The organism is Gemmiger sp. An50, from assembly GCF_002161595.1.
GTDB lineage: Bacteria > Bacillota > Clostridia > Oscillospirales > Ruminococcaceae > Allofournierella.
Map to the genome: position 1 here is coordinate 57,672 of NZ_NFID01000009.1, position 55,873 is coordinate 113,544.

Consider the following 55,873-nt stretch of genomic DNA (forward strand, 5'->3'; position numbering starts at 1 on the left):
GGTGCTGCGGGCCCTGGAGCTGTTCCAGGTGACCGGCGTTACCATGACTCGGCAGCGTGCGGAATCGAAACCGGCCCAGCCCCCTTACGACAGTCTGCTGTTCTGCATCGGGTTTGAAGACCGGAGCGCTCTGTACCAGCGAATTGACCGCCGGGTGGATCTGATGCTGGAGCAGGGAATCCTGCAGGAGGCGCAGCTGGTCTACGACCACCGGGATACCTACCGCACCGCCGCGCAGGCGATTGGATACAAGGAATTCTTCCCGTATCTTTGCGGCGAAAGCCCGCTGGAGCCTTGCGTCGAAAAGCTCAAGCAGGCGTCCCGCAACTACGCCAAGCGGCAGCTCACTTGGTTCCGGCGAATGCCTCAGACCATCTGGCTGGATGGCATGCGGGGTAATCTGGAAGAGCAGGCCTGGGCCTGTATTCAGCAGCTCTGGCCGCAGACGGATTCCGGCCGGTGAATTTGGGAACCGGCATTAAACCACAACGGAAAATACAGGGCCGTCCGCTGTGCGGCTGCGGCTCAAATTCATTGCAAATAGGAGGAGCGAAGCATGCGAAGCTCCAAACAAAAAATCATCACAGCGGTGGTGCTGGCGGTACTCGTGTTGCCTGCCGTGTATCTGGGGGTTCAGCTGTTTGCCATCCTGAACCGGCCTTACCGCACCGAAACGGCGGTGGAGTACACCATGTCCGACAGCGTTTTTGCCGACGGCTATGTGGTGTTCGATCAAACCCCGGTGGAGGGCAGCGGCGATCTGGGCTATCTGGTGGAGAACGGCGAGCGTGTGGCGAACGGGACGGCGGTGGCGGAGGTTTATGCCAGTGCCGAGCAGGCCCAGAGCCGCCGCCAGCTGGAGGAGCTTGAGACTCAGCTCAGTTTGCTGGAAAAATCCGAAAACACCAGCGGCACCGATGTGGATATGCTCTATAAGCAGCAGCAGAACGCTTTGTACGATCTGCTGGACTGCATCGACATGCAAGCCTACGATCAGGTGAAAGAGGCAGGCAACCAGTATCTTCTGGCGGCAAACAAGATCCAGATCATGACCGGTGCGGTGAGCAACTTCGATCAGGCAAAGCAGGAACTGCAAGCCCAGAAGGAGCAGGTGGAGGCTCAGTTGGGGGAACCGGCGACCATTTCCGCACCGGTGGGCGGCTATTTCGTGGCCGCCGACTCGGCAGATCTCCTCTCGCTGATCCGGGAACAGCTGGATGAAATGGACGCGGCGGCGTTGGCGCAGTCCATCGAAAGCGGCGAAGGCGTGCAGCCTCTGGAGGGCGCGGGCAAAATCGTGACCAGCTACACTTGGTATTTCTATGGCACCTGCAGCCTGGAAGAGGGCAAAAAGTTCCAGAACGTGTCCAGTGTGCAGATCAGCTTCCCGGGCGCGGCAGAAAAAACGCTTCCGGCCACGGTGGAATCTGTTGAGCTGAACGAGGAGCAGGGCCTGGCCAAATTCGTGCTGCACTGCGAATACATCGGCGCTGATGTGTTGGGGCTCTCGCTGGAAGAGGCAAAGATCGACTTCGAGTCTTACGAGGGCCTTCGTGTGGATGCCGATGCGCTGCATATTGTGGACGGCGAAAAAGGCGTTTATGTGAAATATGGCAATCTGGCCCGCTGGCGTAAGATCCAGATCGTTTATCAGAACGAGGAATATATGCTGGTGGCAGAGGACGGAAAGGTCGGCACCGACAACGAGCTGCGCATGTTCGACGAAGTGATCGTGGAAGGAACGGACCTGCGGGATGGAAAAATCCTGAGTTGATTATGGCCATGTGAAAATTTATGGAAGCAGCCAAAAAAATGATTTTGTTTGTTGACAGGTTGCTGAAAAACGGCGATAATATATACTAACTGATTTTATATTTTTCTTGCATGAAAAAGGGCAATCTTATCAATGCACATTGGAAGGAGCAATGAAAGATGTTTGATAAAGTGAAAAGCATGCTGGGCGTGGGTGACGAAGCCGAAGACGACTACTACGATACCGACGATATGTTCATCAATCCCTCCCGCGGCGGTGCTGCCCCGGAAGAGGATTATCCGCCGGAAAATACCGGCAAGCGCAATAAGGTGGTAAACATCAATGCCACCACTCAGCTGCAGGTGGTTCTGGTCAAGCCCGAGCGCTTTGACGACGCCAGCACTGTGGCGGATCACCTGAACGCCAAGCGCACGGTTGTGCTGAATCTGGAATCCACGAACAAAGAGGTTTCCCGCCGTCTGGTGGACTTTTTGTCCGGCGTGGCCTATGCCAACAACGGCCAGATGAAGCGCGTGGCCAACAGCACCTTCATCATCACCCCCTATAACGTGGATATTATGGGCGATCTGCTGGACGAGTTGGAGAGCAATGGCGTATTCTTCTGATCCGGCTGCCCAGCGGGGCTTTGTTCCGCCGCAGAACGATCAGGAACGGTTGGTGATGCGCCGGGTCCAGGATCTGTGCGGAATCGCTATGCGCAAGGGAATTGCACGCTACAGCTCCTTTCTGAGCGACCGGGAACAGACGCTGGCGCAGGCTGCGCTGAACCGGGAGAGCTGTGAAGAGTATTCCTTCGATGGCGGCTATCCCTTTGCGGAAAGGAAGATTCTGTGCATCGAACCGGTGGGGTCTTGCGGGACCCCGCCCATTGCCTGTGTCCAGGTGGAGTGCTTTCACGCGCAGGATGTGCCTGCTCACAAGGATTATCTGGGTGCGGTTCTGGGCCTTGGGCTGGACCGGTCCAGCATCGGCGATATCGTGCCGGACCCGCAGGCGCCCGGTACGGCTTATGTATTTGCGCTGGAACCGGCGGCGGAGCTGCTCTGCAATGAGCTTGCCAGTGTGGGCCGGTATTCCGTTCATACCCAGCGCTTTTACGGAGAAATCCCCGTACAGGAACCGGAGCGGACCAGGCAGAGCGCCACAGTTTCGTCTCTTCGGGCGGACGCAGTCCTGGCGGCGATGCTTCGATGCAGCCGCGGTCAGGCCGCTGATCTTGTACGCGGCGGCCGGTTGGAGATCAATCATGTGGCTGTGAGCAACCCGCATGCGCCGGTGTACCAGGGCGACCTGTTCACGGTGCGGGGAAACGGCCGTTTTCGCCTTGAGGAAATCGGCGGAAAAAGCAAAAAAGATCGCCAATTTATTACATTTTTTCAATACTGATACCAGAAATACTGGAGGAATTAAATTATGATCTCACCGCAGGAAATCCGCAGCGTCACGTTCGACAAGGTCATGCGTGGATATCGGCCGGAGGACGTGGACGCCTTTTTGCAGCAGGTGGCTCAGGATATGGAGCAGCTGGCCGCGGACAACGCCGACAAGGAAAAGAAACTGTACATCCTTGCGGAGAAGATCGAAGAGTACCGCCGGGACGAAGACAACCTGAAGACTGCGCTGCTGAATGCACAGCGGATGGGTGAAAGCGTGATCCGTGAAGCCAAGCAGAAGGCGGAGTCTCTGCTGCGCGAGGCGGGCATCCGGGCCGATACCCTCACCCGTGTGGCTCAGGAGCAGAGCGAGGAGCAGCAGCAGGAGCTGGAGCGGGTCAAGGCAGAAGTGGCTCATTTTAAGAATACCCTGCTGGCCATGTACAAGCAGCACATCGAGCTGATCAGCGGTCTGCCCGGCGACGAAGAGATCGAGGAAGCCGAGCCCGTGGTGGAAGCTGTGGAACCGGTGCGTGAGGAAGAACCCCAGCCTCAGCCGGCAGAAGAAATGCAGCCTGAGCAGGCTCCCGTCATGGAGGAGCCGAAGGCGGAGACCATGCAGTTCCCCGATCTGGCCGAGCTTTACGGGGAGCAGTCCAGCGAGCCGGCCGGTAACATGCTGGATACCGTGGAAGAGTTCTTTGAGGAGGATTTCTCTGCGCAGACGTTCAGCCAGGAGCCCGTGGAAGAACCCAAGCAGGCGGAGCAGCCAGAGCAGGCCCCGGCGTTCCAGGGATTCAAGGGAATCCAGTTCACCGATTGATCGGAATAAAACACCAGGGAAGGCGGCGTTTTGAAAAAGGCGCCGCCTTTGCTGCGAAACGGAAGATTAAAGGAGAACATTTGTTTTGGCAACTGTATTGATTACCGCCGCCGTGGTGGCGCTGCTTGTGATTTTGGACCAGGTTATTAAGCTGTGGGCAACAGCTGTGCTTGCGCCTGTGGGGGCGATGCCGCTTATCCCCGGCGTGGTGGAGCTTCGCTATTATCTGAATGACGGTGCGGCCTTCAGCAGTTTCAGCGGTCAGCAGTTTTTTCTGATTGCGTTCACAAGCGTAGCAATGGTAGCCATTGCGGCCTATCTGTTGATCAAGCGCCCGGCCCGCAAGCTGGAATATTGGGCCTGGGTGCTGGTTCTGGCGGGCGGGATCGGCAACTGGATCGACCGGGTGTTCAATCATCAGGTTGTGGATTACATCAACTTCCTGTTTATCCGCTTTGCGATCTTTAACCTGGCGGACGTGCTGGTCTGCACGGGAATCGGCCTGCTGATTCTGAATCTGATTCTGGAGGAGCTGGCTGCCAAAAAGAAGGCTTCTGGAGAAAAAACGGATGGAACGATTTGAATTTGTGGTGCAGCCGGAGCAGGCGGGCGAACGGCTTGACCGGTTCCTGGCTGCCCAGACCGGCCTTTCCCGCAGCGCGCTGCAGCAGCTGATGGAGCAGGGAGGCGTGCTTTACGCCGGAAAACCTGCGGCGAAAAATCAGAAGATCCAGCCGGGAATTTCCATCTGCGTGGAGGTCCCGGAGGCTCAGCCGCTGGACGCGGTGCCCCAGGATATTCCGGTGGATATTGTCTATGAGGACGAGCACCTTCTAGTGGTGAACAAGCCCAAGGGAATGGTGGTGCATCCTGCACCCGGCAACCCGGACGGTACGCTGGTAAACGCGCTGCTGTATCATTGTGCGGGGCGGCTGTCCAGCATCGGGGGCGTGGTGCGCCCGGGTATTGTGCACCGCATCGATAAAGATACCAGCGGTCTGCTGGTGGTGGCGAAGGATGACGCGACCCATACCGGGCTGTCGGAGCAGATGGCAGTCCACAGCATCAACCGAGTGTATCAGACCGTGGTGTATGGCGGTTTTGCAAACGATGAGGGCTTTGTGGAAGCACCCATCGGCCGCCATAAAACCGACCGAAAAAAGATGGCGGTCACCGAGCAGAACTCCAAATATGCCTATACCGCTTACCATGTACTGGGGCGCTATCAGGGATTCAGCCATCTGGAATGCAGGTTGAAGACCGGCCGGACCCATCAGATTCGGGTACATATGGCGAGCATCGGCCATCCGGTGGCTGGTGACCCGGTCTACGGGCCGAAAAATGTGATCAAGAGCTTGCAGGGGCAATGCCTGCACGCAAAAACGCTGGGATTTGTGCATCCGATCACCGGCGAATATCTGGAATTCGACAGCGAGCTGCCGGAGTATTTCACCCGCTTTTTGCGCTCGCTGGGAAAGGAGCAGGAGGAATGGAGCAGCTGAAAAATTACCTTGTGGTCTGCGATATGGATAACACCCTGCTCACGGCCAAGGAGGGCATCCCCGCCTGTAACCTGGCGGCCATCCGGCTGTTTATGGCCATGGGCGGCCGCTTTACCGTGGCGACCGGCCGTCCGCCGGAATCAATCCGGGCGGCACTGCAAGGGCTGGAGCTTTCCTGCCCAGCCATTGCGTGCGGTGGTTCGGTGCTGTATGACCTGCATGCGAACGAAGCCGTCGATCAGCATTTTCTGAACCAGGAATCCGCTGTGCAGGCCATCGAAGAAGCAATGGCAGCGTTCCCGGATCTGGGTGTGGAGATCATGGTGGAGGAGGGCCGCCCCTATGTGGTGCGGGCCAATCAGTACACCACTGCCCACATGAAGGACGAAAAGATGGGCTGTGTGCTCTGCCCGCTGGAGCAGGTACCGGCGAACTGGGCCAAGGTGGTTTTCGCAGCGCATCCTGCAGCCTTGTTCAAGGTGCAGCAGTATTTTGCGGACAAAAGCTATCCCGGGCTGCAGTTTGTGTCCACCAATTTCATCTATTTCGAGATCATGCCGGAGCAGGTCTCAAAAGCGTCCGCACTGAAAGAGCTTTGCCGCAGGGAACTCATTCCCATGGAACATACCATCGTGATTGGCGATTACTTCAATGATCTGGAACTGATGACCGCCGCCGGCTATTCGGTGGCTGTGGGCAACGCGCCGCCGGAGGTGCAGAACGCCGCCGACCAGGTGGTTGCCCGCTGCACAGACGGAGGCGTGGGTGAGTACCTGTATGCATTGGTTAAAAAACAAGAGGGAAAATAACGGGAGGAACAGCATGGACAAACAAACGATGAACCACCTGAAGCGTATGGCGAATCAGGTGCGGCAGGACGTTCTGAGCGAGGTGTACAGCGCCGCTTCCGGCCATCCGGGCGGATCTCTGTCGGTGACTGACACTCTGACCTATCTCTACGAGGTACAGATGCGGGTGGACCCCCAGAATCCTTCCTGGGAGGGACGTGACCGTCTGGTGCTCTCCAAGGGTCATACCTGCCCCGCACTTTACGCGGTTCTGGCGCAGAAGGGTTTCTTTGACCGGGAGGAACTGAAGAAGTTCCGTCACCTGGGCGCTATGCTGCAGGGCCATCCGGACATGAAGGGTACCCCCGGTGTGGATATGAGCACCGGCAGCCTGGGTCAGGGCATCTCTGCCGCTGTGGGTATGGCGCTGGCCGCCAAGACTCAGGGCGCTTCCTGGCGCGTATTCGCAGTTTTGGGTGACGGCGAGCTGCAGGAGGGTCAGGTTTGGGAGGCTGCCATGTTCGCAGCGCACCATAAGCTGGACAATCTGATCGCTGTGGTGGATAACAACGGCCTGCAGATCGACGGCAATGTGAGCGACGTTTGCTCGGTGTATCCCATCGACGAGAAGTTCCGCGCCTTCGGTTGGGAAGTGTTCACTGCGGACGGCCACGATTTCGAGAGCCTGGATGCTGCGTTCAGCGCGGCGCGTCAGGTCGTGGGTAAGCCCTGCGTGATCGCGCAGAAGTCGGTAAAGGGCAAGGGCGTGTCCTTTATGGAGAACCAGGCTGGCTGGCACGGCAAGGCCCCCAATCAGCAGCAGTATGAACAGGCTATGGAAGAGCTGCGCGCCGCGGCGGCCGAACTGGAGGTATAAGAACGATGATGCAGACAAAACCGATCGCTACCCGTGAGAGCTATGGCCGTACCCTGGCGCAGCTGGGCGCGGAAAACAACAAGGTCGTTGTCCTGGATGCGGACCTGGCAGAGTCCACCAAAACCTGCATGTTCCAGGAGAAATTCCCTGAGCGCCATTTTGACTGCGGCATCGCGGAGGCCAACATGGTTTCCATCGCGGCTGGTCTGGCTGCCGCCGGGATGATTCCCTTTGTTTCCAGCTTTGCTATGTTCGCCACCGGGCGTGCATACGAGCAGATCCGCAACTCGGTGGGCTATCCTCATCTGAATGTGAAGATCTGCGCCAGCCATGCGGGCATCTCTGTGGGTGAAGACGGTGCGACCCACCAGTGCATGGAGGATATCGCCCTGATGCGCGGCATCCCCGGCATGGTCGTGGTGAACCCCGCTGACGATACCGAGGCCAGCCAGGCAGTCCGTGCGCTGGCCGATTACAAGGGCCCCGCTTACCTGCGCCTGGGCCGTCTGGCAGTGCCTGTGATCAACGATCCGGAAAGCTACCACTTCGAGCTGGGCCGTGCAGTTACCCTGCGCGAGGGCAAGGATGCGACCATCATTGCCACTGGTCTGATGGTCGCCCGCGCTCTGGAAGCGGCAGAGCAGCTGGCACAGGAAGGCGTTCAGGTGCGTGTGGTGAACATGCACACCATCAAGCCTCTGGATGTGGAGGCTGTGGTAAGCGCTGCGAAGGAGACCGGCTGCATTGTGACCGCTGAAGAGCACAGCGTGATCGGCGGCCTGTACAGCGCGGTTTGCGAGGCCATGGTGGGTGCGGGCGTTTCCTGCCCGGTTTCTCCCGTTGCGGTTATGGACGTGTTCGGCCAGTCCGGTCCTGCCAACGATCTGCTGGAGCACTACGGCCTCACCGCTGAGGCCATTGCCCAGAAGGTGCGCGAGCGTCTGGCTCACTAATCTCTATTTGCGATTTGTCATCTCCCGTTCCGATGGAATATCGGAGCGGGAGATTTTTGTATATCTTTACAAACAACGGCAGGGATTTGTGATATAATAGAAAAAAGACCGTGTTCGGCAAAAAACGATCGGGAACGCGGCCAAACAAAGAGGGTGCGGAGCGGAATGATAGGGGATCGGGCCACAAAAAAGGTGCTGCTGTGCTGCACGGCGGCGTTTGCGCTTTTGTTGGCAGGAGCGGCCTGGTTCAGCGTACCATTCTGGCAGCCTGGCTACCGGGCCGTAGCCTCCGAGGAATTTGATGTGCGGCGAATGATGCTGGTTGATTTGAATTCCGCCGGGCTGGAAGAGCTGTGTTCGCTCCCCGGCGTCGGTGAGAAAAAGGCACAAGCAATCCTGGAATATCGGCAGGAGCACGGCCCCTTTTCCAGCGTAGACGAACTGGAAAAGGTTGACGGTATATCCGCCAAAAGCATCGAGGCTTGGCGTTCAAAGCTTTACATCGAAGCGGATGAGATGCAAAAAGAGGAGAGATAGATCGTGATGACAGAGAACAACATCTATATCAACCGCGAGCTCAGCTGGCTCGACTTCAACAAGCGCGTGCTGGCTTTGAGTAAGGACAAAACGGTTCCGCTGGCGGAGCAGATGAAATTTGCGGCAATTTACGGCAGCAATCTGGATGAATTCTTTATGGTTCGTGTTGGTTCGCTGTATGACCGGACCCTGCTGAAAAACGAGATCACCGAAAACAAGACCAACATGACGGCTGCTCAGCAGCTGGCGGCCATTATGCCCAAGACCGCTCTGTTGCAGGATCAGTGCGATAAGTATGTGACCAAGCTGCGGGATAATCTGGCGCAGATCGGCTACCGGAAAATAGATTTTGAGAATCTGGAAAAGGAAGACGAAAAGTTCTGGAAGAAATATTTCCAGAGCGAGCTGTTCCCAGTATTGTCTCCTCAGATCATCGACCACCGCCACCCGTTCCCGTTCCTGCGCAATCAGGAGATCTACCTGTGCGCTACATTGAAGGCAAAGGGCGATGCCAACCTGTCCTTCGGCTTGATTCCCATCGGAAACCAGTTCGAGCGGGTTCTGTACCTGAAAAAAGACGATGCGGTGTATTACGGCCTGGTGGAAGAGCTGATTTATCACTATGCCGAGCTGGTTTTTCCCATCTTACAGAAAAAGTGCCTGTTCCGGGTAACCCGCAACGCAGACATCGACGTGAAGGAAGGCATGTTCGATCAGGACATCGACTACCGTCAGGTTATGAGCGAGCTGCTGAAAAAGCGTCGTAAGCTGGCGGCGGTGCGCATCCAGTTCTGGAACCAGCCCCCGCAGGAGGTAAAAAACTATCTGTGCGAAAAGTTGGTGCTGCCCGCACAGCAGTGCTTTAACCAGAGCAGCCCGCTGGATCTTTCCTATTGCTTCAAGCTCACGGCCCGGCTGCAGAACGAGGGGCACAGCGAGCTGTTCTATGCACCGGCCAAGCCGATGCAGGCGCCGCATGGCTATAAACTGAGCCAGGCGGTGCAGAAAAATGATGTGCTGATCGCATACCCTTACCAGAGCATGCGCCCCTTCATCAAGATGCTGATGGCGGCAGCGTTTGATCCGGAAGTCATCTCCATCAAGATGACCCTGTACCGGATGGCACGGGATTCCCAGATTGTGCAGGCGCTGATTGCCGCGGCGGAAAACGGCAAGGAAGTGGTAGCAGTCGTGGAGCTGCGCGCCCGCTTCGATGAGCAGAATAACATCGACTGGTCCAAACAGCTGGAGGAAGCTGGCTGCACGGTGTTGTATGGTTTGGATGACTATAAGGTTCACTCCAAGCTGACCCTGATCACCCGCCGCACTAAGGACGGTTATCGCTACACCACGCAGATCGGCACCGGCAACTACAACGAAAAGACCAGTGAGCAGTATACCGACCTTTCCTACGTGACCACCCGTACCGAGATCGGTGAGGAGGCCTCGGCGGTGTTCAACAATCTGGCGGTGGAACGGCTGACCAGCAACACCAAGTATCTGCTGGTGGCCCCGCTGTGCTTTAAGAGCGTCCTGCTGGAAGAGATGGACCGGGAGATTCAGAAGGCCAAGGAAGGCAAGCCCGCCCGCATCATTCTGAAAAACAACTCGGTCAGCGATAAAAACGTGATCGAAAAGTTGTCAGAAGCCTCCTGTGCGGGCGTTTCGGTGGACATGATCGTGCGCGGTATCTGCTGCGTGACTGCCGGGGTGCCCGGCCGCACGGATAACCTGCGGATTCGGAGCATCGTAGGGCGGTATCTGGAGCATTCCCGTATCTACTGCTTCGGTGACGGCGATGACATGCGGGTTTACATCGCCTCCGGCGACTTCCTCACCCGCAACACCGAACGCCGGGTGGAGGTTGGTCTCAAAGTACCGGACCGTGCTTTGGCCAACAAGCTGCGCCAGATTCTGGAGCTTCAGCTGAGTGACAATGTGAACGCCCGGGAGATGAAGCCGGACGGCAGCTATTCCAAGGTGAAGGCGGAACCGGGTGCCCCCCGTGTGGACAGCCAGATGGCGCTGTACGATGCCTTCCGGAACGGCTTTTCGCTGCCGGAACCCCCGGCAGCTCCGGCGCCCGCATCGAAGCCCAGCCTGCTGCAAAAAATCACCGGCCTGCTTCGCGTCAAGAAAAAGTAAAGAGCAACCATGGTTCCCCTGCCTGGCAGATCACGCCCGGGCAGGGGATTTTTGCGGAAAAGGGCTATTTGAGCGGCGAATGGAATAGAAATGCAGTAGCGCTTTTGCGAGCAGCCGCAAAAAGGAGGAATGCCCATGTGGAATGTGGAAACCAACGAGACAATAACGGCCCCTGTGTTTGCCAGCCGTCAGGAGGTGGAACAGCTGCTGCGCCCGCCGCCGGTGCGCCAGCAGAATCCGGAACAGAAAAACCCGGTGCTTTCCCTTCAGATTTTGATCTGCGGCTTGATCCTGCTCTGCGTTGTGTGCGTTCGTTCGGTTTCGCCGCAGCTTTATGAAGCTTTTCAGAACGGTTACCGTCAGCTGCGGTGCCAGGGAATCGCTTTGTCTGGCGAGGAAGAACTGGTGAAGTTTGCCAGCGCGGCTACTCGTGATCTAAGCGTGCAGGCCATAGAAACACTGCAGCAGCTTTCGGAGGAAAATACATTGTCTCTGGGGTATGGAGCGGGTGGATGGAGCCGCCGGGCGGCGCCGGCAGGGAGTTCGTTGGAAGCCCTGGAGCCGGAAAACGCGCTCTCACTGCCCATCCGGGGTTATGCAGTCACCTCCGGCTATGGATGGCGCAGCGATCCCTTCACCGGGAAATCGGATTTTCATACCGGTATTGATCTGGCAGTAGCAGAGGGAACGGCTATCCATCCGGCATGGAATGGCATCGTGCAGAAAAGCGCGTGGAATTCGTCCTATGGGAACTATGTGCAGATTCTTCACGAAAATGGTCTGGTCACGCGCTATTGCCATATGCAGTATGTTTTTGTACGGCAGGGCCAGAGGGTCAGCCTGGATGATGTGCTGGGGACAGTGGGCCAGACGGGAGCTGCCACCGGCCCGCACCTGCATTTTGAGCTCTTTTGCAACGATATACGTTACGATCCCACAAAGGCGCTGGAGGCGGGTACTTGATTCGATTGCGGCAGCCGGAGCTGCTTTTGCTTGGATTGTGGTTTGGACTGACCCACGATCATTTGGGCATCCTGAGAATCAGCCTTTTATGTTCACTGCTTCACGAGAGCGGCCATATTGCAGCATGGATTGGTTTTACCGGAATGCTGCCGGTGTTGGAGCTTTCGCCCGGCGGAATCGGGCTGTGTCTTGGAAGCGCTCAGCTTTCGCCCCGTCAGGAGGGAGTGCTGGCTGCTGCGGGCCCGGCGGTCAATCTGATCGTGGCCGGAGCGGCGTATCTGTGGATGCAGCGAAGTGCCAGTTACTGGGGCTGGTTCTTCCTGGGGACCAATCTTTTGGTAGGTGGATTCAACCTGCTGCCGGTGGGGCCTCTGGACGGTAAACGCATCTGGAACAATTTCTTTGGCGGATAAATTGCATTTCCGGCGCAAATCGGTTAAAATGAACTGTAACATTCAAATTGCAAAGGAATGAAGCAAGTGTTTGATCCGAAATTAAAGGAGGCCCTGGCCCGGGTGCAGAAGCCCGGCCGCTATACCGGCGGCGAGCCCGGGTGCATTATAAAAAACAAAGAGGATGTGGACCTTCGGTTTGCATTCTGCTTCCCGGACACCTACGAGGTGGGCATGTCCTTTTTAGGCATGAAGATTCTGTATGAGCTGCTGAACGAGCGCCCCAACTGGTGGTGTGAGCGTGCCTTCATGCCCTGGCTGGACATGAAGCAGGAAATGGAGCGGCTGCACATCCCCACCTACGCGCTGGAGAGCAAGGACCCCCTGACAGTGTTCGACATTGTGGGCTTTACCCTGCAGTACGAGCTGTCCTACACCAATATTCTGGCTATGCTGGATTTGGCGGGTATCCCGCTGTACAGCAAGGACCGGGATGAAAGCTGGCCCCTGATAGTGGCCGGTGGTCCCTGCGTGTGCAACGCGGAGCCCATTGCCGACTTCATCGATATGATGATGCTGGGCGAGGGTGAGCTGCAGCTGCCCGAGGTGTGCGCCACTGTGGAGCAGGCCAAGAAGGAAGGCATCAGCAAAAAGGAGCTGCTGCGCCGTCTGGCCAAGATTGGAGGTTGCTATGTACCGTCCTTCTACGATGTGACCTACAAAGAAGATGGCCGCATTCAGGCCATCACCCCCAATGAGGAGTGCGCCCCGGCGGTGATCCACAAGGCGATCATCAAGGACATGAACACCCAGAAGCTGCCCACCAACTTTGTGGTGCCCATGGTGGGTGCGGTGCATGACCGCGCCCAGATTGAGGTGCTGCGTGGCTGCGTGCGCGGCTGCCGTTTCTGTCAGGCGGGCTTTATCTACCGGCCCATGCGCCAGCGGGACGCAGAGCTGCTCAATCGGGCTGCCCAGGACCTGTGTGCAAACACCGGTTACGAGGAAATCAGTCTGACCAGTCTGTCCACCTCGGACCACAGCCAGCTGGAGACCCTGCTGGACGATATGGCGCCCTGGACCGAAAAGGAACACGTGAGCATTTCGCTGCCCTCGCTGCGCATCGACAACTTCACCGAGAGTTTGATCGAGAAAACCACCAAGGTGCGCAAGAGCGGCCTGACCTTCGCGCCGGAGGCGGGTACCCAGCGTCTGCGTGATGTAATCAATAAGAACATCACCTGGGAAGAGATCGAGAAAACCTGCACCCTGGCTTTCAACGCGGGCTACACCTCGGTGAAGCTGTACTTCATGATGGGTCTGCCCACCGAAACGCTGGAGGACATCGAGGGCATTGCCAAAACCGCCCAGCAGATTGTGGAGCTGTACTACGCCAATCCCAACAAGCCCAAGGGCCGCGGCGTGCAGGTGACCATCAGCTGCGCCTGCTTCGTGCCCAAGCCGCACACTCCCTTCCAGTTCGTTCCCCAGGATACCGAGCAGATGCTGCGGGAAAAGCAGCAGCACCTGCTGCACAGCGTTCACAGCAAGAAGATTCATGTGAACTACCACGACAGCAAAACCAGCTTCCTGGAAGCGGTGTTTGCCAAGGGCGACCGCCGGCTGGCTCCGGTGATCGAGGCTGCTTACCGCAAGGGCTGTTTCTTCGATGGTTGGGACGAGTGCTTCCAGTACGACACCTGGCTGGAGACCTTCCGGGAATTCAATATGGATACGGCTTTCTATGCCAATCGGTTTATCGAGCTGGACGAGCTGACCCCCTGGAGCCATCTGGATTACGGCGTGAGCCACGAGTTCCTGGTGCGGGAATACAAAAAAGCCACTATGGCGCAGACCACGCAGCCCTGCAACCGAGTGTGCAGTGCCTGCGGAGCAAATAAACTGTTGGGAGGTGCCTGCTTTGACTACAGTAAGGATCTGGTTCACTAAAACAGGGGAGGCCTCCTACATTTCGCTGCTGGATCTGCAGCGAGTGATGCAGCGCTCCATCAAGCGCAGCGGCATTCCGGTGTGGTACACCATGGGTTTCAATCCCCACATTTATATGACCTTTGCCAACCCGCTGCCCCTGGGCCAGGAGAGTCTGGTGGAAAGCGTGGATGTGAAAACCGAGCTGGAGAAGGTTCCCCTGGAGGACTGGCGGCAGGCTCTGGACCAGGTGATGCCTCTGGGCATCAAGGTGACTCGGGTCACACTGCCCCAGTACAAGGCGGAAAAGATCAGCTTTGCACGCTATCAGCTGCGCATGCCGCTGAGCGCCCAAACCAGTGTGGATGCCTACAATCAGCTGGAAACGGCGGTGATCCTGAAAAAGACCAAGCGCGGTCATAAGGAAATTGACCTGAAGCAGGCGCTGCCCCGCATCGAGACCGAGCAGAAGGAGAATGAGCTGCAGGCAGAGCTGCTGCTGACGGCAGGCGAGGGGAACAACCTGAACCCCTCGCTCTGGCTGAACTTCATGCAGGAGCATTGCGGGCTCAATGCCACTGATGTTTCGGTGCTGCGCACCGCACTTTTGCTGGAAGATCAGACGGATTTTCGATAAAAAAGCCTTGCAAAACCCCAAAGGCTGTGATATAATATTTAGGCGTTAGTGTTCGCTGGCTCCAACCAGCGGGGTTAATGTATATCATTAAAACAGGCGGTCCTCTGCTGTGCGGCCATTGCACGGGTACGAACGTCGATAAAAATGGAGGATTTTACAATGGACGCAATGAAGATTATCACCGAGGGCATGATCAAAGAGAACCAGCCCAAGTTCGAAGTCGGCGACACCGTTCGCGTGTCCGTTCGCATCAAGGAAGGCGAGCGTGAGCGTATCCAGGCCTTCGAGGGCACTGTGATCGCCAAGAAGCATGGCGGCGTGGCTGAGACCTTTACCGTTCGCCGTTCTTCCTACGGCGTTGGCGTGGAGCGTGTGTTCCCCGTGAACTCCCCCTTCGTTGAGAAGGTTGAGGTTGTTCGCTGCGGTAAGGTTCGCCGTGCGAAGCTGTTCTACCTGCGTAGCCGCACTGGTAAGGCTGCCAAGGTTAAAGAGCAGATCTGATAATCAACAAAAAAGGGGCAATTTATATTGCCCCTTTTTTCGTTATATGGTAAAATGTGAAATACGTTCTGTAAATCCCTGGAAAGAGGATGTACCCAATGGAAGAAAAACGTTTCCGCAAAAATGTGGACCTGCTGGACTGGTACGATGCACTGGTATTTGCGTTGGCCGCCCTGGTTCTGATCTTTGCGTTCTGCGCCCGAGTGGTGGTGGTGGACGGCCATTCCATGGAGCCTACCCTGCATGAGCAGGACCGCTTGCTGGTGCAGAGTACCTTTTATAAACCCCAGCGGGGGGATGTGGTCGTAGTGGATGGCTATATCAATTATGGAAAACCGCTGGTCAAGCGTGTGATCGCAGTGGGTGGCGATACGGTGGATATCGACGCGGAAAAGGGCATCGTTTATGTGAATGGTGAAGCTTTGGACGAGCCCTATACCGCCGAGCCCACCTATACCGAAGGCAACATCGGTTTCCCGCTGACGGTACCGGAAGGCCAGCTGTTTTTGATGGGCGACAACCGTCAGCATTCCACCGACAGCCGCTTTGTAAGTGTGGGCCTGATCGACGAACGGGATATCCTGGGCAAGGTGCTGTGGCGCATCTTCCCGCTGAACGCATTTGGGAGGATCAAATGAGCAACGATATGATCAACCGCCGCAACATCCAGTGGTTCCCCGGTCACATGATGAAGACCCTGCGGCTGATGGAAGCAAATATTAAAAACGTGGATGCGGTCCTGCAGCTGCTGGATGCCCGCATTCCCATGAGCAGCCTGAACCCGGAGATTCAGCGGATCACCGAGCAGAAGCCCCGCCTGTATGTAATGAACAAGGCGGACCTGGCGGACCCGGCTTTGACGAATGCCTGGGTCAAGTATTTCCGGGAATCCGGCGCGGGCTGTGTGGCCATCAGCGCCAAGCAGAAGGGCAGCGCCGCCCAGGTGCGCACTGCCATTGAAAAGGAGCTGGAGGACCTGATTGCCCGCCGGGCGATCAAGGGCATGGGCGGCGCCCGCATCCGAGTCATGGTGGTAGGTATCCCCAACGTGGGCAAGTCTACCTTTATCAATAACTTCGCAGGTCAGGTGCGCGCCAAGGCGGCGGACCGCCCGGGCGTGACCCGCGGCAAGCAGTGGGTCACTGTGGGCAACTACGACCTGCTGGACATGCCCGGCGTACTGTGGAAGAAGTTCGACAGCCTGGAGACTGCCACCAACCTGGCGTTCATCGGCTCCATTAAGGACGATATTCTGGATATTGAAGAGCTGGCCATGGGCCTGCTCAGCCAGATGCAGAAGATCTACCCGGAAAAGCTGGCAGAGCGTTACAAGCTCAGTGAGGAGCAGCTGCAGCTGGGCCCCTGGGAGCTGCTGGAGGCCATCGGCCGTAAGCGCGGCATGCTGATCAGTGGCGGAGAGGTGAATACCGAGCGGGCGGCCATTATGCTGGTGGACGAGTTTCGCGCCAGCAAATGGGGCCGCATCACCCTGGAAAAGCCCTATCAGATGGAACAGGCTCAGGAGCAAGAGGTACAGGAATGAACGCGTTGTATGAATTTGACGAGCAGCTCCGCCGGGAAAAGGGCGTTTTCTGCGGCGTAGACGAAGCAGGACGCGGCCCGCTGTGCGGTCCGGTCTGCTGTGCAGCTGTCATTCTAGACCCGGCCAATCCCATTGAAGGAATCAATGACTCCAAAAAGCTCAGTGAAAAGAAGCGCGAGCAGCTGTTTGATGTGATCCGGGAAAAGGCGCTGGCTTACAGCATCGTGATGGTGGAACCGGCGGTGATCGATGAGAAAAACATCCTGTGGGCTACCATGGATGGTATGCGCCAGGCCGTGGAGCAGCTTTCCATTCGTCCGGATTATGTTTTGGTGGATGGCAACCGGGTGCCGCCGGAGCTTTCGATTCCGGCAGGGGCTCAGGTAAAGGGCGATGCCACCAGCGCCAGCATCGGCGCGGCGTCCATCCTGGCGAAGGTCAGCCGGGACCGGTTCATGCTGGAGCTGGACCGGCAGTATCCCCAGTATCAGTTGGCAAAACACAAGGGATACCCCACCAAGCTGCATTATGAATTGATTCAGCAGTACGGCATCCAGCCTTTCTACCGCCGGTCTTTCCTGAAGAAGCTGGGGTACTGAGGGTGAATGCTCAGGAAACGGGCCGGCGCGGAGAAGCCGCGGCTGCCCGTTATTACATGAATCGCGGCTACAAACTGCTGGACCACAACTACAAAACCCGCCAGGGCGAATTGGATCTGGTGCTGCAAAAGGGCGAACTTGTGGTCATTGCAGAGGTCAAGACCCGCGCGGAAAACGCCTGGTACCGGCCGAAAGAGGCGGTGACCTGGGCAAAGCAGCGGCGAATTTTGCTGGCTGCACAATCTTACCTGCAAACCAACGGATTATTGGAAAAAACGATCCGGTTCGATGTGGTGGAGGCACTGACTCTGCCCCAGGGTGGTTTTGCGATACACTGCATTCAGGACGCTTTTCAGGCGTAAGGCTGCAGATCCACAGAAAAGAAAGGGGACAACTACCATGCAATTTTTCAGTACGCGGAACGCGGGCAGCCGGGTGTCGGCAGCTCAGGCCATCGTTCAGGGGCTCTCTTCCGAGGGCGGCCTCTTTGTGCCGGAATCCTTCCCTCAGGTGGATCTGAAGACCGCTTGTGAAAAGGGCAGTTATGCAGACCTGGCCGCCTATGTGCTTGGACTTGTCCTCCCTGGTTATCCCCAGGAATTTGTGGCGGAAGCCACGGAAAATACTTACGGTGCGGCATTTCAGGGCAAAGCCGGGTATTTGCGTCCGGTAAACGAGGACCTGTATTCTCTGGAACTCTGGCACGGCCCCACCTGTGCCTTCAAGGATTACGCACTGCAGATCATGCCGAAGCTTCTGGTCAAAGGCAAAGAGCTTTTGGGCCGCAGCGAGCTGACCTATATTCTGGTTGCGACCTCCGGCGATACCGGCAAGGCCGCCCTGGCCGGGTATCAGGATGTTCCCGGCGTGAAGATCGCGGTGTTTTATCCCTCCCACGGCACCAGTCAGGTGCAGCGCCTGCAGATGACCACCCAGCAGGGCGATAATGTGGCCGTGTATGCAGTGAAAGGCAACTTCGACGACGCACAGACCGGCGTGAAAAAGGTCTTTGCAGATCAGGAGCTGGGCCGTCAGCTGGCCGAGCAGAATGTGTGCCTGTCCAGCGCGAACTCCATCAACTGGGGCCGTCTGGCTCCTCAGATCGTGTACTACTTTGCCGCTTACCGGCAGTTGCTGGAGCAGGGCCGCATCCAGATGGGCGACGCAGTGGATTTCTGCGTGCCCACCGGCAACTTCGGCGACATTCTGGCAGGCTATTACGCCAAGAGGATGGGCCTGCCTGTGGGCCGGCTGGTCTGCGCGTCCAATCGGAACAATGTGCTCACCGAGTTTTTGAAGACCGGTCATTACGATGCCCGCCGTACCTTCTACCGCACCACCTCGCCTTCCATGGATATTCTGGTGTCCTCGAATTTGGAGCGCCTGCTGTACCACATGTGCGAGGACACCGAGAAGGTGAGCGGATGGATGGAAGAGCTGCGCACCCAGGGCCACTATCAGGTGGATGCACAATGTCTGGAGAAAATCCAGCAGATTTTCTCCGCAGGCTGCACGGATGACGAGCAGGCCGCTGAGGAGATCAATGCCATGTTCCATGGCAATCGGTATCTGTGCGACCCCCACACGGCGGTGGCCTTCCGCGTGGCGCAGGAATATAAGAACGAAACCTCTTCCGGAGTACCTATGGTAGTATTGTCCACCGCAAGCCCCTTCAAGTTCCCCGGCGATGTGCTGGAGGCTTTGGGCCAGCCGGTGCCGGAGGATGAATTTGAGGCGATGCGGCAGCTGGCCGCACACACAAACGCTCCCGTGCCGCAGGCGCTTGCTTCGCTGCAGGGGCAGCCGGAACGCTTTGATCGGGAGATCGAGCCGGAGCAGATCCGCGAGATCGCAAAAATCCTGTAAAAAAGCAGCAGTGCCGCTTCGCGTGTTTGCCGAAGCAGCACTGCTGTTTCCCAGAGCGGAGAAACTGTTTTTTAATCAGATCTCCGCAAAGGTATCGCATTTGGTTTTGCCCGGGTCGTCGGAGCAGCGGTTCACATGGATCGAATCGGCGGTGCAGCAGCACGAGCCGTCGTTGTGGACGCAGTTGCGCACATCACAGCAGACTCCCCGAATGACAGGTTCTTTGTGTTCCATTTTCAAAACCTCCTTTGTGAGGCTATTGTTTGCCGGATCGACTGGAATATGAGGAGAAATATATGGCAATTTACACGATCGGGGATCTGCATCTTTCGCTGGGATGCGAAAAACCCATGGACATTTTCCCGGGCTGGCAGGGCTATATGGAAAAGCTGGAGCATCACTGGAACACGCTGGTGCGTCCGGAGGATACCGTTGTTCTGGCGGGCGATACCAGCTGGGCCATGAAGCTGGAGGACACCGCCGCGGACTTTTCCTTCCTGCAGCGCCTGCCTGGCCAGAAGCTGCTGTTGAAAGGTAACCACGATTACTGGTGGACCACCGTCAAGAAGATGGAGCGCTTTTTGCAGGAAAATGGTTTTGACAGCCTGCATATCCTGCACAACAACTCCATCCTGGCCGAGGGTCTGGCCGTATGTGGCACCCGCAGCTGGATGTTCGATGTGGGGGAGCCCCACGACGAAAAGGTGATGAACCGGGAGTTGGGCCGTCTGCGCGCCAGCCTGGAAGCAGCGCCGGAGGGCGCCGAGCGAGTAGCCTTTCTGCATTATCCGCCGGTATACCCCAACGCCAACGCCCAGCAGGTGATCGACCTGTTGAAGGAATATGATGTAAAACGCTGCTTTTATGGGCATCTGCATGGAAACGCGATTCGATTTGCGGTACAGGGAACAGTGGATGGCATCGAATACCGGCTGATTTCGGCGGATGCACTGGCATTTTGCCCATATAAAATTTAACGAAAGTATGGAAATTCCATGCACAGCATGGTATAATAAATTGAATTTCTTTGTATGGAGGAAATAAAATGAATCTCGTAAAAAGTGAAAAGCTCGAAAAGAGCATGCATGAGTTACAGTTTTCGGTGGATGCCGAGGCTTTTAAGGCTGCCATTGACAAGGCGTTCAAGCGCGAAGGCAAGAAGTACAACGTGCCTGGCTTCCGCAAGGGCCACGCTCCCCGCGCTGTGATCGAGAAGATGTATGGCGCTGATATCTTCCACTACGATGCCATCAACGATCTGTTCCCCGAGGCTTTTGAGGCTGCGGTGAAGGAAGCCGGCATTGAGCCCGTGGGCCGCCCTGAGGCTGACGTTGTTTCCCAGAGCCTGGAAGACGGCGTTGTGCTGAAGGTGGTTGTGGCTGTGAAGCCCGAGATCAAGGTTGGCCAGTACGCTGGTTTAAAGGCCACCAAGAAGGTCAATACTGTTGAGGACGCTGATGTGGATGCCGAGCTGGCCCGCATGCAGGACCGCAACGGCCGCATCGTTACCCGCGATGGCAAGGCTGAGAACGGCGACACCGCCGATATCGACTTCGAGGGCTTTGTGGACGGCGTCGCCTTTGAGGGCGGCAAGGCCGAGCACTACAACCTGGTTCTGGGTTCCGGCAGCTTCATCCCCGGCTTCGAGGAGCAGGTTGTTGGCCACGCTGCCGGTGAGGAGTTCGACGTGAACGTGACCTTCCCCGAGGAGTACCAGGCTGAAGAGCTGGCTGGCAAGGCTGCTGTCTTCAAGATCAAGCTGCACGAGGTAAAGACCAAGGAGCTGCCCTTGCTGGACGACGAGTTCGCCAAGGACGTGAGCGAGTTCGATACCCTGGATGAGCTGAAGGCCAACATCCGCAAGGGTATGGAGGAGCAGAACGAGAAGCAGGCTTCTCTGGCTGTTGAGAACGATCTGGTTGACCAGGTAATTGCTACCATCGAGGGTGACATCCCCGAGGTAATGTACGAGAACCGCATGGACGAGATGGTTCGCGATTTCGAGTACCGTCTGGCTCAGCAGGGCCTGAAGCTGGATATGTACCTGCAGTACATGGGCCAGACCATGGACAGCTTCCGCGCTTCCTTCAAGGAGCAGGCTGAGAAGCAGGTTAAGATCCGCCTGGCTCTGGAGGCCGTTGCCGCTGCCGAGAACATCACCGCCAGCGACGAGGACTACGAGAACGAGATGCAACGCATTGCCGATCAGTACAAGATGGAGATCGACAAGGTGAAGTCTCTGGTTAACGCCGACGAGGTGAAGAAGGATCTGGCTGTGAACAAGGCCATCGACTTCATCAAGGAGAAGGCTGAGATCACCGAGGAGAAGGTTACCAAGGAGTAATTCCTTCGGCATCCTTTCCCTTACATAAGCGGAATCAATTTGACCGATACGCGCAATGTTACTGCTCGTATCGGTCATTTTGCAGGCGCTTAATTTTATCAACAGGAGGCGACGAATCATGAGTTTGGTTCCTTACGTCATTGAACAAACCGCTCGAGGAGAGCGTTCTTACGACATTTTTTCCCGTTTGCTGAACGACCGCATCATTATGCTGTGCGATGAGGTGAACGACACCACCGCCAGTCTGGTTGTGGCGCAGCTGTTGTATCTGGAAGGCCAGGACCCGGACAAAGATATCAGCCTGTACATCAACAGCCCCGGCGGCTCCATCAGTGCAGGTATGGCCATCCATGACACGATGAAATACATCAAGTGCGATGTTTCCACCATCTGCATGGGCATGGCGGCCTCCATGGGCGCGTTTTTGCTGGCCAGCGGCACCAAGGGCAAGCGCCTGGCGCTGCCCAACGCCGAGATCATGATCCATCAGCCGCTGATGAGCGGCCTGCAGGGTCAGACCACCGACATCAAGATCCATGCAGATCATCTGGTGCGTACTCGTGAGCGCATGAACCGCATGCTCAGCGAGTACACCGGCCAGCCTTATGAGACCATTGTGGCGGACACCGAACGCGACAACTTCCTGTCTGCGCAGCAGGCTGCGGATTACGGCCTGATCGACGCAGTGATCACTCATCGATAAAGGAAAGCTGATTGTATGGCAAATATCAACTCCGGAAAAGATAAGGAAAAAACACTCCACTGCAGTTTCTGCGGCAAAAGCCAGGACGAAGTGGAGCGCATGATCATTGGCCCCGGCGTAAACATCTGCAACGAGTGCATCACTCTGTGCCATTCGCTGCTGGATGAGGAAGGCGTGCCGGAGCCGCCTCGTCAGCAGCAGCCGTCCGCCAAGCCCCGGAGCAGTGCGAGCCGTCCGGCCGCCACTGAATCCATCAACATCCTGACCCCCGCCGAGATCAAGGCGGGCCTGGATCAGTATGTGATCGGGCAGGACGACGCAAAGCGTGTGCTGGCGGTTTCGGTTTACAACCACTACAAACGCATTCTCAGCGGCGATGACAAGGACGTGGAGCTGCAGAAGAGCAATGTTCTGCTGCTCGGTCCTTCCGGCGTGGGCAAGACCCTGCTGGCGCAGACCCTGGCCAAGATGCTGGGTGTTCCCTTCGCAATTGCGGATGCCACCACCCTGACCGAGGCCGGTTATGTGGGCGAGGACGTGGAGAACATCCTCCTGAAGCTGATTCAGGCTGCGGATTTTGACATCCAGAAGGCCGAGATCGGCATCATTTACATCGACGAGATCGATAAGATCACCCGCAAGAGTGAAAATCCTTCCATCACCCGCGATGTGGGCGGCGAGGGTGTGCAGCAGGCTCTGCTGAAGATTCTGGAGGGTACCGTGAGCAACGTTCCTCCCCAGGGCGGCCGCAAGCATCCCCAGCAGGAGTTCATTCAGATCAACACCAAGAACATTCTGTTTATCTGCGGCGGTGCCTTCGATGGCCTGGAAAAGTACATCCAGCGCCGCACCGAGACCTCGGTCCTGGGCTTTGGCAGCCAGCTGAAGAGCGGCGAGGAAAAGGAGCGCGAGGCTCTGCTGCGTAAGGTTGAGCCTCACGACCTGGTGAAGTTTGGCCTGATCCCCGAGCTGATTGGCCGTATCCCCGTGATCACCGTTCTGGAAGCTCTGGACGAGGAAGCTCTGGTCCGTGTGCTGAAGGAGCCCAAGAACAGCATCGTGAAGCAGTATCAGGCGCTGTTCAAGATGGACAACGTGGATCTGGACTTCACCGACGAGGCTCTGCGCATGGTGGCCCGCAAGACCATCGAACGCAAGAGCGGCGCGCGCGGTCTGCGCAGCGTGATGGAGAACATGCTGATCCCCATCATGTACGAGATCCCCAGTGATCCCACCATCATCCGGGCAACCATCACCGAGGATACGGTGAATGGCGGCAAGCCGGAGCTGGAATACGGCGCAGTGCGCAAGCGTTATAAAAACAATATGCCGATCCTGTGATTGGCCGAATGCCGAAAAGGGGCTCTCTGCTTGTCAGAGGGCCCCTTTGGTGCGTTCACCCCGGATGTTCATAGGGCATCACTTGAATTAACTCTACTTTTTGTGTATAATATAAAGTCAAATACACTATATTGATCCGTCTCCTTTTTTAGGAGACAGCAGGAGGTTCCTGGATATGTCTGAGCGTGTGAAGATTAAAGTGGAGCACAATGTGGAGCGCCTTCCCGCCATTGCGCTGCGCGGATTGGTGCTGTTTCCCAATAACGTTGTACATTTTGAAGTGGGCCGTGCCAAAAGCATCGCGGCCATCGAATGGGCCATGGCCAACAGCAGCCCGATCTTTTTGATCGCCCAGCGCGATATGGAAACGGAAGATCCTACCACGGATGACCTGTACCGGCATGGCGTAGTAGCTGAAATCAAGCAGATCCTGCGGGTGTCCGATGAGCTGGTCAAGGTGCTGGTGGAGGGCAAGACCCGCGCCCGCCTGCTGGCGGTGGAGAGCAACGACCAGATGCTGGTGGCGTCCATCAAGCCCGCACCGGTCCGCGGTGTGAAGGCGGAAAAAAGCGTGGAGGCCGAGGCGCTGGTCCGCAGCCTGAAGGGCCTGTTTGAGGAATATCTCAGCCTGAACAGCCGCCTTTCCAAGGACGTGGTCTACAATATCATTACCAATAACGATCCGGTATTCCTGAGCGAGTATATCCCGGCAAATCTGCTGTTCAAGTATCAGGACAAACAGGCCATCCTGGACGAAGGTACCTTGATGGGCCGTCTGCAGAAGCTGGTGGACCTGCTCAAGCGGGAGAACCAGGTTTTGGCCATCGAGCAGGACATCCACGAGCGTGTGAATGATCAGATGGATAAAAACCAGCGGGATTACTACCTTCGGGAGCAGATGCGGGTGATCGCCCAGGAGCTGGACGAAGAGGAGGACACCCGCTTTGAAGCGGACCGTTACCGCCAGCAGATGGAAGCATTGAATTTGCCGCAGGAAGCGGTGGAGAAGCTGGGCAAGGAGATCGACCGGCTGAGCCGCATGCCCGGAAACAGCCAGGAAGCGGCGGTGATTCGTACCTATCTGGACACCTGCCTGGGTCTGCCCTGGGGCCAGTATACGGTGGATGATCTGGATATCCGCCGGGCGGAAAATATCCTGAACAAGGAGCACTATGGACTGAAGAAGGTCAAAGACCGTATTTTGGAGATTCTGGCCGTGCGCAAGCTGAATCCAGAGCTGAAAGGCCAGATCATCTGTCTGGTCGGCCCTCCGGGTGTGGGTAAAACTTCCATTGCCCGTTCCATCGCCACCTGCATCGGGCGCAAATACGCTCGAATGAGCCTGGGCGGCGTGCGGGATGAGGCAGAGATCCGCGGACACAGAAGAACCTATATCGGGGCTATGCCCGGCAAGATCATCAGCGCCATCAACACGGCCAAGAGTATGAACCCTCTTTTGCTGCTGGATGAGATCGACAAGCTGGCAAGCGATTTTCGTGGCGATCCCGCCGCGGCGCTGCTGGAGGCTCTGGACCCGGAGCAGAACAAGACCTTCCGGGACCATTATCTGGATATTCCCTTTGACCTGAGCCAGGTGCTGTTTATCACCACGGCCAATAATCTGGACACCATCCCGGTGCCGCTTCTGGACCGCATGGACGTGATCGAGCTGCCCAGCTATACCCGAGTGGAGAAGTTCAACATCGCCAAGCGTCATCTGCTGCCCAAGCAGCTGAAAAGCAACGGGATGGAGGGCATGGTCACCATCACCAACAGCGGTCTGTATGGTCTGATCGACGGCTATACCCGCGAAGCAGGCGTGCGTCGGCTGGAGCGCCGGATCGCAGAGGTCCTGCGCAAATGTGCCCGCCAGCTCGCCAGCGGTGATGCGGAAAAGATCTCCATTGGTGCTGCTGATCTGGAAGAACTGCTGGGACCCCGCCGGGTAAAGCCGGACTTCTACAACCGGACCAATGCGGTGGGCATTGCCAATGGTCTGGCCTGGACCAGTGTGGGCGGTGAGATCCTTCCCATTGAAGTGCTGGTGATTCCGGACGGAAGCGGGAAAATCGAGCTGACCGGCTCCCTGGGCGATGTAATGAAGGAAAGCGCCAAGCTGGCGGTGAGCTATGTGCGGGTCCACGGTTCGGAATATCACATCGATCCGGCAGTTCTCAAGAATGCGGATATTCACATCCATGCGCCGGAGGGTGCGGTTCCCAAGGATGGCCCCTCCGCCGGTGTTACCCTCACCACTGCGCTGGTATCCTGCCTGTCCGGCATGCCGGTGCGGGCGGATGTGGCCATGACCGGTGAAATTACTCTGCATGGCAATGTATTGCCCATCGGTGGTCTGAAGGAAAAGAGCATGGCCGCATACCGGGAAGGAATCAAGACGGTTCTGATCCCCAAGGACAATGTAAGTGACCTGTACGAAGTGGATGACGAGGTAAAGAAAGCAGTGGAGTTCCTGCCCATGAGCAATCTGGGTCAGGTTTTGAAGGCTGCTTTGGTGTGGCCCAAGGCTGCAGAGAAAAAGAGCCGCTCCAAGAAGGTGGCTCCCATTGCGGCCGGTGAGCACAGCGGCCCTCTGGAAAATGTGGTACAGCAGTAAGGAGAGAAGACGCGTATGCTGAATTATAACAAGGCGGATTTTCAGGCGTCGTATGGTCTGTCCAGCCAGTTGCCGGACAGCGACCGTCCGGAGTTTGTGTTTTCCGGCCGGTCCAATGTGGGCAAATCCAGCTTGATCAACAAGCTGTGCAACCGGAAAAACCTGGCACGGGTAAGCGCCACGCCGGGCAAAACGGCCACCATCAATTTTTATACGGTGGACAACGCCTACTTTGTAGACCTACCCGGATATGGATATGCCAAAGTGTCCAATGCGGACCGCCACCGCTGGGATGAACTGATCAACAGCTATTTTGATGCAGACCGAAACCGGATGCTGCTGGTGCAGCTGCTGGACAGTCGCCATATGCCTTCGGCGGACGATATGCAGATGCTGGAGTATCTGCAATACCGGCAGATCCCCTTTGTGGTGGCGCTTACCAAGGCAGATAAACTGAAAAAAAGTGAGATCGAGCCCACAAAGCATCGGTTTGCAGAGCTTTGCGAGGGATATGGCTGCAGTGCGGTAATCCTGACCAGCAGTGAAAAGGGAACAGGTATCCCGGAGCTGCAGGCTCTGTTCGAGCAATGCCTTCAGCAGGGGGAAGCGGCAGATGGCGTATAACGAGTTTGCCTACTTTTATGATGAACTGAATGGTGCGGCGGACTATGATGCGCTGTATCTGTATGTGAAAGGCCAGCTGGAACAGAACGGCATCCGGGACGGAATCGTGGTCGATCTGGGATGCGGCACCGGTGAGCTGACCCTGATGCTCACCCAGGCGGGCTACGATATGATCGGTGTGGACCAGTCCGAGGAGATGCTGGCTGTTCTGCGGGAAAAGGCTGACGAGCTGGAAATCTCAGAACGGCTGCTTCTTCTGCGGCAGGACATCCTGAATCTGGATCTGTACGGCACCATTCGTGCCGCCATTTCCACCTTTGACACTTACAACCACATCGGTCCCCGGGAGAATTTTGAAAGGGCAATCGAAAAGGCTGCATTCTTCATGGAAAAGGACGGCGTCTTCCTGTTTGATCTGAATACGCCTTACAAGCACAAGGAAGTGCTGGCGGACAATGTATTTGATCTGGAGGGACCGGACGCCACCTGCCGCTGGAAGAACCATTACGACGAAGCGGAGCAGACGGTGGATATCCAGATCGGCATTCATTATCTGGACACCGACGAACGCTTTGAGGAGCATTTTAAGGAATATACCTATCCGCTGGAATATGTGGAAGAGGTGCTCCGGCGCTATGGCTTCCGGATGGAAAAGGTGTGTGACGGAGAAACGTTTGGCCCTCTTACCGAGGAAAGCCAGCGCTATATCATTACGGCAATCAAAGAATATACACAGATGGAGAAACGATAATTATGGGAAATATGATTCGCGGCATTTCGGAAAATGGCGGCGTGATCTTCTGCGGGGTTGATTCCACCAATCTGGTTCGGACCATGGAACAGATTCACAAAACCAGCGCAGTAACCAGCGCGGCCCTGGGCCGTTTGCTGACTGCGGCATCCATTATGGGAATTATGCTGAAAAACAGCAAGGACTCCATTACTCTGCGGGTAAATGGCGGCGGCCCGGCGGGTACTGTTTTGGCTGTGGCAGACGGTATGGGTTGTGTAAAAGGCTATGTGGAGAATCCTGTGGTGGAAATCCCCCTGCGTCCGGACGGAAAGCTGAATGTGGGCGGTGCAGTAGGCCGGGACGGGACCCTGAGCATTGTGCGTGACCTGGGCCTGAAAGAGCCTTATGTGGGCCAGATTCCGCTGGTATCCGGTGAGATTGCCGAGGATATCACCAGCTATTACGCAACCAGCGAGCAGATTCCTACAGTTTGTGCACTGGGCGTTCTGGTGGCGCCTGATCTGACCATCTCCTGCGCCGGCGGCTATCTGCTCCAGCTGCTGCCCGGTGCTACCGAGGAAGAGATCACCATGCTGGAAAAGAACATCGCCAATGTTCCCAGTGTGACCACTCTGCTGCAGCAGGGGAAGACCATGCAGGATATCATGGAAATGGTCATGCAGGGCTTTGATCCGCAGGTACTGGATGAGTACGATGTGGAATACCGCTGCGACTGCACGGAGCAGCGTGTGGAGCGTGCGCTGATCAGTATGGGTCGTGCCGAGCTGGAAAAGCTGGCGGCGGAGGAGCCTGTGGTGGAAGTGAACTGCCAGTTCTGTGACAAAAAATACAACGTGGATGTGAACAAGCTTCTGAAAAGTCTGGACTAATACCACTTTAAGCGCTGTTTTACATTGCAGAATACCCCGCCGCGGCCGATTGAAAGAGGCCCGGCGGGGCAAAATAAAATACGAAAAAATTTTTCAAAAACCTGTTGACAAAAGGAGGAAGATGCGGTAAAATAAACAACGTCGCTGAGAGACAGCGGCACAAAAACCACATCGTTAAGCGGCTTTAGCTCATCTGGTAGAGCGCCACCTTGCCAAGGTGGAGGTAGCGAGTTCGAGCCTCGTAAGCCGCTCCAACGTGGAAGTTTAGCTCAGCTGGGAGAGCATCTGCCTTACAAGCAGAGGGTCACAGGTTCGAGCCCTGTAACTTCCACCATGTGGCCCGGTAGTTCAGTTGGTTAGAACGCTAGCCTGTCACGCTAGAGGTCGTGGGTTCGAGCCCCATCCGGGTCGCCAATTTAAGCCTCTGTAGCTCAGTTGGTAGAGCAGGGGACTGAAAATCCCCGTGTCATTGGTTCGATTCCGATCGGAGGCACCATTTATAAGCGGCTTTAGCTCATCTGGTAGAGCGCCACCTTGCCAAGGTGGAGGTAGCGAGTTCGAGCCTCGTAAGCCGCTCCATTTTTTTTGGTGCTGTGGCCAAGTGGTAAGGCAAAGGTCTGCAAAACCTTCATTCACCAGTTCAAATCTGGTCAGCACCTCCAGGAGATCCCGGTTGCAGTTGCAGCCGGGATTTTTTGTTGCTTTCAAATTGGTTTGACCTGCCGGTGCTTTTAACTGGTGGTCAGCTATGCTATAATACCACTAAATAATAAAAATCGGGGAGGGGTTGCCAATGGAGCGCCGCGATAAAATTAATTACTATCTGGATCTTGCAGAGATCGTTCTGCAGCGAGGAACCTGCCTGCGCCGGAATTACGGCGCGGTGATCGTGAAAAACGATGAGGTGATCTCCACTGGCTATGTGGGTGCTCCTCGTGGCAGAAAGAACTGCACCGATCTGAATGTGTGCATCCGTCAAAAGCTGAAAATTCCCCGCGGTGAGCGGTATGAGATCTGCCGCAGCGTGCATGCAGAGGCAAACGCGATCATCAGTGCGCCCCGCGATAAGATGCTGGGCAGTCAGCTGTATCTGGTGGGCATCGATATGGCCACCAAGGACTATGTACAGAACGCCAACAGCTGTTCCATGTGCAAGCGAATGATCATCAACGCGGGAATTGAGCGGGTCTATATTCGCGACAGTAAGAACGAATACCGGATGATCGAGGTGCAGGATTGGATCGATCAGGATGAATCCCTGGAAGGCGTATTTGGATACTAAACAGAGAGGGAATACCAGCGAATGAAGGATGGAAAACTGAAGTCCATTTATGTGTGCTCCAACTGCGGAGAAACCAGTCCACGGTGGATGGGGCGCTGCCCCTCCTGCGGTGAGTGGAACACCATGACCGAGGACGTGGTCATGGTCGAGAGCAAAGCCACGGCAGCCAAGCGAAGCGCAAGCGCAGCAACCGGCCGTGTACAGGGACAAACCTCTCTGAAAGCGGATCGTTTGGCAGATATCAGCACCGATGAAGAAAAGAGCCGCATTGTGACCGGGATTCACGAACTGGATCGGGTTCTGGGCGGCGGTATCGTTCTGGGCAGCGTGGTGCTGCTGGGCGGTGAGCCTGGCGCAGGTAAGTCCACCTTGCTTCTGCAGCTGTGCGGAGCGATCTCCGGCAGCCACCATGTTTTGTACGTGACCGGCGAGGAATCCGCCCGCCAAATCAAACTGCGTGCAAACCGGCTGCGTGTTGCACAGGAAAACATCAGCTTAGTGGCAGAGACGGAGATCGATGAGATCTGTGGCCTGATCGAACAAATGCGTCCGGATCTGGTGGTGATCGATTCCATCCAGACGATGCATTGCTCGGATGTTTCTTCGTCCGCGGGCAGTGTCTCTCAGGTGAAGGAGTGTTCTGCCAGATTGCTGGCTGTGGCAAAAAGCTGTGAGATCCCGACCTTTATCGTAGGCCATGTAAACAAGGATGGTGCGATTGCTGGTCCCAAGGTCATGGAGCATATCGTGGATACCGTGCTTTATTTTGAAGGGGATAAGACCCTACCGTATCGAATCCTGCGGGGTGTAAAGAACCGCTATGGCTCCACCAACGAGATCGGTATGTTCGATATGACGGGAACCGGCCTGACCGAGATCGAGAACCCCTCTCAGCTGCTCCTGGACGGCCGTCCGCTTGGAATCAGTGGAAACTGCGTTGCCTGTACCATGGAAGGTACCAGACCCATTCTGAGCGAGGTACAGGCGCTTGTGACGAAAAGCGGTTTTGGTACGCCGCGGCGTGCTGCCAGCGGATTTGACTTCAACCGGACCAATTTGCTGATTGCAGTGCTGGAGAAACGGGCAGGTTACTTCTTTGCGAATCTGGATGTCTACATCAATATTGTGGGTGGCTTGGATTTGAACGAGACAGCTTGTGATCTTGCGGTCTGCCTGGCAATGGCTTCGGCGCTGATGGATAAGCCCATCGGGGACAAGACCATTGCCATCGGCGAAGTAGGTTTGGCTGGCGAAATCCGTAACGTGACATTTTTGGAAAACCGGCTGCGGGAAGCGCAGCGAATCGGGTTCACGAAAGCCATTGTGCCGAAGCACAGCTTGAAGCAGCTGGAGCTCAGTGAATTTTCTGATATGGAGCTGATTGGCGTTTCGTATATCCGGGATGCGATCCAGGCAATCAAGTAATAAAAAGAGCCAGCGGCGCTGGAATGCAGGATTGTGCTACCAGCGCCGCTGAAATGAAATAATTAGTTGGAGTGGGTATGAAGGAGGAAAACTGAGCAGCTCAGAGTGAAACAGAAAGAAGGCATAAGGCAGGGCCTTTTATTTTGTTTCGTATAGTATTTCGCTAAATACAAATTTAGCGAAATAGAGGGAAGCGGAAAAGCATGATTTCTTCCAATATCGCTCTTTTGAGCGGATGTCCGCTCGTGCCGGCCGATGCAGTCTGTCAAACCAGTTTGCTGCAAAAATCATTGATTTTATGAAAAACAAATTCAAATGTTTCTGTTATAATAATATGGTCAGTTTACTTTGGGATGTGATTATCTTATGAGCACTTACATCAATCCGCTTCATCCGAATCGTCATGCACCGTATGACGATATTCCGCGGGATGTTCGAGATTTTTTGAATTATCTTGGCGCGATTCTGAATCGCTCGCCGCGCACGGTCAATGGCTATTATATTGATCTTCGTACCTTTTTCCGTTTTATGATGCGTTATCGTGGTTTGGCCCCGGATACGGATTTTGATGAGATCGATGTATCCGGCTTGGACTTAGCGTTCATTGGTTCTATTACAACCAGCGATATCTATGAATACCTGTATTTCCTGAAAAACGAGCGGCTCAATGAACCGGCAGCCCGCGCGCGCAAGCTTAGTGCCGTGAAAAGCCTGTACCGGTTCCTTACAGTCAAAGCAAACCGTCTGAGTAATGATCCGGCGAAGGATGTATCGGTGCCAACGACCAAACGTGCACTGCCGAAGTATCTGTCTCTGGAAGAAAGCATGGAATTGTTAAAAAATATACAAAGTGACTTTTATGAGCGGGATTACTGCATCATCACCCTTTTTCTGAATTGCGGTATGCGTCTGGTTGAGCTGGTGGGCATCAACATGAGCGATTTTCAGGAAGATACCATTCGCATCGTGGGTAAAGGCAACAAAGAGCGTCTGGTGTATCTGAATCAGGCGTGCATCCATGCGCTGGAACGGTATTGCGCTGCCCGGGCAAAGCTGATGAATTTGCAGGACAAGGATGCCCTTTTCGTATCCCGTAGGACGGGAAAACGCATTGGGGCGCGGCGTGTGGAGCAGATCGTAGAGCGATGCCTGAAGCTGGCTGGACTTTCCGGCAAGGGTTATTCGCCGCATAAGCTGCGGCATACCGCGGCCACACTGATGTACCGTCACGGCAATGTGGATATGCTGGAACTAAAAGAGATTCTAGGCCATGAGCACGTTTCCACCACGGAGATCTACACGCACATCAACACGGAAAAGCTGCGTACTGCTGCCAGTTCGACTCCCCTTTCCCGTGTGGAATTTACACAGAAAAAGGATACGCCAGTTTCACAGGAAGATTCAGAGGATGAACCGGAAGTACCGGAGGTCCCGGAATTGTTCGATGATCTGGAGCATGGTCCATCAGCCCAGGAATAACCCGGCAAAAAGAATGGAGCATACACAGGAAAGAATACAGGGCAGCAATGCAGTGCAGCAGCAAAGCAGCAATCTGCTTAAAACGCGTTTGCTTTCTGTGGTAGGGCGAGTTCCCCGGTTACGCACACATACAGCCAGAAGCTCGCGGGAAAGGCTCCATGCGGCAGCACTTTGACTGAGCAGCAGAAACAACCCCAAAAGCTGCGGGAAGAAGAAAAGCAGAAGTTCTATACCGGCTCCCCTTGCAAGGCCGTATTCCAGGTACAGGCAGGCGGTAAAAAAACCAGTACCGATTCCTTTCAGCAAAATGAGTGTGGGCAGTAGCACAACGCCAAAAGCACAGAACCCGGCCAAAGCGGCCAGCATAAGCTGTGTGAGCAGTGCAAGGAACTGTGCGCAAAAGATTTGAGAAAGCTGTCGCTCCAGATGCCGGGTAATTTGTAAGTCCACATAATGCTGGGCGTATTCCCGCAGCCAGCTGTCTGTACCAGGCTGCCAGAGCGCACCCAGAAGGATACCTGCCAGGTAAAGTAAGGCTCCCAGGGAGAATGCTCCAAACTGTTTTTTAGGCCGGATGGTGCGCTGAGAAAATGTGGATTTCCCGATTGTCGTTACCGGTGCATGAGCGGCTGTCTGGGAGAGTACTTCCACGAAGGGCGTTTTCGCGGAAGTATGTGCGGATGGATTGGCGCTGAAGGTGAAGTGCGGGTCTTGCGCTGCGGAATTGGATGACGGTTCGTTTCGATACGTCCACATAAACTTGTCCCTCTTTGAAGTTTCTTTTGTTCCATTCTATTCGGCTGCTTCAATAAAAAGAACCAGGGCAAATACCCTGGTTCTTTTTATCAGCGCGGTGTGTGAGCTCTTCGCTTTGCACGTTCACTGGAAAGCAGGCCAACATACCCGCCTAAAGCGCCCGCGAGGCTGTAGCACACGCATTTGATGGCGGCAAAAGCGGTGTACTCATAGCTTCCGCTCAACATTGCCGCAAACAGAAAAATCAAAAAGAAAAACAACCCGCAGCAAAGGCCGCAAAACAAGCCATTCTGCCCCATCCGCCGGGCCAGAATATATCCGCTCACAAAGCAGCCTGCCATAACCGCAATAGCGGACATGGGAATGGCCCACCAGGCAGATGGCTGCGCGGCAACGATCATTTTTGCCAAGAGGCAGAGTGCTGCAGTGCAGACAATTGCTCCTGCCCCTGCGGAAAAAAGAATGGAAAACAGTAATTGCTTGCCTGCATGTTCAGCAGATGTTCGTTTTTGCATACAAAAAACACCCCCTGCACTATTTCTATGCAGAGGGTGCTTTTATATGCGTGCTTACTTGGAAGAAGTCTGAGTGGCTTCCATGTTCAGCTTTTCGATGGACTGGATCGCAGCACGGCGGAAACGGATCTTGGTGCGGTCGCTGCCGGTCTCCAGAACGAAGGTGTCCTCCTTGATGGCGACCACGCGGCCAACGATACCGCCGATGGTGGTGACCTCATCGCCGATCTCCAGAGAATTGCGCATCTCGGTCTCTTTCTGCTGCTGCTTCTTCTGGGGCCGGTAAATGAACAGCCACATGAACAGCACCATGACCAGGATCATGATGAACGGGCTATAGAAGGAAATTGCGTCAGTGGAAGTGCTCAAAAGATTCAGTGCCATGTGTTGTAAACTCCTCTCGAATTCAATCGAATAAATTTATTATAGCGGATTACTGGCGGATATGCAAGCCTGTGAACAGGAAGATTTGGTCAGATGCGGGTATCCAGAAGAGTTACATAGCGATCATGGAATTCCTGGAAGTTGCCTTCGTCCAAAGCCTGCCGGATGCGCTCCATCAGCCGGTTGTAGAAATACAGATTGTGCATTACGCCGAGGCGCATACCCAGCATCTCGTCGGCCTTGAACAGGTGGCGCAGATAAGCGCGGCTGAAATTGCGGCAAACCGGGCAATCGCATTCCGGATCGATGGGGCCTTCGTCCTTCTGATACTTCAGATTCTTGATATTGATGATACCGCTCCAGGTGTTCAGATGACCGTGGCGGGCGTTGCGGCTGGGCATGACGCAGTCGAACAGGTCAACACCACGGGAAACCGCTTCAATGATGTTGCCGGGAGTGCCGACACCCATCAGATAACGAATCTTGTCCTTGGGCATGTGAGGCTCTACGGCGGAGATGATTCGGTACATATCCTCTGCCGGTTCACCCACAGCCAGGCCGCCGATGGCGTAGCCGTCCAGATCCAGCTCGGCGATCTGCTTCATATGCTCAACCCGCAGGTCCTCGTAGGTGCAGCCCTGGTTGATGCCGAACAGCATCTGATTGGGGTTGACCGCCAGGCCTTCCCGCTTCAGACGCTCCATTTCAGCCTTGCAGCGCTTGAGCCAACGGACGGTCCGGTCACAGCTGTCCTTGGAGTATTTGTACTCCGCCGGGTTTTCCACGCATTCATCGAAGGCCATTGCGATGGTGGAACCCAGATTAGCCTGAATCTGCATGCTTTCTTCCGGACCCATAAAGATCTTATGGCCGTCCAGATGGGAGTTGAAGGTAACGCCCTCCTCAGTGATCTTGCGCAGCTTGGAAAGGCTGAACACCTGGAATCCGCCGCTGTCGGTGAGGATAGGGCCGTCCCAGCGGGTAAACTTGTGCAGGCCACCCATTTCGGCTACCAGCTTATCGCCGGGGCGCAGATGCAGATGATAGGTGTTGCACAGCATGACCTGGCAGTGGATGTCTTTCAAATCGAACGCGCTCAGACCGCCTTTGATGGCGGCCGCCGTGGCAACGTTCATAAACGCGGGGGTCTGAACAGTGCCGTGAACGGTTTCGAATTCGCCCCGCCGGGCGTTGTGTTCGGTTTTCAGCAAGCGATAGGGCATAAACCGAGCTCCTTTCTGAATAAGTTATACAATCAAAGAATCAGCATGGCATCGCCAAAGCTGAAAAAGCGGTAACGCTGCTCCACAGCGGTCTTGTAGGCTGCCATGGTTTTTTCGTATCCATAGAAGGCGCTGACCAGCATGATCAGGGTGCTTTCCGGCAGATGGAAATTGGTGATCAAACCATCCAGGCACAGGAACTTGCAGCCGGGATACAAAAAGATGCTGGTGTCGCCGCTGCAGGCCTGGATTTTGCCGTATTTGGCGGCCACCGATTCCAAGGTGCGGCAGCTGGTGGTGCCAACGGCGATGACCCGGTGACCTGCTTCTTTGGTTTCGTTGATAAGACGGGCGGTCTCCTCGCTCACGCTGTACCACTCCGAATGCATCAGGTGATCCTCGATCTCGTCTTCCTTTACCGGGCGGAAGGTGCCGAGGCCCACATGCAGGGTGACCTCAGTAATACCGATTCCCTTCTCTTTCAGCTTCTGCATCAGTTCCGGGGTGAAGTGCAGGCCTGCAGTGGGTGCTGCCGCGCTGCCCAGTTCTTTGGCATATACGGTCTGATACTGACTCTGATCCTCCAGCTGCTTGGTGATATAGGGAGGAAGCGGCATTTTGCCGAACTCGTCCAGCTTTTCGTAAAGGGTCTGGGTGTCGTACTGGAAGGAAACCAGCTTGTTGCCGTCTTCTTTGGTCTCCTGAATCGTGGCAACCAAAGAGCCGTCGCCAAACAGGATGCGCATACCGGGCTTGAGCCGTTTACCGGGGCGTGCCAGACATTCCCAAACGTCGTTGCTCTCCTGCCGGAGCAGAAGCAGCTCACACACCGCGCCGGTGTGTTCCTTTTGGCCGATCAGGCGGGCCGGCAAAACCTTGGAGTTGTTCACCACCAGAAGGTCGCCAGGCTCCAGCAGATCCACCAGGTCCCGGAAGATGCGGTGCTGGATCTGATCGTTGGAACGGTCCAGGCACATCAGCCGGGCAGCGTCGCGGGGGCTGCAGGGTTCCTGCGCGATCAATTCCTGCGGCAGGTCGAACCAGAAATCTTTTTTCAGCATAGAAATATTGCCTCTCCTTACATTGACATTACCTGCCGGCAATGCTATAGTTAGAACAAAGCACAGAACCGCTGTGCATGTGTTATGCAATCTAATTTATTATATTGCATACGTTGCCGGTTTTCAAGCCGGTTTTTTTTATATCCGGCGGTATTGTTCGGATATAACCTGAAAGGGGTCCGGCATAGGTATGAAAATGCCGGGAGGGAAACGGAAAGGATGATGTAAGCGATGAAAAAGTATCAAGTTGGTGTTGTTGGCGCCACCGGAATGGTTGGTCAGCGGTTTGTTTCCTTGTTGGAGAACCATCCTTGGTTCGAGCTGGTCGTCGTGGCTGCGTCTCCCCGTTCTGCGGGCAAGACCTACGAGGAAGCCGTTGGCGCCCGCTGGGCCATGCCTACTCCGATGCCGCAGAATGCTGCAAAGCTTGTTGTAATGGATGCTTCCCACGTGGAGGAAGTCGCCCAAAAGGTGGACTTTGTGTTCTGCGCTGTGGACATGAAGAAGGATGAGATCAAGGCCCTGGAGGAAGCATATGCCAAGGCAGAGTGCCCGGTGATTTCCAACAACAGTGCCAATCGGTTTACCGATGATGTGCCCATGATCGTGCCGGAGATCAACGCAGATCACGCTCAGATTATCGAGGCACAGCGCCGCCGTCTGGGTACCACCCGAGGCTTCATTGCAGTGAAATCCAACTGCTCTCTGCAGAGCTATGTTCCCGCGCTTCATCCCCTGCGGGAGGAGTTCGGTCTGAAGAATGTTCTGGTATGCACCTATCAGGCCATTTCCGGCGCAGGCAAGACCTTTGAGACCTGGCCCGAAATGGTGGATAACTGCATCCCCTACATCGGCGGCGAGGAAGAGAAAAGCGAACAGGAGCCTCTGAAGCTGTGGGGCCATGTGGAAGGCGACCGCATTGTGAAGGCTGCCTCCCCTGCCATCACTGCTCAGTGCCTGCGCATTCCCGTGTCCGACGGTCATATGGCTGCTGTGTTCATGAGCTTTGAGAAGAAACCCACCAAGGAGCAGATCCTGGAGCGGTGGGCTGCATTCCAGGGTGAGGCGCAGCACCTGGAGCTGCCCAGCGCACCCAAGCAGTTCCTGCACTATTTTGAGGAAAATGACCGCCCGCAGACCAAGCTGGACCGGAATCTGGAAAACGGTATGGCGGTATCCATCGGCCGTCTGCGTGAAGACACTCAGTACGATTACAAGTTTGTATGCCTTTCCCATAACACCCTGCGGGGAGCTGCAGGCGGCGGCGTGCTGCTGGCAGAGCTGCTGGCAGCGAAGGGCTATCTGGATTGATTTGAGCCAATTGATTTGAACCAAAGGAGATGACAGCGATGAAAGAGCTTATTTTCACCGGAAGTGCGGTTGCCATGATTACCCCGATGTGCGACGATGGCTCCGTGAATTTTGCGGAATTGAAAAAGATGGCCGAGTTTCAGGTGGAAAGCGGCACGGACGCGCTGGTCGTGTGCGGGACCACGGGTGAATCCGCCACGCTGGAGGACGACGAGCATCTGGAATGCATCCGCTGCGTGGTGGAGGCAGTGCAGGGCCGTGTTCCGGTCATTGCCGGGACCGGATCCAACAACACCGCTCATGCGGTGATGATGTCCAAAGAGGCTGCCGCACTGGGCGCGGATGCACTGCTGCTGGTTACTCCCTACTACAACAAGACCAGTCAGGCCGGGCTTGTGAAGAGCTTTTTCACAATTGCGGATTCCGCCAATCTGCCTGCCATCATCTATAATGTGCCTTCCCGTACAGGGGTAAACATTCAGCCGGAAACCGCTCTGGAGCTTTCCCGTCATCCCATGATCCGGGGACTCAAGGAGGCCAGCGGCAATATTGCACAGGTGGTACGGATTGCGGCACTGTGCGGTGAGGAGCTGCCGCTCTATTCCGGCAACGACGATCAGGTGGTTCCCCTGCTCTCGGTTGGCGGCAAGGGTGTGATTTCGGTGGCAGCCAATGTGGCCCCCGCTCAGATGCACCAGATGTGCCAGCTCTGGTTTGACGGTAAAACCAAAGAGAGTGCAGCAATGCAGCTGGAGCTCAGCGAGCTGTGCAGCGCGTTGTTCTGCGATGTGAACCCGATCCCCGTGAAGGCTGCAATGAATATGCTGGGCTGGGATGCCGGTGATTGTCGGCTGCCTTTGGTTGAGCCCAGTGAAGCAAACTTGGCCCGGATCGAAAAAGCGCTGCGGGATACCGGTTTGCTTTGATTCGGAATAAACCTGTTATAACCGTATAAATTTCTGCCCGGCGGCTGGCCGCAGAAGCAACGGCGTAAGCTGTTTGCCGCACCTGCGCTTTCGCCGGGCATTTTTACAAAAGGGAGTACGAAAAATGACGGATATTATCATTCAGGGTATCAATGGACGGATGGGAAAGGTGCTGTGTGAGCTGATTGCCCAGCGGGATGACTGCCGAATCGTAGGCGGTGTGGATGTTTCCGCACAGAGCGGTTCGATCCCTGTGGCAGCCAGTCTGGAGGAGCTGAACGTGAAGGCGGATGTGATCATCGATTTCTCCACTCCTGAGGCCACGAAATCCGCGCTGCGCTATTGCCAGAGCACCGGCACCGCTTGTGTGGTGTGCACTACCGGTCTGGATGAGGAATGCGGAGAGCTGATTCAGCAGACTGCGGAAAAGGCTCCGGTCTTCAAGAGCGCCAACATGTCTATGGGCATCAACCTGCTGGCAGAGCTGGCCCAGAAGGCCGCCCAGGCTTTGGGCATGGATTACGACGTTGAGATCATTGAAAAGCATCACCACAACAAGGTGGATGCTCCCAGCGGAACCGCACTTCTCCTGGCCGATGAGATCAATGAAGCTACCGGAAACCGGTATCACTATGTTTATGACCGTCACTCCGTGCGCCAGAAGCGGGACCCCCACGAGCTGGGGCTGCATGCGATTCGCGGCGGCAGCATTGTGGGTGACCATGAAATCCTGTTCTGCGGCCCGGATGAAGTGATCACGCTCTCCCACAGCGCAGGGTCCCGCGCTGTTTTTGCCAACGGCGCGATCAACGCGGCGATTTTCCTTACCGGTCAGAAAAACGGCCTTTACGACATGAAAGACCTGATGCGATCTCTGCTGTGAGGGTATTATGAAACGTACGATTGCTGCAGTTCTGATGCTGGTTTCTGTATGCTGTTTGCTGTTTTGTGCGGTATGGTTCTTCCGAAACGGTACAGAAGCACGACCGGTATTTGCTCAATCGGCGCTGGAACAGGAGCCGGAAGCACTTCCCTCCCCTACTCCCACGCCGGGGCCGCAGGTACAGACGCTTCGTTTTTCTGCCACTGGTGATAATCTGATCCACAACGGTATCTATGAGCAGGCAAAGCGGCGGGCACAGGCAAACGGAGCGGACGGCTATGATTTTTCCTACTGCTATGAAAATGTGAAGTCCTTTTACAGTGATTTTGATGTGAACTGGATCAACCAGGAAACGCTGGTGACCGATACACTGGAGCCCAGCACTTACCCGTGCTTCTCCACACCCGGTGACATGGGGCGGCAGCTGTACGACCTGGGCTTCCGCGTGTTCAACCTGTCCAACAACCACACCTACGATAAGGGTGCACAGGGGCTGCAGGCGACCATGGACTTCTGGTCTGCCATGCCAGAGGATGTGACAACCGCCGGGCTGTACACAGAGGATGCTGCTGCGCCTGTAATCCAGACGGTGGATGGTGTGAAGATTGCCTATCTGGGATTTACAGAACACACCAACGGAATCAATACGCCCGCCAGTGCGCCTGCCCATGTGATTTACACCAGTGAGCTGGATGTGATGCAGCAGATGCTGGAACAGGCGCGCAGCGAGGCGGACTTGGTTGTGGTCAGCGTGCATTGGGGCGTGGAGGGCAGCCACTCGGTCACACAAGCGCAGAGAGATCTGGCGCAAAAAATGGCCGATTGGGGCGCAGATGTAATTATTGGTACTCATCCTCATGTGGTGCAGACCGCGCAGTGGCTTACCACGGCGGATGGCCGGCAGACTTTTGTTGCTTATTCCCTGGGGAATTTTTTGAACGCACAATCTACAGCGGACACCATGGTAGGGCTGATCCTTACCTTTACGGTGGAAAAGACCACTCAGCCGGATGGCAGCAGCAGTACGGCGATTCGGGAACCGTTGTTCTACCCAACGGTCAATCACTACGATGCCCATTATGCCAACATCCGCATGTATCTGCTCAGGGATTACACCGACGAGCTTGCTGCAGCCCACGGTGTGAGCGGTAACTTCCCGGGCTTTTCGCTCAACTATATCACTTCCATGCTTCAGGAAAATGTGGACCCGGAATTCCTGGCACTTCCTGAATGAACTCTATTATGTCAAGAGCAGACTCCAAAACAGCGGCATGCCGCACAACGTGCTCGAAAGTTTTTATCCTGTTACAAGCCTCACCGGAACATATTCCTCATGGATATGTTTTTTGCAGCACTCAGCGCCTGCAGTGTGCTGCTGTTCCCTTTGGTTTCCGGGTATCTGACCGGAGAGGTCCTTGCCCAGTGGGACAGCACCACAAAAAGCAAGCTCATTGGCGCCGCTTTCTTTCTGGTGGTGCTGACTGTAGTAAAGGTGATCAGCAATATTACGTATGCGTATTTTGGCCATTCCATGGGAGCAAAGATGGAAGAGACTATGCGTACCGAGCTGTTTTGCCACTACGAATCCCTGTCGTTTGATTTCCATGCGAGAAACAGTACAGGAAAGCTGATGACGGTCCTTTCCAACGACTTGACCAACATGACTGAGCTGTTCCATCATGCTCCGGAAGATCTGTTGATGACACTGATCAAATTTGTTGGTGCGTTCGTCATCATGCTAAGCATTCACGTTCCCCTGACACTGATCGTTTTTCTGGCTCTGCCGTTTCTGGGCATTGCTGCATACTACACAGATAAGCGAATGGAGCGTTGCCTGCTGCAAAACAAGCGGCACCTTTCTGAGCTGAACGAGTATGCGGAGGATACCCTTTCAGGGATACGAACAGTGAAAGCCTTCGGAAAAGAAGCTGAGCATGGAAAACAGTTCCGGCAACAGAATGCACGCTATACTGAAAGCAAGTGCATCTTCTACAAGCTGGAAGCCTACTTTTACGAAACAGTGGAGGCCTATCCGCAGTTTCTTTCGATGATGGTGGTGATTTTCGGCTCCCTGTTTATTGCGCGGGGAAGCCTGAACGCGGCGGTTCTGGTCACCTTCCTGCTGTATGCCGGGAGTCTGGCAGAGCCCATTCGGACCATGTTGAACTTTATGCGGTTATTCGAAGAAGGTAAAGCCAGCTTTATCCGCTTTATGGATATGATGGAGATACATCCGGCAGTGCAGCAAGCAAAGGATGCCGTTCCCCTGCCCAATCCGACCGGAGAAATTGTCTTCGATAAGGTCTCGTTCCATTACGAGGATTCGCCGGACAATGTGCTGGAGGATGTCTCCTTTCGGATTCAGAGTGGTCAGACTGTGGCCTTTGCCGGAGCGTCCGGTATCGGAAAAACGACTGTCGCTTCCCTGATTGCCCGATTCTATGATGTTTGCGCGGGACAGATTCGAATTGATGGGGTCGATATCCGTGACCTGCTGCTGAGCGATTTGCAAAAACACATTGGTATTGTTCGGCAGGAGGTATATATTTTCAATGGGACGATTCGGGAGAATATCCGTTATGGGCGTAAAGATGCCACCGATGAAGAAATCGTGGAGGCAGCCAAGCTGGCTAATATCCACGAATTCATCCTTTCTCTGGAGCATGGATACGACAGCATTGTTGGTACAAGAGGAATCATGCTTTCCGGCGGGCAGCGGCAACGGATCAGCATTGCGCGGATCTTTTTGAAAAATCCCAAGATTCTCATCCTGGATGAAGCCACCAGCGCGCTGGACTACGAGAGCGAAGAGATCATTCAAGCATCCATTGAGCAGCTGAAGCAGAATCGCACATCGATTGTCATTGCGCATCGCTTGTCCACAATTCGCAATGCCGACCGGATCTATGTGCTGTCCGATCGGGGGATTTCGGAGCAGGGCACGCACGATGAACTGATCGCGCGGAATGGTGAATACGCAAAGCTTTCCAGAATCGGAACTTTGTAAACGAAAAAGGCCGGGGCTTTTGTCTCGGCCTTTGCTATGCAGAAAACCGGCGTGCGGCATCACAAAGAGCCGCACGCCGGTTTCTTCATTAGACTTTACTTTACCAGAGGCAGCGCTTACAGCTGAACCTTGTGGTAGGTCTTCTTGCCCTTCTTGATCACAACGCCGTTTGCCAGCTGCTCGGCGGTAACGGGCAGAGTGGGATCGGAAACCTTTTCGCCGTCCAGCAGAATGCCGCCCTGCTGGATCAGCTGACGGGCTTCACGCTTGCTGGGAACCAGCTTGGCAGCCATCATCAGGTCCAGAATGCCGATGCGGCCATCCTGCAGCTGATCGGCGGTCAGAGTGGTGCTGGGCATGTTGGCCATGTCGGCAGCACCACTGAACAGACCACGGGCAGTCTCCTGCGCCTTGGCAGCCTCCTTTTCGCTGTGGACCAGCTTGGTCAGCTCAAAGGCCAGCAGCTCTTTCGCCTTGTTCAGCTGGCTGCCTTCCCAATCGGCCATCGCGTCGATCTCTTCCAGGGGAACATCGGTGAGCATGCGCAGGCACTTGAGCACGTCGGCGTCATCCACATTACGCCAGTACTGGTAGAACTCGTAGGGGCTGGTCTTTTCGGGGTCCAGCCACACGGCGCCCTTCTGGGTCTTGCCCATCTTCTTGCCCTCCGAGGTGAGCAGCAGAGTGATGGTCATGGCGTAGGCGTCTTTGCCCAGCTTACGGCGAATCAGCTCGGTACCACCCAGCATGTTGGACCACTGGTCATCGCCGCCGCACTGCAGGTTGCAGCCCAGCTCCTGGAACATGTGGTAGAAATCGTAGGACTGCATGATCATGTAGTTGAATTCCAGGAAGGACAGGCCCTTCTCCATGCGCTGTTTGTAGCATTCCGCCCGCAGCATGTTATTGACCGAGAAACAGGGGCCAACTTCCCGCAGCAGCTCAATGTAGTTCAGCTTCATCAGCCAGTCGGCGTTGTTCAGCATAAGGGCCTTGCCGTCCGAAAAGTCGATGAACTTGCTCATCTGCTTCTTAAAGCACTCGCAGTTGTGCTGAATGGTCTCGGTGGTCATCATGCTGCGCATGTCGGTACGGCCGGAGGGGTCGCCTACCATGGCCGTGCCGCCGCCGATCAGAGCGATGGGGCGGTTGCCTGCACGCTGCATCCGGCGCATCAGGTTCAGCGCCATGAAATGGCCCACATGCAGAGAGTCAGCAGTGGGGTCAAAGCCGATGTAGAAAGTGGCCTTACCGTTGTTGATCAGGTCCTTGATCTCTTCTTCGTCGGTCACCTGGGCAACCAGGCCGCGGGCAACCAGTTCGTCGTACAAAGTCATTGTGTGTTCTCCTCCTGTGTCATTGCGGCAAAAGGCATAGAAAAAGCCCTCTGCCAAACCTGAATTTGGCAGAGGGCGAAAAATCGCGGTACCACCTCTATTCGCCCGCTCCTCACGAAAACGGGCCTTGCGGAGTGCAAAGCAACACTCCTGCGCGGTAACGGGCGCACACGGCACAGCCTAATTGCCACAGGGCGTTCAGCCTGCTGCTCAGGGAGGTATTCATTGATCCGCCGCGCTGCCCTTTTCACCAACCAGGGCTTCTCTGTGCCGCAAACGAAGCAACTACTTGTTCCCGTCGTTGCATTTGATATTTAGCAGTATAGCGCAAAGCATTTGCGTTGTCAAGGGTTAGAGCGACAGCATCTCCCGGGCGTTGGCCAGGCTCAGATCGGTGATGTGGTCGCCGGAAATGATGCGTGCCAGCTCCTGCACACGGCCTGCCTGGTCCAGCGGGTGGATTTGGGTAAAGGTACGCTGTCCCTCCACGTTTTTCTGAATCAGCAGATGGCTGGTAGCCAGTGCAGCGATTTGTGCAGTGTGAGTGATGCAGAGCACCTGCCGCCCCTTGGAGGTCTGGCGAAGCTTTTCACCGATTCGTCCAGCGGCAAGGCCGGAAACACCGGTATCGATCTCGTCATAAATAACAGTGGGAATGGCGTCCTTTTCCGCCAGCGCACTTTTCAGTGCCAGCATGATGCGGGAAAGCTCACCGCCGGATGCGATCTTCGCCAGAGGCTTCGGCGCTTCGCCCAGGTTGGTGGAAATATAAAATTCCACGGTATCCTGACCGGAACTTGCCAGAGGGCCGCGGCTGTGCTGCAGCACAAAACGGGTGCCGGGCATGTTCAGGAAGGTGCATGCTTCCACCAGCTGCTGTTCCATCCGTTCAAAGGCGTTCAGACGGGTCTGGGTGAGCTTTTCCGCCAGAAGCTTGGCTTCCTTGTACAACGCTTGCTTTTGCTGGTTCAGCTGTTCCAGGGTCTCGTCTGCCCGCTCGATATGCTCCAGTTCTTCGCGGGACTTCTCCGCCATATGCAGCAGTTCCTCCACCGAGTCGGCCCCGTATTTGTTTTTCAGCCGGTAGATGGTATCCAGCCGCTGTTCCAGCTGGTCCAGCTCGGCCGGGTCAAAGCCATAGTCATCCAGACGGGAGGCCAGATCCACCGCAAGCTCCCGGGCGCTGTAGTACAAGTCCGCCAGACGCTCCTGCAGAGGCTGCAGGGATTCATCCAGAACGGCGGCCTGCTCCAGCGCTCCATTTGCACCACCCAGCAGATCAGCGGCGCCAGAGAACTCGTCCCCACCGGAAAGCGCACTGTGCGCCGAAGCAATTTGCTCCAGGATGGTCTGCGCGTGGGAAACGATCTGGCGGCGGGCGATCAGACGCTCTTCCTCGCCGATCTGCAACGCGGCATCCTCGATCTCGTTCAGCTGGAAACGGAGCAGTTCCATCCGCCGCTGCTTTTCCGCTTCGTCCAGCTGCAGCGCGTCGGCCTGCCGCTTCACCGCGATGAGCTCCTTATACACCTTGCGGTATGCATTGAATTCGTTTTGATTCTGGGCAAAGGCATCCAGAATGCCAAGATGTTTTGAAGGGTCGGTCAGACCCTGACTGTCGTGCTGGCCGTGAATGTTGATCAGCCCGGCGGTGATATCCCGCAGGACGGATACAGTGGCGGGCATACCGTTGATGCGGCAATGGCTTTTGCCCTCCGCTGTGATCTCGCGGTAGATCAGAAGCTCTTCACCTGCGTCATAACCGGCTTGTTCCAGCTGCATCTTCACCTGCTTGGGCAGTTGGTCAAAGGTGGCCCAGATGCAGGCCTTCGGCGCACCGGTGCGAACCAGATCACGGCTGATCCGATTGCCCAGAATGGCGCTGATGGAGTCGATCAGGATCGATTTGCCTGCGCCGGTTTCACCGGTCAGGACGTTCAGCCCGGCAGTGAACTGCACCTGTACCTTTTCGATCACAGCCACATTTTCAATTCGTAATGAGGTTAACATGGAACCAGATCAATCCTTCCTGTGATAGCGATCCGATCAGCGCTTGGCAACATACTGGCTCAGAGTCTGGCACAGATGCTGGGCGTCTGCCTCGGTGCGCATCAGGATCAGGAAGGTGTCATCGCCGGAAAGAGTTCCGACGACCTCTTCCTCCCATTTCATGGAATCGAACAGCTCGCAGGCAGCATTGGCCATACCGGAAAAGCACTTGACCAGAACAGTATGGCCCGCGTAGTCCAGTTTGAGCACAGACTCCCGGAAAATCATTTCGAACCGGCCGGGTGAATGCACCTGCTGACTGCCGGCTGCGGCCGCGGATACATAGCGGTACTGCCCGCCGCCCGCGGCGACCTTGACCAGATGCAGCTCCCGGATATCGCGGGACACGGTGGCCTGCGTGACCTGGAAGCCGGCATCCTTCAAATAGCGCAGCAGATCCTCCTGCCGGTCGATTGCGTGCTGCTGGATCAATTCAAGAATTTTGTTATGGCGTTCACCTTTCACCGGCGTTACCTCCCTCGTAATTTTCTGTCGATAGCGTCAAACTGATCAGCCAGGCTAAAGGTGACCAGGCGGATACTTTGGCGGGAAAGCTCCACTTCCACATGACCTCCGTCCCGCAGAAGCCGTTCCTCTTCCCCGTCCGTACTGATAAAAATCTCGTTTCGTCCCTTTGCATTCACTTCGATGCGGATGCAGCGGTCAGCCGCAAAAACCATGGACGGTTGATGCAGGCTGTGAGCGCAGATCATACTGACCACGATTCCTTCAATATGTGCGTCCAGAATCGGTCCCCCGGCGGAAAGTGAGTATGCAGTGGACCCTGTGGGGGTGGAGACGATCACACCGTCGCCGGAGCAGTGATTCACCAGGATCGCATCGCAGTAGATGTTGAAGTCGATGGTCTGGAGACGATGCCCCTTATAAATAACCACATCGTTTAAGGCAGTCTGCGCATGGGATACGTCGTCATCCACAATGGCGTTCAGAAGCATCCGCTTGTCGCACTGAAACTGGCCTTTGGCAAGCCGGGTAAGCTTGGCCTGCATTTCGTTTACCTCGCAGGTGGCCAAAAAGCCCATTCGCCCCAAATTGATGCCCAGAATCGGTTTGTCATATTCCAGGCAATCCTTGGCAGTGTGAAGAATGGTCCCGTCGCCGCCCACTGTGATCACCACATCACATTCAGTGAATGCCTGATCTTTTGGCAGATAGCGAACTCCGGGCAGAGTCTCCACATCAGATCCGATGGCCAGAATCACGTCTGCGCCGGCACTGTGCAGAATCCGCACAGCCTGCGCGGTCACGGTGCGCGCCCGCGGCTTTGTGGTGTTTGGAATAATAAAAACAGTCATGCGGATCGTTCCTTTCGCAGACTCGCTTGCAGATTACAGATCCAAAGCTCCGTGTGCGGCGCTGACTATCTGGTCAGCCAGTTCTTCCTGCAGAAGTACGGGCTGCTCCGTGGCCTTTTCCACGAACAACAGGAATTCAATGTTCCCTTCCGGCCCCTTGATGGGAGAATAGTCCAGCCCCAGTACGGAAAAACCGTTGGCGGCCGCATAGCCCGCAGCCTGAAGAATCACTTCGCGGTGAGTCTCGGGCTCACGTACGACACCCTTTTTGCCCACCTTCTCCCGGCCAGCCTCAAATTGAGGCTTAACCAGGCATACACCGGTGGCATGATCGGCGGTAACCGCCTGCGCCACCGGGAAAATGTGCTTCAAAGAAATAAACGAGACATCCACGCTGAAAAATTCAACAGGCTCTTCCAGCATGTCCAGGGTAACGTTGCGGATGTTGGTCCGCTCCATATTGACGACCCGCTCGTCGGTGCGCAGCTTCCAGGCCAACTGGCCATAGCCCACATCCACTGCATATACCTTGCGGGCACCGTTCTGCAGCATGCAGTCAGTAAAGCCGCCGGTGGACGCGCCGATGTCCATGCAGACCTTTCCGTTCGGCGTTAAGGGGAAAGCGCGCATGGCCTTTTCCAGCTTTAAGCCGCCGCGGCTCACATAGCCGATGTCATGGCCGCGCACCTCCACCTTCGCATCCGGGGAGATCATCTCGCCGGCCTTATCGGCCTTCTGCTCGTTTACAAATACGATGCCGGACATGATCAGAGCCTTTGCCCGCTCCCGGCTTTGCACCAGACCATTCTGGCACAGATATTGATCCAATCGAATTTTCAAATGCTCAGTCCCTTTCTATTGCATTTGCAAGGCTGGCAGCATCCAGCCCAAGAAACTCTCGGAGCTCTGCCACAGAGGCATGGGGAATCGCACGGCCGCTGCGAACGCCGCGCAGGGTCAAATGGCCCGGCCAACGGTATTCCGACAGTGCGGCTCCCAGGGAATCACCGATTCCGCCCTGCTCTACGCACTCCTCCGCGAACAGAATGTGGTCGTATCGGGTCAGTTCCTCACACAATCCCTTGGGAAGCGGATTGATCTGAACAAGCTTGTATACATCCACGGCTGTTCCCTGCTGCTCCAGCAGCTGTGCCGCCTTGAGTACCTCGGCGGTCAGGGTGCCGTAGGTGACCAGAGCGGTCTTGGAAGGAACCTTAGCCGCATATACATCATAAGGCTGTTTGCTGCAGCCCAGCGCAGAAAGCGCTTCCGGCTCGCCGCCGCGTGCATAACGAATGGCGCGGGGGCCCTTTCCCTGGTCCAGAAGATATTCCAGCCAGTAGGTCAACTCTGCATAGTTGCAGGGCGAGTAGACGGGAATACCGATCTGACGGAAGAACGCGGGGTCATAAATGCCCTGATGGGTTTCGCCGTCGCCGGGAACAAGACCTGCCCGGTCCACCGCGAACACCACATTCAGATCCATCAGACACACGTCGTGGATCATCTGGTCATAGGCTCGCTGCAGGAAGGTGGAGTAGATGGCCACCACCGGCAGCATTCCCTGGCTGGCAAGGCCTGCGGCAAAGGTTACCGCATGCTGTTCCGCCATACCCACATCAAAGAACCGATCCGGGAAATGCCGGTAGAAATACTGCAGCCCGGTGCCATACTTCATGGCTGCGGTAATCGCACACACGTTGGTGCGGCTTTCGGCCAGAGATTCCAGATGCTGGCCAAAACAGGTGGAGAAAGAAGCGGCAGGCGCCACATCCGGGTCCAGCGCATGGGAGGGATTAAAGGAGGAGACCCCATGGAACTCGCCGGGATTCTCCTCGGCAGGCTTAAAGCCTTTTCCCTTTACAGTGACCGCGTGCACAAAAACGGGTGCGGTTTGGTGGTGAAGGTTCTGAAACAGCTCGGTCAGCTTGATCACATCGTGGCCATCCACCGGACCGAGGTACTGGAAGCCCATCTCCTCGAACATGGTGGAGTGATACAAGCCGCGGCGGAGCAGCGCTTTTCCGCCCTGCAGCGCCCGAACCAGCGGCGCGCCCAGAAGCGGAATCGCCGACAAAATGGTTTCTGTGTTGGCTTTGGCCCGGTTATATTCCGGATTTGTGCGCAGCACGGTGAGATAGCGTGACAGTGAACCCACGTTTTTGGAAATCGACATCTTATTGTCGTTCAGAATCACGATCAGGTTATTGAGGGTATCAATGTTGTTCATGCCCTCGTATACCATGCCGCCGGTAAATGCGCCGTCGCCCACCAGGGCGATTACCTTTCCGGGTTCGTTTTTCAGTTTTTTAGCCCGTGCCATGCCAATGGCCACCGAAATGGCGGTGTTGCCGTGACCGGCGATGAACGCATCGTGAGCGCTCTCCCGAGGGCTGGGAAAGCCAGAAAGGCCGTTCAGCTTGCGCAGTACATCGAACTGCTGCCGGCGGCCGGTCAAAAGCTTGTGGGTATAGCACTGGTGCCCCACATCAAACACGATTTTATCCGTAGGTGTGGTGAATGCACGATGCATTGCAACCGTAAGCTCGATGGTTCCCAGATTGGAGGAAAGATGTCCTCCGGTTTTGGAAACACTTTCGATCAAAAACGCCCGGATCTCTTCACACAGGGGTGCCAGCTGCCCTGCAGGAAGCTGTTTCAGGTCCTGCGGGCTGTTGATTCGTTCCAACAGTGAATATGCCATGATACAATCCTTCTAAAAAGATAGTGGTTCAATCACATCATTGGGATCAGCAAACCGGTAGCGATGCCCACGGCAGCGCCGCCGAACACTTCAAAGGGGGTATGGCCGACCATTTCCTTCAGCTTTTTATCGCCAAGGATGGGGGTGCGCTTGGCTTCCTCATCCAGCCAAGCGGTCAGCAGCTGATTCAGAATCTTGGCCTGTTCACCAGTCTCCCGGCGCACACCCATGGCGTCGTACATAACAATTACAGCCATAATCGCCGCAAGGGCAAAGATCTCCGAATGCGTACCCTGAGAGCGGCCGGCGGAGATCACCAGCGCGCATACAGTGGCGGAGTGTGCGCTGGGCATTCCGCCGGAACCCCACATGCGCTCGACCCGGAATTTTCCCATTAAGATGAAATTGATGATCGTTTTCAGTACCTGAGCAATCAGCCAGGCTGTGAGCGAGACAGACAGCAGGTAGTTCCAACAATATATTTCTTTAATCCAGTTCATTGCATCCTCCCCGTTTTGCTTATTTGCGCCGGGTGACCAGCTGACAAGCCAGCCGAACCAGGAATTGAGCGCGGTCGCCATAGGTCTGATTCAGAACCTGACAGCTTTCGTCGTTGATCCGCTGTGCAAGCTCCAGTGCACCCTGCGGGCCATAAATCGTTGCAAAGGTTACTTTGCCGTTTTCCTGGTCGCTTCCAATGGGTTTGCCCAGTTCTTCCGGCGTGGAGATCACATCCAGCACATCATCCACAATCTGGAAGACAAGCCCCAGATCGAACGCATACCGCTCCAGACGAGCTGCGTCATCCGCAGTACCGCCAGCGGCACACACACCCATTTGCACAGCAGCGTTGATCAATGCGCCGGTTTTGTTCCTGTGGATCTTTCGCAGCAGTTCCTCATCCAGAGGCTTGCCCTCAAAGGTCACATCCAACTCCTGGCCCCAGATCATTCCCCGGCTGCCGCCGCCCACAGCCAGAAGGCGGGCGGCTTCCACACGGGCGTGTTCGGACAAGGGGGCATTGGCAATCACTTCAAATGCTTCCGTGAGCAAAGCATCGCCTGCGAGAAGGGCGGTCGCTTCGTCGAACGCCTTGTGGCAGGAGGGCTTGCCCCGGCGGAAATCGTCATCGTCCATACAGGGCAGGTCATCATGGATCAGCGAGAAGCAGTGCAGCATCTCCACCGCCGCGGCAAAATGCGCAGCGGCACGCCAATCTCCGCCCAGCATATCGCAGCAGGCCATGGTGAGAACCGCGCGAATTCGCTTGCCGCCGGCAAGCAGGCTGTAGCGCGCCGCCTGACACACCCGGGACTCCTCCGGCAGGTAAGTATCACAGGCTGCCTGAAGGGCTGCCTGGATCTCGTTCAGATACACGTCATACTGTTGCTCATAGGTCATCATGCAAGGATATCCTCCTCTCCGGCAGGTTCGGCATTGGATGAAAGCGGAAGAGACAGGTCGATCCGCTCCATTTCCAGTCTGGCATGCTCCAGAGTTTCATTGCAATATGCAATCAGGCTGGCGGCATCGCTGTAAAGCTTAATTGCTTTATCCAGAGGTGTGGCCGGATCGGAAAGCTGGTCCAGCACCTGCTGCAGGGCCGCGCTGCCCTCTTCAAAGCTTTTCGGTTTTTTCATTTTGCGGTACCTCAATCTCATGCACTTGTTCCACAAGGCAGTCAATGGACACTTTGCTGCCGGTCAGCAGGATTCGGTCTCCCGGAGCCACTTGTTCTAGTGTAATGGCCTTTCCCTTTGCAGTTTTAGGGATGGCATAACCACGCTCCAAAACCGTATAGGGGCTGAGTGAGTGGGCAAGCTGCATCGCGTGACGCATGGCCAGGAGTCGATCCTGGTAGATTCGCTTCATACCGGTCTGCAAAGACTGCGTCTGCTCGTTCAGTTTGTCCGCACGAGCCGCACAGAGCGAAGCAGGAGTCAAAGTCTCCCACTTTTCTGCCAGTGGATCAAGCCTATTATAACACATTTCGAGCTTTGACTGAATATTTTTGTGAATATTATCCGAAATATTCATGAGTTTCCCCATGACCTCTCTCCGGTCCGGAGTGGCGAGCTCTGCCGCCGCCGAAGGCGTAGGAGCTCGGAGGTCTGCCACAAAGTCCAGAATGGTGAAGTCGATCTCGTGGCCAACAGCAGAGATCAGCGGGGTTTGGCAGCTGTAGGCTGCGCGGGCAATGCCCTCGTCATTAAAGACCCACAGGTCTTCCCTGCTGCCGCCGCCCCGGGCCACAATGATCACATCGGCCTTTCCGGAGCGGTCTAGCGCCTGGATGCCGCAGGCAATCTGGGCTGCAGCCTGGTCTCCCTGCACATTGACTGGTGCAAGCAGCAGCTTTACCAGCGGCCAGCGCCGGCTGAGCACATTGCGGATATCCTGCAACGCCGCGCCGGTCTCACTGGTTACCACGCCGATGCAGTGCGGGCATGCGGGAATGGACTGCTTTGCTTCGGGACGGAACAGGCCCTCCTGTTCCAGGCGGGCCTTCAACTGCTCAAAGGCCATCTGAGCAGCGCCGATGCCGTCCGGGAACATATCCTGCACATAGATCTGAAAGGCGCCAGTGGTCTCGTAAAGGCTGACCCGGCAGCGCACGACCACCCGCATTCCCTCCTGGGGAGTGAATGCGAGCCGCCGGGCATCCTGCCGGAACATGACAGCCTTCACGCTGGCGGCATCATCCCGCAGTGAAAAATAAAAATGCCCGCTCTTATAGTGGTGAACAAAATTGGCGATCTCACCCTTAATGGCGATGCCAGACAAAAAACGGTCGCTGTCCAGCAGCGACCGAACATAACGGTTCAACCCGGAAACGGTGATCATCTCAGCCATGGTCTGCCTCCCGTGCAGCGATGCACGCCACACCAATAGCGTTGTCACTGGAAAATTTGCCGGGCACAAAATGCGCGCCGGGCAGCCGGCGGGTCACGTATTCCCGAATGATCTGGCTGCTCATCACACCGCCGGCAAAAACCACCGGCAGCCCCGGATGATCTTCCAGAGCAGCCTTCACCATGCGCAGTGCGGTTTCCGCCACGCAGTTCAGGCAATAGCGGCAGACATATTCGGGACTTTTCCCCTGCTCTAAAAGCCGGTTGCACTGGTTTTCCAGACCGGACAGGCTGCAGCTTGTCCCCTTTACGCTCACCTTGGGGCGGATCGTCTCAGTACAGCGTGCAGCAAGCTCACTGACCATAACACCGGCCGGGAAGTCAACCCCCAACTTTACCCCAACCCGGTCCACCGCCTGGCCTGCGTAAAGATCGCTGCTGGTGCCGATGCATTGAATCGAACCGTAGCCATTGCAGAGCAGAAGATCGGTGGTCCCGCCAGAGACATGAAACACCAGACTGGGACGGCCGAACAATTCCTCCTCACCGGTGGCAAACAGCGCCGCCGCGATGTGCCCCTGCTGATGGGTCGTTTCAATCAGCGGAATGCCGCGGGCGGCGGAAAAAGCTACTGCTGCGCTTTTCCCTGCAAGGAAGCAAGGCATGTAGGAACCGTCTACCGGCCGCGGGCGAGTGGAAACACCGACTGCCTGGATCTGACAAAGATCCACCTGCTGGCCAAGCTGGCTTAAAAGCTCCGGCAGAGCCGCTGTGTGGTGAAACAGCGCGTCGCTCTGACGCAGGCCCAGCTGTCCCTGCTTTACGGGCAAAAATTGCTTTTTATCGCAAACAACCTCTTTGGCACAGGAGTCATACACGGCCAAAGAGGTTGCATAGTTGCTGGTATCGATGCCCAGTGTGAGCATTATTCCGAAGCGGAGTCCTGATCCGCCAGACCCAGTTCGCGCACCACAGAGCCAAGCAGGCCATTCACAAACTGGTAGTCCTCGTTTCCGCCGAATTTTTTGGTCAGTTCCACTGCCTCATTGATGGTAACGCTGGGCAGCTTCTCTTCGCCGTACAGGATTTCGCTCAAAGCCAGACGCAGCACGGTGAGGCTTACCCGGGGAATGCGGTCAATGGTCCAGCCCTTCAGATGATCGCGGATCATATCGTTGATCTCGGCGCTGTGTTCGTAGTAATCGTCGATCAGCTTACGGCCGAACTCATCCACCCGGTTCTCGCCCAGTTCATTGTTCAGAGCGATCACGTCCTCCGGCATGGCGTTGTCGAAGGTGGATGCGAAGGCGGCCAGGAAGGCGTTCTCACGTGCGGTTCTGCGTGTCAGTTTTTCCATAAAATAAAGTATCCTCTCACAGCCAAAGCCCCCCTGCGAACCGCGGGAGGGCCGATTGGTTATTCTTCTTCAGCAGGCAGTTCCGGCTCCTGCAGGACGCCAACCACCACAATGTTTACCCGGGCGACCGTGATGCTGGTCATGTTCTGCACAGCAGACTTCACGTTCTCCTGCACTTTTTCGCAGACCGCCGGGATCTGACTGCCGTAGCGCACCGTCAGGCTGACAGTGATCTCGGCCACATTCTCCAGCAGCTCCACCGAAACAGGCTTTTGCAGGTTTACCTTGCCCAAAAAGCTGCGCATCCCAGCGGAACCGGCACAAACGTCCACCACGCCGTCGATTTCGGTGGCTGCAAGCTTTGCAATCTTACCAATCACATCGGTAGAGATCTGCAAGCTGCCGTTTACAACATTGGAATTTGAAACTTCCATACCCGGTCCTCCCAAAGGTAATTATTTTCATGGCATCTGAATTGAAGATATTATACCATCTTTTTGCATAATCTACAAGGTCATTTTATTTCTACCACGGTAATATTCTGTGCGCTCACCGAGCACTCACTCAGTACGATGTCCCGAATCTGCGCCACTTCGGTCTGGGTCAGGCCGTCGCTGGTGGTCATGACCGTGATGTTGACGTTATCTCCGTCAATGAAGGCCACACAGTCCACAAAGCCTTTGGCCTTGATCCGGCTTTCCAGATCGCTCTCTTTGGTGATGCTTTCGATGGTGGCGGTAAGCTGCTGTGTGAGTGCGTCCTTTTCCTCCTGGCTGAGCGCACTGTTTTTCAGGCTCTTCTGCAAAGTATCCAGGGCCTCGTCGCGGGTTTTGGTGCGGGAGAGGCGGGCCTGCTCAAAAAAGCCGCTTCCTGTGGGGTCACCCACGCTGACCAGCTGCGCTTCACCGTAGTTCTTGTCTGCGGTCTCCTGAGTGGAAGCGGCGGTCTCCACGGCAAGCTCATCGGTGATGATCTCCGTGCTGGCCGCTGCATTGGCCTGAATGGTATCGCCCATCACCAGGTCCGTGCTTTTGGCGTACTCCCAGTTTAGATACACAGCCACACCCAGTGCTACCACCAGGGTGAGAAGCGTCATTTTCTGGTTGATCTTTTTTACTTGCATTATGTTCCCTCCGATTCATTCATTTTTGCAATGCTGATCCGGTTGCTCGATACACCGGTAAGCACCGAAACCGCTTCGGTGATCTGTGCCTGCACCTGGACGTCCTCCGCGCCCTGACATACCACGGCGATTCCGCGAATCTCCGGTTCCCAGACCATTTCCACCAGAGCGTTCTGCCCGGAGGAATTCTCCAGCAGAATGTGCTGGGTCTCGCTCCCGTTTTCTCCCCGATCTGTTTCGTCCAGTGCATAGACCGTTTGCGGGCCGGCTTCCAGCGTTACGGCCACCTTTACCTGCCCTGCGCCCTGAATGCTCTCAATGACCCTGGTAAGCGTTTGCTCCAGGCTTGCGGCGTATTCCTGCGCATATACGGTATCGCTCGCCGTGCTCTGCGCTGCATCTGCCTCGTGGTTTCTGTTTCCGGGTGAAAAT

Annotated in this window: 59 protein-coding genes, 6 tRNA genes and 1 other annotated feature (2 of these 66 only partly in view); of the genes, 44 read left to right on the forward strand and 21 right to left on the reverse strand. The window is 55.8% G+C overall.

The annotated features are described in order from the left end of the window. The 22 genes from miaA to thrC all read left to right on the forward strand — a co-directional run. A protein-coding gene (gene miaA / locus B5G03_RS09330; RefSeq protein WP_087181443.1) for a tRNA (adenosine(37)-N6)-dimethylallyltransferase MiaA crosses the window boundary here: on the forward strand, window positions 1-463 show its 3' portion. The gene continues 494 nt to the left of window position 1, outside the view; only the last 463 of its 957 coding nucleotides appear in the window; the start codon falls outside the window, past its left edge; it ends in the stop codon at window positions 461-463. Window positions 464-556: 93 nt separating this feature from the next. Further along, complete coding sequence (locus tag B5G03_RS09335; protein WP_087181444.1) at window positions 557-1,774, forward strand: biotin/lipoyl attachment domain-containing protein; 1,218 nt, start codon at window positions 557-559, stop codon at window positions 1,772-1,774. A gap of 158 nt (window positions 1,775-1,932) precedes the next feature. Continuing rightward, a complete protein-coding gene (locus B5G03_RS09340; protein WP_087181445.1) occupies window positions 1,933-2,379 on the forward strand; it encodes a cell division protein SepF in 447 nt (148 codons plus the stop codon). Then, window positions 2,363-3,160 carry a YlmH family RNA-binding protein gene (locus B5G03_RS09345; RefSeq protein WP_087181446.1) on the forward strand — a complete coding sequence of 266 codons (798 nt, stop codon included), beginning with the start codon at window positions 2,363-2,365 and terminating at the stop codon, window positions 3,158-3,160. The genes B5G03_RS09340 and B5G03_RS09345 overlap by 17 nt, the downstream gene beginning before the upstream one ends. A gap of 27 nt (window positions 3,161-3,187) precedes the next feature. Further along, window positions 3,188-3,970: a DivIVA domain-containing protein gene (locus B5G03_RS09350; RefSeq protein ID WP_087181447.1), complete on the forward strand. Its 783-nt coding sequence runs from the start codon at window positions 3,188-3,190 to the stop codon at window positions 3,968-3,970. An 85-nt stretch (window positions 3,971-4,055) separates the two neighbouring features. Continuing rightward, window positions 4,056-4,553: a signal peptidase II gene (lspA, locus tag B5G03_RS09355; RefSeq protein WP_087181448.1), complete on the forward strand. Its 498-nt coding sequence runs from the start codon at window positions 4,056-4,058 to the stop codon at window positions 4,551-4,553. Beyond that, complete coding sequence (locus B5G03_RS09360) at window positions 4,540-5,472, forward strand: RluA family pseudouridine synthase (protein WP_087181449.1); 933 nt, start codon at window positions 4,540-4,542, stop codon at window positions 5,470-5,472. The genes lspA and B5G03_RS09360 overlap by 14 nt, the downstream gene beginning before the upstream one ends. Next, on the forward strand, window positions 5,460-6,281 hold the full coding sequence (locus B5G03_RS09365) for an HAD family hydrolase (RefSeq protein WP_087181450.1): 822 nt from the start codon (window positions 5,460-5,462) through the stop codon (window positions 6,279-6,281). Before B5G03_RS09360 ends, B5G03_RS09365 begins: the two co-directional genes overlap by 13 nt. A 13-nt stretch (window positions 6,282-6,294) precedes the next feature. Beyond that, on the forward strand, window positions 6,295-7,137 hold the full coding sequence (locus B5G03_RS09370; protein ID WP_087181451.1) for a transketolase: 843 nt from the start codon (window positions 6,295-6,297) through the stop codon (window positions 7,135-7,137). 5 nt (window positions 7,138-7,142) lie between these two features. After that, a complete protein-coding gene (locus B5G03_RS09375; RefSeq protein ID WP_087181452.1) occupies window positions 7,143-8,090 on the forward strand; it encodes a transketolase family protein in 948 nt (315 codons plus the stop codon). A 192-nt stretch (window positions 8,091-8,282) separates the two neighbouring features. Then, entirely contained in the window at window positions 8,283-8,627 is a 345-nt protein-coding gene (locus B5G03_RS09380; RefSeq protein ID WP_206423617.1) for a ComEA family DNA-binding protein, read from the forward strand. Between the two features lie 6 nt (window positions 8,628-8,633). After that, window positions 8,634-10,772 (forward strand): polyphosphate kinase 1, encoded by a 2,139-nt coding sequence (gene ppk1 / locus B5G03_RS09385; RefSeq protein WP_087181453.1) that lies wholly within the window; start codon window positions 8,634-8,636, stop codon window positions 10,770-10,772. Between the two features lie 135 nt (window positions 10,773-10,907). Continuing rightward, window positions 10,908-11,735: a M23 family metallopeptidase gene (locus tag B5G03_RS09390; protein ID WP_162613376.1), complete on the forward strand. Its 828-nt coding sequence runs from the start codon at window positions 10,908-10,910 to the stop codon at window positions 11,733-11,735. Further along, window positions 11,732-12,148, forward strand: coding sequence for a zinc metalloprotease (locus tag B5G03_RS17075; protein ID WP_140401672.1), 417 nt, complete (start codon window positions 11,732-11,734; stop codon window positions 12,146-12,148). The genes B5G03_RS09390 and B5G03_RS17075 overlap by 4 nt, the downstream gene beginning before the upstream one ends. A gap of 57 nt (window positions 12,149-12,205) precedes the next feature. Continuing rightward, complete coding sequence (locus B5G03_RS09400) at window positions 12,206-14,077, forward strand: TIGR03960 family B12-binding radical SAM protein (RefSeq protein WP_087181456.1); 1,872 nt, start codon at window positions 12,206-12,208, stop codon at window positions 14,075-14,077. Further along, window positions 14,049-14,693 carry a TIGR03936 family radical SAM-associated protein gene (locus B5G03_RS09405; RefSeq protein ID WP_087181457.1) on the forward strand — a complete coding sequence of 215 codons (645 nt, stop codon included), beginning with the start codon at window positions 14,049-14,051 and terminating at the stop codon, window positions 14,691-14,693. Before B5G03_RS09400 ends, B5G03_RS09405 begins: the two co-directional genes overlap by 29 nt. A gap of 159 nt (window positions 14,694-14,852) precedes the next feature. Next, a complete protein-coding gene (rplS, locus tag B5G03_RS09410) occupies window positions 14,853-15,194 on the forward strand; it encodes a 50S ribosomal protein L19 (RefSeq protein ID WP_058962954.1) in 342 nt (113 codons plus the stop codon). 98 nt (window positions 15,195-15,292) lie between these two features. Next, window positions 15,293-15,832, forward strand: coding sequence for a signal peptidase I (gene lepB, locus B5G03_RS09415; protein ID WP_087181458.1), 540 nt, complete (start codon window positions 15,293-15,295; stop codon window positions 15,830-15,832). Next, window positions 15,829-16,737, forward strand: a complete 909-nt coding sequence (gene ylqF, locus B5G03_RS09420; protein WP_087181459.1) for a ribosome biogenesis GTPase YlqF — start codon at window positions 15,829-15,831, stop codon at window positions 16,735-16,737. Before lepB ends, ylqF begins: the two co-directional genes overlap by 4 nt. Further along, window positions 16,734-17,336: a ribonuclease HII gene (gene rnhB, locus B5G03_RS09425; RefSeq protein WP_087181460.1), complete on the forward strand. Its 603-nt coding sequence runs from the start codon at window positions 16,734-16,736 to the stop codon at window positions 17,334-17,336. The genes ylqF and rnhB overlap by 4 nt, the downstream gene beginning before the upstream one ends. A 56-nt stretch (window positions 17,337-17,392) precedes the next feature. Then, the gene (locus B5G03_RS09430; RefSeq protein ID WP_242962391.1) at window positions 17,393-17,698 is read left to right on the forward strand and encodes a YraN family protein; all 306 of its coding nucleotides are present in this window, start codon (window positions 17,393-17,395) and stop codon (window positions 17,696-17,698) included. Window positions 17,699-17,735: 37 nt separating this feature from the next. Further along, window positions 17,736-19,202, forward strand: a complete 1,467-nt coding sequence (gene thrC, locus B5G03_RS09435; RefSeq protein ID WP_087181462.1) for a threonine synthase — start codon at window positions 17,736-17,738, stop codon at window positions 19,200-19,202. Between the two features lie 75 nt (window positions 19,203-19,277). On the opposite strand, the gene B5G03_RS09440 is transcribed toward thrC, so the two are convergent. After that, window positions 19,278-19,436, reverse strand: a complete 159-nt coding sequence (locus B5G03_RS09440) for a DUF1540 domain-containing protein (protein ID WP_087181463.1) — start codon at window positions 19,434-19,436, stop codon at window positions 19,278-19,280. 62 nt (window positions 19,437-19,498) lie between these two features. Between B5G03_RS09440 and B5G03_RS09445 the strand changes: the two genes are divergently transcribed. The 17 genes from B5G03_RS09445 (at window position 19,499) to B5G03_RS09525 (ending at window position 32,637) form a co-directional block, all read left to right on the forward strand. After that, entirely contained in the window at window positions 19,499-20,179 is a 681-nt protein-coding gene (locus B5G03_RS09445) for a metallophosphoesterase (protein WP_087181464.1), read from the forward strand. 68 nt (window positions 20,180-20,247) lie between these two features. Further along, complete coding sequence (gene tig, locus B5G03_RS09450; RefSeq protein WP_087181465.1) at window positions 20,248-21,546, forward strand: trigger factor; 1,299 nt, start codon at window positions 20,248-20,250, stop codon at window positions 21,544-21,546. Window positions 21,547-21,664: 118 nt separating this feature from the next. After that, window positions 21,665-22,249 (forward strand): ATP-dependent Clp protease proteolytic subunit, encoded by a 585-nt coding sequence (locus B5G03_RS09455; RefSeq protein WP_058962962.1) that lies wholly within the window; start codon window positions 21,665-21,667, stop codon window positions 22,247-22,249. A gap of 15 nt (window positions 22,250-22,264) precedes the next feature. Continuing rightward, window positions 22,265-23,590, forward strand: coding sequence for an ATP-dependent Clp protease ATP-binding subunit ClpX (clpX, locus tag B5G03_RS09460; RefSeq protein ID WP_087181466.1), 1,326 nt, complete (start codon window positions 22,265-22,267; stop codon window positions 23,588-23,590). A gap of 175 nt (window positions 23,591-23,765) precedes the next feature. Beyond that, window positions 23,766-26,204 (forward strand): endopeptidase La, encoded by a 2,439-nt coding sequence (gene lon, locus B5G03_RS09465; RefSeq protein ID WP_087181467.1) that lies wholly within the window; start codon window positions 23,766-23,768, stop codon window positions 26,202-26,204. A gap of 18 nt (window positions 26,205-26,222) precedes the next feature. Next, a complete protein-coding gene (gene yihA / locus B5G03_RS09470; protein ID WP_087181527.1) occupies window positions 26,223-26,828 on the forward strand; it encodes a ribosome biogenesis GTP-binding protein YihA/YsxC in 606 nt (201 codons plus the stop codon). Continuing rightward, entirely contained in the window at window positions 26,818-27,579 is a 762-nt protein-coding gene (locus tag B5G03_RS09475; RefSeq protein ID WP_087181468.1) for a class I SAM-dependent DNA methyltransferase, read from the forward strand. The genes yihA and B5G03_RS09475 overlap by 11 nt, the downstream gene beginning before the upstream one ends. A 2-nt stretch (window positions 27,580-27,581) precedes the next feature. Beyond that, window positions 27,582-28,451, forward strand: a complete 870-nt coding sequence (gene hslO / locus B5G03_RS09480; RefSeq protein WP_087181469.1) for an Hsp33 family molecular chaperone HslO — start codon at window positions 27,582-27,584, stop codon at window positions 28,449-28,451. A gap of 178 nt (window positions 28,452-28,629) precedes the next feature. Next, window positions 28,630-28,705: transfer RNA gene (locus tag B5G03_RS09485), tRNA-Gly, on the forward strand. Between the two features lie 4 nt (window positions 28,706-28,709). Continuing rightward, window positions 28,710-28,785: transfer RNA gene (locus B5G03_RS09490), tRNA-Val, on the forward strand. A 3-nt stretch (window positions 28,786-28,788) separates the two neighbouring features. Then, window positions 28,789-28,865, forward strand: a tRNA-Asp gene (locus B5G03_RS09495). A 6-nt stretch (window positions 28,866-28,871) separates the two neighbouring features. Next, a tRNA-Phe gene (locus B5G03_RS09500) sits at window positions 28,872-28,947 on the forward strand. Window positions 28,948-28,954: 7 nt separating this feature from the next. Next, window positions 28,955-29,030 (forward strand) — tRNA-Gly (locus tag B5G03_RS09505). A gap of 8 nt (window positions 29,031-29,038) precedes the next feature. Next, window positions 29,039-29,113, forward strand: a tRNA-Cys gene (locus B5G03_RS09510). A gap of 131 nt (window positions 29,114-29,244) precedes the next feature. Next, a complete protein-coding gene (locus tag B5G03_RS09515) occupies window positions 29,245-29,733 on the forward strand; it encodes a deoxycytidylate deaminase (RefSeq protein ID WP_087181470.1) in 489 nt (162 codons plus the stop codon). 21 nt (window positions 29,734-29,754) lie between these two features. Continuing rightward, complete coding sequence (radA, locus tag B5G03_RS09520; RefSeq protein WP_087181471.1) at window positions 29,755-31,158, forward strand: DNA repair protein RadA; 1,404 nt, start codon at window positions 29,755-29,757, stop codon at window positions 31,156-31,158. 366 nt (window positions 31,159-31,524) lie between these two features. Then, on the forward strand, window positions 31,525-32,637 hold the full coding sequence (locus B5G03_RS09525) for a tyrosine recombinase XerC (RefSeq protein WP_087181472.1): 1,113 nt from the start codon (window positions 31,525-31,527) through the stop codon (window positions 32,635-32,637). Here B5G03_RS09525 and B5G03_RS09530 read toward each other — a convergent pair. From B5G03_RS09530 to queA, 5 genes are all read right to left on the reverse strand, one after another. Continuing rightward, window positions 32,623-33,393, reverse strand: a complete 771-nt coding sequence (locus B5G03_RS09530; RefSeq protein WP_087181473.1) for a hypothetical protein — start codon at window positions 33,391-33,393, stop codon at window positions 32,623-32,625. The genes B5G03_RS09525 and B5G03_RS09530 overlap by 15 nt on opposite strands. A gap of 89 nt (window positions 33,394-33,482) precedes the next feature. Continuing rightward, window positions 33,483-33,908, reverse strand: a complete 426-nt coding sequence (locus B5G03_RS09535) for a TIGR04086 family membrane protein (RefSeq protein ID WP_087181474.1) — start codon at window positions 33,906-33,908, stop codon at window positions 33,483-33,485. A 54-nt stretch (window positions 33,909-33,962) separates the two neighbouring features. Continuing rightward, complete coding sequence (gene yajC / locus B5G03_RS09540) at window positions 33,963-34,292, reverse strand: preprotein translocase subunit YajC (RefSeq protein WP_206406354.1); 330 nt, start codon at window positions 34,290-34,292, stop codon at window positions 33,963-33,965. An 89-nt stretch (window positions 34,293-34,381) separates the two neighbouring features. Beyond that, a complete protein-coding gene (gene tgt, locus B5G03_RS09545) occupies window positions 34,382-35,515 on the reverse strand; it encodes a tRNA guanosine(34) transglycosylase Tgt (protein ID WP_087181475.1) in 1,134 nt (377 codons plus the stop codon). Window positions 35,516-35,547: 32 nt separating this feature from the next. Continuing rightward, complete coding sequence (queA, locus tag B5G03_RS09550) at window positions 35,548-36,576, reverse strand: tRNA preQ1(34) S-adenosylmethionine ribosyltransferase-isomerase QueA (protein WP_087181476.1); 1,029 nt, start codon at window positions 36,574-36,576, stop codon at window positions 35,548-35,550. A 231-nt stretch (window positions 36,577-36,807) separates the two neighbouring features. Here queA and asd point away from each other — a divergent pair, with 231 nt between their 5' ends. The 5 genes from asd to B5G03_RS09575 all read left to right on the forward strand — a co-directional run bounded on the left by asd (window position 36,808) and on the right by B5G03_RS09575 (window position 42,703). Beyond that, on the forward strand, window positions 36,808-37,887 hold the full coding sequence (gene asd, locus B5G03_RS09555; protein WP_087181477.1) for an aspartate-semialdehyde dehydrogenase: 1,080 nt from the start codon (window positions 36,808-36,810) through the stop codon (window positions 37,885-37,887). A 38-nt stretch (window positions 37,888-37,925) separates the two neighbouring features. Further along, a complete protein-coding gene (dapA, locus tag B5G03_RS09560) occupies window positions 37,926-38,813 on the forward strand; it encodes a 4-hydroxy-tetrahydrodipicolinate synthase (protein WP_087181478.1) in 888 nt (295 codons plus the stop codon). Window positions 38,814-38,937: 124 nt separating this feature from the next. Beyond that, window positions 38,938-39,696 (forward strand): 4-hydroxy-tetrahydrodipicolinate reductase, encoded by a 759-nt coding sequence (dapB, locus tag B5G03_RS09565; RefSeq protein ID WP_087181479.1) that lies wholly within the window; start codon window positions 38,938-38,940, stop codon window positions 39,694-39,696. A 7-nt stretch (window positions 39,697-39,703) separates the two neighbouring features. After that, window positions 39,704-40,930 carry a CapA family protein gene (locus B5G03_RS09570; protein WP_087181480.1) on the forward strand — a complete coding sequence of 409 codons (1,227 nt, stop codon included), beginning with the start codon at window positions 39,704-39,706 and terminating at the stop codon, window positions 40,928-40,930. Window positions 40,931-41,029: 99 nt separating this feature from the next. Beyond that, the gene (locus B5G03_RS09575; protein ID WP_087181481.1) at window positions 41,030-42,703 is read left to right on the forward strand and encodes an ABC transporter ATP-binding protein; all 1,674 of its coding nucleotides are present in this window, start codon (window positions 41,030-41,032) and stop codon (window positions 42,701-42,703) included. Between the two features lie 116 nt (window positions 42,704-42,819). Here B5G03_RS09575 and tyrS read toward each other — a convergent pair whose 3' ends face one another. From tyrS to B5G03_RS09650, 15 genes are all read right to left on the reverse strand, one after another. Further along, complete coding sequence (gene tyrS / locus B5G03_RS09580) at window positions 42,820-44,040, reverse strand: tyrosine--tRNA ligase (RefSeq protein ID WP_087181482.1); 1,221 nt, start codon at window positions 44,038-44,040, stop codon at window positions 42,820-42,822. A 68-nt stretch (window positions 44,041-44,108) separates the two neighbouring features. Continuing rightward, window positions 44,109-44,351, reverse strand: a binding site (T-box leader). A gap of 40 nt (window positions 44,352-44,391) precedes the next feature. Then, a complete protein-coding gene (gene recN, locus B5G03_RS09585; protein ID WP_087181483.1) occupies window positions 44,392-46,050 on the reverse strand; it encodes a DNA repair protein RecN in 1,659 nt (552 codons plus the stop codon). A gap of 36 nt (window positions 46,051-46,086) precedes the next feature. Continuing rightward, window positions 46,087-46,554: an arginine repressor gene (locus B5G03_RS09590; RefSeq protein ID WP_087181484.1), complete on the reverse strand. Its 468-nt coding sequence runs from the start codon at window positions 46,552-46,554 to the stop codon at window positions 46,087-46,089. A 5-nt stretch (window positions 46,555-46,559) separates the two neighbouring features. Next, window positions 46,560-47,405 (reverse strand): NAD(+)/NADH kinase, encoded by an 846-nt coding sequence (locus B5G03_RS09595; protein ID WP_087181485.1) that lies wholly within the window; start codon window positions 47,403-47,405, stop codon window positions 46,560-46,562. A gap of 33 nt (window positions 47,406-47,438) precedes the next feature. Continuing rightward, window positions 47,439-48,245, reverse strand: coding sequence for a TlyA family RNA methyltransferase (locus B5G03_RS09600; protein WP_087181486.1), 807 nt, complete (start codon window positions 48,243-48,245; stop codon window positions 47,439-47,441). A 4-nt stretch (window positions 48,246-48,249) separates the two neighbouring features. Further along, window positions 48,250-50,109, reverse strand: coding sequence for a 1-deoxy-D-xylulose-5-phosphate synthase (gene dxs, locus B5G03_RS09605; protein WP_087181487.1), 1,860 nt, complete (start codon window positions 50,107-50,109; stop codon window positions 48,250-48,252). Between the two features lie 32 nt (window positions 50,110-50,141). Continuing rightward, on the reverse strand, window positions 50,142-50,609 hold the full coding sequence (locus B5G03_RS09610) for a divergent PAP2 family protein (RefSeq protein ID WP_087181488.1): 468 nt from the start codon (window positions 50,607-50,609) through the stop codon (window positions 50,142-50,144). Window positions 50,610-50,628: 19 nt separating this feature from the next. Next, window positions 50,629-51,513, reverse strand: a complete 885-nt coding sequence (locus B5G03_RS09615) for a polyprenyl synthetase family protein (RefSeq protein WP_242962393.1) — start codon at window positions 51,511-51,513, stop codon at window positions 50,629-50,631. Beyond that, on the reverse strand, window positions 51,510-51,749 hold the full coding sequence (xseB, locus tag B5G03_RS09620; protein WP_087181489.1) for an exodeoxyribonuclease VII small subunit: 240 nt from the start codon (window positions 51,747-51,749) through the stop codon (window positions 51,510-51,512). Before xseB ends, B5G03_RS09615 begins: the two co-directional genes overlap by 4 nt. Then, window positions 51,727-52,962: an exodeoxyribonuclease VII large subunit gene (xseA, locus tag B5G03_RS09625; RefSeq protein ID WP_087181490.1), complete on the reverse strand. Its 1,236-nt coding sequence runs from the start codon at window positions 52,960-52,962 to the stop codon at window positions 51,727-51,729. The genes xseB and xseA overlap by 23 nt, the downstream gene beginning before the upstream one ends. After that, the gene (locus B5G03_RS09630) at window positions 52,955-53,887 is read right to left on the reverse strand and encodes a tRNA (adenosine(37)-N6)-threonylcarbamoyltransferase complex transferase subunit TsaD (protein WP_087181491.1); all 933 of its coding nucleotides are present in this window, start codon (window positions 53,885-53,887) and stop codon (window positions 52,955-52,957) included. The genes xseA and B5G03_RS09630 overlap by 8 nt, the downstream gene beginning before the upstream one ends. Beyond that, a complete protein-coding gene (gene nusB / locus B5G03_RS09635; protein ID WP_087181492.1) occupies window positions 53,887-54,318 on the reverse strand; it encodes a transcription antitermination factor NusB in 432 nt (143 codons plus the stop codon). The genes B5G03_RS09630 and nusB overlap by 1 nt, the downstream gene beginning before the upstream one ends. Window positions 54,319-54,377: 59 nt before the next feature. Further along, the gene (locus B5G03_RS09640) at window positions 54,378-54,752 is read right to left on the reverse strand and encodes an Asp23/Gls24 family envelope stress response protein (protein ID WP_058962989.1); all 375 of its coding nucleotides are present in this window, start codon (window positions 54,750-54,752) and stop codon (window positions 54,378-54,380) included. 80 nt (window positions 54,753-54,832) lie between these two features. Next, window positions 54,833-55,441: a SpoIIIAH-like family protein gene (locus B5G03_RS09645; protein ID WP_087181493.1), complete on the reverse strand. Its 609-nt coding sequence runs from the start codon at window positions 55,439-55,441 to the stop codon at window positions 54,833-54,835. After that, window positions 55,441-55,873 carry the 3' portion of a hypothetical protein gene (locus tag B5G03_RS09650; RefSeq protein ID WP_087181494.1) on the reverse strand. It continues 110 nt past the right edge of the window, so 433 of the gene's 543 nt are visible here — the last part of the coding sequence; its start codon lies beyond the right edge, outside the window; its stop codon occupies window positions 55,441-55,443. Before B5G03_RS09650 ends, B5G03_RS09645 begins: the two co-directional genes overlap by 1 nt.

Excerpts from the sequence above, each read along its gene's own strand:
- B5G03_RS09335 (WP_087181444.1), top strand. The coding sequence starts at position 557 with ATGCGAAGCTCCAAACAAAAAATCATCACAGCGGTGGTGCTGGCGGTA.
- B5G03_RS09340 (WP_087181445.1), top strand. The coding sequence starts at position 1,933 with ATGTTTGATAAAGTGAAAAGCATGCTGGGCGTGGGTGACGAAGCCGAA.
- B5G03_RS09345 (WP_087181446.1), top strand. The coding sequence starts at position 2,363 with ATGGCGTATTCTTCTGATCCGGCTGCCCAGCGGGGCTTTGTTCCGCCG.
- B5G03_RS09350 (WP_087181447.1), top strand. The coding sequence starts at position 3,188 with ATGATCTCACCGCAGGAAATCCGCAGCGTCACGTTCGACAAGGTCATG.
- B5G03_RS09360 (WP_087181449.1), top strand. The coding sequence starts at position 4,540 with ATGGAACGATTTGAATTTGTGGTGCAGCCGGAGCAGGCGGGCGAACGG.
- B5G03_RS09365 (WP_087181450.1), top strand. The coding sequence starts at position 5,460 with ATGGAGCAGCTGAAAAATTACCTTGTGGTCTGCGATATGGATAACACC.
- B5G03_RS09370 (WP_087181451.1), top strand. The coding sequence starts at position 6,295 with ATGGACAAACAAACGATGAACCACCTGAAGCGTATGGCGAATCAGGTG.
- B5G03_RS09375 (WP_087181452.1), top strand. The coding sequence starts at position 7,143 with ATGATGCAGACAAAACCGATCGCTACCCGTGAGAGCTATGGCCGTACC.
- ppk1 (WP_087181453.1), top strand. The coding sequence starts at position 8,634 with ATGACAGAGAACAACATCTATATCAACCGCGAGCTCAGCTGGCTCGAC.
- B5G03_RS09390 (WP_162613376.1), top strand. The coding sequence starts at position 10,908 with ATGTGGAATGTGGAAACCAACGAGACAATAACGGCCCCTGTGTTTGCC.
- B5G03_RS09400 (WP_087181456.1), top strand. The coding sequence starts at position 12,206 with ATGAAGCAAGTGTTTGATCCGAAATTAAAGGAGGCCCTGGCCCGGGTG.
- rplS (WP_058962954.1), top strand. The coding sequence starts at position 14,853 with ATGGACGCAATGAAGATTATCACCGAGGGCATGATCAAAGAGAACCAG.
- lepB (WP_087181458.1), top strand. The coding sequence starts at position 15,293 with ATGGAAGAAAAACGTTTCCGCAAAAATGTGGACCTGCTGGACTGGTAC.
- ylqF (WP_087181459.1), top strand. The coding sequence starts at position 15,829 with ATGAGCAACGATATGATCAACCGCCGCAACATCCAGTGGTTCCCCGGT.
- rnhB (WP_087181460.1), top strand. The coding sequence starts at position 16,734 with ATGAACGCGTTGTATGAATTTGACGAGCAGCTCCGCCGGGAAAAGGGC.
- B5G03_RS09430 (WP_242962391.1), top strand. The coding sequence starts at position 17,393 with ATGAATCGCGGCTACAAACTGCTGGACCACAACTACAAAACCCGCCAG.
- thrC (WP_087181462.1), top strand. The coding sequence starts at position 17,736 with ATGCAATTTTTCAGTACGCGGAACGCGGGCAGCCGGGTGTCGGCAGCT.
- B5G03_RS09440 (WP_087181463.1), bottom strand. The coding sequence starts at position 19,436 with ATGGAACACAAAGAACCTGTCATTCGGGGAGTCTGCTGTGATGTGCGC.
- B5G03_RS09445 (WP_087181464.1), top strand. The coding sequence starts at position 19,499 with ATGGCAATTTACACGATCGGGGATCTGCATCTTTCGCTGGGATGCGAA.
- tig (WP_087181465.1), top strand. The coding sequence starts at position 20,248 with ATGAATCTCGTAAAAAGTGAAAAGCTCGAAAAGAGCATGCATGAGTTA.
- B5G03_RS09455 (WP_058962962.1), top strand. The coding sequence starts at position 21,665 with ATGAGTTTGGTTCCTTACGTCATTGAACAAACCGCTCGAGGAGAGCGT.
- clpX (WP_087181466.1), top strand. The coding sequence starts at position 22,265 with ATGGCAAATATCAACTCCGGAAAAGATAAGGAAAAAACACTCCACTGC.
- lon (WP_087181467.1), top strand. The coding sequence starts at position 23,766 with ATGTCTGAGCGTGTGAAGATTAAAGTGGAGCACAATGTGGAGCGCCTT.
- B5G03_RS09475 (WP_087181468.1), top strand. The coding sequence starts at position 26,818 with ATGGCGTATAACGAGTTTGCCTACTTTTATGATGAACTGAATGGTGCG.
- hslO (WP_087181469.1), top strand. The coding sequence starts at position 27,582 with ATGGGAAATATGATTCGCGGCATTTCGGAAAATGGCGGCGTGATCTTC.
- B5G03_RS09515 (WP_087181470.1), top strand. The coding sequence starts at position 29,245 with ATGGAGCGCCGCGATAAAATTAATTACTATCTGGATCTTGCAGAGATC.
- radA (WP_087181471.1), top strand. The coding sequence starts at position 29,755 with ATGAAGGATGGAAAACTGAAGTCCATTTATGTGTGCTCCAACTGCGGA.
- B5G03_RS09525 (WP_087181472.1), top strand. The coding sequence starts at position 31,525 with ATGAGCACTTACATCAATCCGCTTCATCCGAATCGTCATGCACCGTAT.
- B5G03_RS09530 (WP_087181473.1), bottom strand. The coding sequence starts at position 33,393 with ATGTGGACGTATCGAAACGAACCGTCATCCAATTCCGCAGCGCAAGAC.
- B5G03_RS09535 (WP_087181474.1), bottom strand. The coding sequence starts at position 33,908 with ATGCAAAAACGAACATCTGCTGAACATGCAGGCAAGCAATTACTGTTT.
- yajC (WP_206406354.1), bottom strand. The coding sequence starts at position 34,292 with ATGGCACTGAATCTTTTGAGCACTTCCACTGACGCAATTTCCTTCTAT.
- tgt (WP_087181475.1), bottom strand. The coding sequence starts at position 35,515 with ATGCCCTATCGCTTGCTGAAAACCGAACACAACGCCCGGCGGGGCGAA.
- queA (WP_087181476.1), bottom strand. The coding sequence starts at position 36,576 with ATGCTGAAAAAAGATTTCTGGTTCGACCTGCCGCAGGAATTGATCGCG.
- asd (WP_087181477.1), top strand. The coding sequence starts at position 36,808 with ATGAAAAAGTATCAAGTTGGTGTTGTTGGCGCCACCGGAATGGTTGGT.
- dapA (WP_087181478.1), top strand. The coding sequence starts at position 37,926 with ATGAAAGAGCTTATTTTCACCGGAAGTGCGGTTGCCATGATTACCCCG.
- dapB (WP_087181479.1), top strand. The coding sequence starts at position 38,938 with ATGACGGATATTATCATTCAGGGTATCAATGGACGGATGGGAAAGGTG.
- B5G03_RS09570 (WP_087181480.1), top strand. The coding sequence starts at position 39,704 with ATGAAACGTACGATTGCTGCAGTTCTGATGCTGGTTTCTGTATGCTGT.
- B5G03_RS09575 (WP_087181481.1), top strand. The coding sequence starts at position 41,030 with ATGGATATGTTTTTTGCAGCACTCAGCGCCTGCAGTGTGCTGCTGTTC.
- tyrS (WP_087181482.1), bottom strand. The coding sequence starts at position 44,040 with ATGACTTTGTACGACGAACTGGTTGCCCGCGGCCTGGTTGCCCAGGTG.
- recN (WP_087181483.1), bottom strand. The coding sequence starts at position 46,050 with ATGTTAACCTCATTACGAATTGAAAATGTGGCTGTGATCGAAAAGGTA.
- B5G03_RS09595 (WP_087181485.1), bottom strand. The coding sequence starts at position 47,405 with ATGACTGTTTTTATTATTCCAAACACCACAAAGCCGCGGGCGCGCACC.
- dxs (WP_087181487.1), bottom strand. The coding sequence starts at position 50,109 with ATGGCATATTCACTGTTGGAACGAATCAACAGCCCGCAGGACCTGAAA.
- B5G03_RS09610 (WP_087181488.1), bottom strand. The coding sequence starts at position 50,609 with ATGAACTGGATTAAAGAAATATATTGTTGGAACTACCTGCTGTCTGTC.
- B5G03_RS09615 (WP_242962393.1), bottom strand. The coding sequence starts at position 51,513 with ATGATGACCTATGAGCAACAGTATGACGTGTATCTGAACGAGATCCAG.
- xseB (WP_087181489.1), bottom strand. The coding sequence starts at position 51,749 with ATGAAAAAACCGAAAAGCTTTGAAGAGGGCAGCGCGGCCCTGCAGCAG.
- xseA (WP_087181490.1), bottom strand. The coding sequence starts at position 52,962 with ATGGCTGAGATGATCACCGTTTCCGGGTTGAACCGTTATGTTCGGTCG.
- B5G03_RS09630 (WP_087181491.1), bottom strand. The coding sequence starts at position 53,887 with ATGCTCACACTGGGCATCGATACCAGCAACTATGCAACCTCTTTGGCC.
- nusB (WP_087181492.1), bottom strand. The coding sequence starts at position 54,318 with ATGGAAAAACTGACACGCAGAACCGCACGTGAGAACGCCTTCCTGGCC.
- B5G03_RS09640 (WP_058962989.1), bottom strand. The coding sequence starts at position 54,752 with ATGGAAGTTTCAAATTCCAATGTTGTAAACGGCAGCTTGCAGATCTCT.
- B5G03_RS09645 (WP_087181493.1), bottom strand. The coding sequence starts at position 55,441 with ATGCAAGTAAAAAAGATCAACCAGAAAATGACGCTTCTCACCCTGGTG.